This window comes from Streptomyces solicavernae (genome assembly GCF_029968095.1).
In the GTDB taxonomy this organism is placed as follows: Bacteria; Actinomycetota; Actinomycetes; order Streptomycetales; family Streptomycetaceae; genus Streptomyces; species Streptomyces solicavernae.
This window is the reverse complement of record NZ_JASCIR010000034.1, coordinates 1-56,517: the sequence shown is the minus strand read 5'-3', so window position 1 is coordinate 56,517 and position 56,517 is coordinate 1. Positions and strand designations below refer to the sequence as shown.

Here is a 56,517-nt window from a genome sequence, read left to right as displayed (position 1 = left end):
TTGCGCATCGGGGCGACGTGCTGTCCCTGCAGGGAGTCCATGTTCCGTACGTCGGTGGCGCCGCGGGTGGTGGCGTCGTAGAGGCGGATCTTGTAGCCGGCGCCGGCCACCCAGGTGCGTTCGAGTACGAGGTAGCGGTCGGGGTCGTTCGGGAAGGCGAGGATGGCGGGGACTCCGGTGTCGGGGCCCCATGGGCTGGCCGGGTCGGACGGGGCGAAGATCTTCTCCAGGGGGTAGGCGAACTGTCCCCGCACCTGGCCGTGCCGGTTCTGCTGGGTGACGCGGATCAGGGCGCCGTGTTCCAGGTCCGGTACGGGGCCGTCCTGGATCAGGGGGCCTTCGACGGCGCTGGTGAGCAGCCCGCCCCAGGCGCCGAAGGTGATCGCTTCCACGCCTTGGTTGCGCCGCATGCCCCAGTCTCCGGTGGTGATGCGGTAGTTGGGCGGCATGAGATGGCGGCCGCGGTACTCGCCGGTGCGGCCGGCGAACTGGATCGTCGGCTGGATCACCGGGTCGCTCGACGCCTTCGGGCGGTCGCCCTCCTGCGCCCACACGTACTGGCAGCCGCGCGGGTCCACCCGCAGCTCTTCGGGGTCCACGACCTTGCCGTCTCCGGCGCTCGCGGGCGGGTAGACGCTGCCGTCGGGCTGGCGGAAGGGGTGCGTGCCGGTGAACTCGACGGAGTGCACCCCGTCGCCGTCCACGCCGATCCTGGCGGTGTAGAAGCGGGCCGGCTGCAGCTGTGAGCGGTCGTCGCTGATCATGACGTACTCGCCTGTGCAGGGGTCCCGGTCGATGCCGGACAGTCCGCCGACTGTGGTGTTCCGGAAGCGGAGTTTGTGGGGGACGGTCTTCTCCCCGAGCAGGCGTGCCTGCGCGCCGATACGGTCGGACGGTGCGCCGTTGCGGTCGGACGGTGCGCCGATACGGTCGGACGGTGCGGCGTTGCCGTCCTGCGGGGCGGCTACCGCAGGGGTCATCGTCGCCGCCAGGGCCAGGGCCGCCACGCAGGCGCGGCGGAGCACAGAAGTCTTCATGGCGTTGATCTTGACGGGGTATCCGGCTGTTGTGCAGTCACCCAGTGGGGTGATCACGCGCCGGACGGCGTTGGCTTCAACTTCGCGTCGAGCGCGTTCGGATGCCGCATTCAGCCCCGACGGCGACGGCGACGGCGACGGCGGGGCAGGTGCGCGAGATGCGGGTACTCCTCGTGCAGCAGCCGGCCGGCGACCGCCCCGCCGAAGACCACCACCGAGACACCCACCAGCCAGGACTGGACCACGAGCACGGTGCCGTACGGCCCGTACGTGACCGCGTTGGACGCGATCAGCGGCGAGAACACCAGCTGCGAGAAGACCCGCAGGCCGACGAGGCCGGCCGCCGTCACCACCGCGCCGGGCAGCAGGGCCCGCCAGCCGACCCGGCCGCCGAGGAGCAGCCGCTGCGACCACCAGAAGAACAGCACCGCACTCAGCACCGCGGTGGCGAAATGCCACAGCGACGTCACCACCGCCGCCCCCTCGACCACCCGGTCCTGCGTGATCTGCGCGGCGGCGAACAGATAGCCGATCAGAGCGGCGAGCCACACCGCGTGCCGCCACATGGTGTGCCAGCGGGCCGCGGGCAACTCCCACACCTTCTCGTAGCCGGTCTGCAGCGCAGCGCCGAAAGTCAGACCGAACACGGCGAGCGCCGCGAGCCCGTACGCCGTAGTCGTCTCCAGCGCCTCCCGCGGCTCGGCGAACAGCTCCTCCACCTCCTGCTGCGAACTCACCGACACACCCAGCCCCCGCCCCAGCCACTCGGCGAACCCCTGCCCCTGCACCGGATCGACCGCCGCCACCACCACCAGCAACGGCACCAACGTGAGGAACCCGAGCGCGGCAAGACCCATCGACCGGTGCATCAACTCCAGGTCCCCGGCCCGCCGCCACCCACGCCCCGCGGCCGACCGGACCGCCGCCCGCTCCAGCCGCCGCCACACCGACAGACCGGCCGCATCACCCTCGGAGCCTGAGCCGTCGCCACCGGAAGACCTCTCGCGCATGGGGGTCGACTACCCGCCCCCAACGGCCCCCCAGACACCCACCCGACGCGATCACCCGGATTGACCGCCCGGCCGACGCTTGGTGCGGCCCCGGCACGCGTCGAGGCCCGGCAGGGAGTTCCCGCCGGGCCCCGATGAACTGTCGGTCGGGCTACGCGTCGAAGACGACCGGGCTTCCCTCCTGGCGGGCCTGGCCCTCGGAGTAGGTCACGGTGTGGACCGTCGCTCCGGCGTCGTCGAGGAGGGTGATGGTGCCGCCGCGGTTGCCGAGCCGGAGGCCGTCGGCGGCGGCGACGGTGAAGGTGGCGCCGGGTTCGAGGCGCTGGGCGGGCAGCGGTACGCGGCGCTCGCCCCGGTCGGCGAGGTGCCAGCCGCCGAGGTCGACCGCGGACCGCGAGGTGTTGAGCAGCGTGACGGTCTCGCGCTCGGGCGCCGGGCCCTGAGGGTTGATCAGGGCCGAGTGGATGCGTACGGCGGGGGCGTTGCCGTCACCCGGGCCGCCGGGCAGGTCCGGGTCGGTGGGCTCGGACGGCTCGGTGGGCCGGTCGGGCTCGGTGGGCTGGTCGGGCTCGCCCGGCCGGTCGCCCGCGTCCTCGGCGTGGCCGGTGGAGTCGTCGGTGTTCCAGGACTGGGACTGGAAGGCGAGGAACAGGGCGATCCACTGGTCGTCCGCGGGCAGGTGGATCAGCAGGGCGCCGTCCTGCCAGACCCCGTCCTGGCCCTGGAAGCGCTCGCTGTTGCCCTGGTTCATGTGGACGTCGTGGACGCCGTTGCCGGGCTCGAAGCCGAAGATCTTGTCCGGCGTGCCGTCCTCGGGGCCCCAGCGCTCGCCGAAGACGTACACGGCGGCGTTGTCGTCCGCGACGGCCCGCTGGACGTGCTCTTCGAGGACGTCGGCCAGGTCGTTGTCGGGGCCGGGCGCGTCCGCCGGGAGCTTCTTCATGCCGGCGCGGTCGAGCATGTCACCGCGTACGTAGTCGAGTGCGGCGCCGCCCGCGTCCGTGGGCAGGTCCGTCCAGCCGCTGCCCGCGGCGGGCAGCTTGTCGAGCAGGGCGTGGCGGAAGTTCTCGTCGACGCGGTACAGCAGTTCCGACGGGGACTCCTGCGACTTGACGTTGACGGCCGCGCGGTAGTGCGTGCCCGCCTCGTCGACGAGGTGGATCTGGAAGTGGGGAGTGTCGTCGTCGGCGCCCTCGCGGCGTCGGTCGACGGCACGGGCGGCGAGCACGCCGTAGCTCTTCAGCGGCATGTGGTGTTCTTCCTCCAGCGTTTCTGGTCGAGAGTGCGCCATCCGGAGTACATCGGTGACGCACCGCGCACGCGAGTTGACACGCGGTCGATCCGGTGAATTGCGCGTGCAGCTCTTGCGAACGGACCGTTCAGCTGCCGCGGCCGCGGCGCGGCAGGCGCGCGAAGCGCGGGTACTCCTCGGACGACCGTTCCGCCGTACGCGGCCCGCCTCGCGGGACCATGGGGGGCATGGATACCGGGGTGTTCGACGTGGCGCCGACGGCGCGCAGTGCCGTCGCGTGGGTTCCGCCGTCCGGGATGTGGCCCGCGATCCAGGGGATCCGGCAGGAGCACGACCCGCAGATCCGGCGCTGGCCGCCGCACGTCAACGTGCTGTTCGGGTTCGTACCGGAGGCCGACTTCGCGCAGGCGCTCCCGCTGGTCGCCGAAGCGGCGGCGGGGACGCGGGAGTTCACGGCGCGGCTCTCCGGGGTGCGGACGTTCCGGCACCGGGCGTACGCGACGGTGTGGCTCGATCCGGCCGCCGCGGGGCGGGAGCCGTGGCAGGGGCTGTACGACGCGCTGGCCGAGCGCTTTCCCCGGTGCCGTGGCCGGCACCGGGGCTTCACACCGCACCTGTCCCTTGGCCGGGCCCGCGACCCGCGCCCGGTCGTCGCCGAGTGCACGGCCCGGCTCGACGCGATGACGACCGAGGTCGACGAACTGGTCCTGCTGTCCCGGCGGGGCGACGGGCCCATGCGCCCACGGGCCACGGTGGCGTTGGGCAGCGGTGCAGTGCGTGCGTACGAAGGTGAGGTGAGCGCGGAGGACGTCGCGCGGCGGTCGCAGGCGCGGCGCGACGCCCGGGACGGATGACCGCCGCCGCGGACACTGATTCATGACGCTGATTCACGCCGCTGATTTGCGCCACTGACTCACGCCGCTGATTTGCGCCACTGGCTCACGCCGCTGATTTACAAGGCGTACGACGCCTACGAGGCCATCTCCGTCCGTTCCCACCACTCGTACACGGGGAGCCGCCCCTGCGCGGTGTCCGCCTCGCGGCGGCTCGGGCGGAAGTGCTCGTAGCCGTTGCGGAACTCGATCTTCAGGTCCTCGCCGGGCGTGGTGATCTCGACGATGCGGTCGGGCAGGTCCTGCGGGCCGCCTTCGAGGAGTGCCTTGTCTGTCTCGCTCATGACCTCACCGTTCCCGTCGGCGGAACGCGGCGTCGCGGACCGGGCGGAAGATCAGTCGTGTGGGCCAGCGCACGCGCGGGTCCCTTCGCCCCGGTTTTGCCCTGGCCCGACCCGGCCCGGCATATGCAGATTTATCCGTACTGGAGTGCACCATGGTCACCGCGCCAGCGTCGGGTCCGACGGCAGCACCGCTCGGACGGGGAGAGGGAGAGTGGAGACTCGCATGGAACGCCGTTCGCTCGTCGTCGTGGGCCTCGGGTACGTCGGGTTGCCGCTTGCCGTGGCGGCCGCCGGGGCCGGGTGGCGGGTGCACGGCCTGGACAGCGACGCGGAGCGGGTGCGCGCACTGTCGCTGGGGCTCAGCCATGTCGACGACGTCGGCGACGAGGACGTACGGGAGGCGCTGGGCCGGGGTTTCACCGCGACCACCGACAGCGCCTGCATCGCGCGGGCCGACGTGGTCGTGATCTGCGTACCGACTCCGCTGCGGCAGTCCGTGCCCGATCTGACGGCGGTGTGCGCGGCGGGAGAGGCCGTGGCCCAGTGGTTGCGGCCCGGTGCTCTGGTTGTCCTGGAGTCGACGACGTACCCGGGCACCACCGTCGAGGTGCTGTTGCCGTTACTGGAGGACGGCGGGGCGCGGCGGGTCGGCATCGACTTCCATCTGGCGTTCTCGCCGGAGCGCATCGACCCGGGCAACGCGTCGTTCACCCTCGTCAACACACCGAAGGTCGTCGGCGGTGTCACCGAGGGCTGTACGCATGCGGCCTCGGCGTTCTACGCGGACCTGGTCGGCGAGGTGGTGCCGGTGAGTTCGCCGGAGGTGGCGGAGATGTCGAAGCTCCTGGAGAACACGTACCGGCAGGTGAACATCGCGCTGGTCAACGAGATGGCCGTGTTCTGCCACGAGTTGGGCGTGGACCTGTGGGAGGCGATCGACGCCGCGGCGACGAAGCCGTTCGGTTTCACGCCGTTCCACCCGGGCCCGGGCGTGGGCGGGCACTGCATCCCCGTCGACCCCGGCTACCTCTCCCACCGGGTGCGCGGCCTCGGATACCCGTTCCGTTTCGCGGAGTTGGCGCAGGAGATCAACAACGGCATGCCGCGCCATGTGGTCGGCCGGGTCGCGGAGCTGCTCAACGACGGGGGCCGCAGCCTGCGCGGCGCCCGAGTCCTCCTGCTGGGCGCCACGTACAAGGCCGACGTGTCCGACGAGCGGGAGTCGCCGTGCCGGGTGGTCGCGGAACGGCTCGCCGCCGCCGGGGCCGAGGTCGCGTACCACGACCCGTATGTGCCGTCCTGGCGGATCGGCGAGCGTGTCCTGTCCTGCGTGCCGGACGCCGAACGGGCCGCGGCCGAGGCCGACGTGACGGTGCTGCTTCAGGCGCACAGCGGGTACGCGCTCGACCGGCTCGTCACCGCCTCCCGGCTGTTCTTCGACACGCGTGGGCGGGTCTCGGGAAAGAAGGTCACCCGCCTCTGAGCGTCAGCCGGTGCGCCGTCTCACGGGGTGGTGCCCTGCTCGAAGCGGATCTCCGTCTCCGGTACGAGGGCCAGGTCGAGGCCGGTGACCGGGCGGGGTGCGGAGACGATGATGTTGTAGTGGTTGGGGAAGTGGCAGGCGTCGAAGCCGAGCACGGTCCCGACCGGCCGGCCCGCGGCGAACACCTGGTCGCCGCGGTCGAGGACGCCCGCGCAGGCCAGCTCCACGAACCCGAGGAAGCCGACCCGGTCCACGCGGGCCCCGGGCGCCGGGTCGGTGTGGTCGGTGGTGAGCAGTTCATGGACCTCCCCGCGCCGCACGCAACGGCTGGCGTGCGGCTCCAGGGTCATGCCGCGCGTGTCGAGGCGGTGGATGAGGACCTTGACGAGAGCACCGTGTACGGCCCGTTTGGCGCCGTCCTCCGCCGGGTTCACGCGGGGGCCTCCTGCGGGTGCGGGCTGTCGTGGTCGGCCCTGGCGTAGCACGCGGCGACGAGTTCCGCGACGGCCAGCCCGTCCGGGCCGGGTGCGGTAGCGGTAGCGGTAGCGGTAGCGGTACGCGTGCGGGTGGCGGTGGGCGAAACCGTACGGACGAAGTCGTCGAGGACACCCACGTACTCGTGCCACAAGGAACCCTTGAACTCGGTGTGGCCGGCCAACATGTCGGCGGTGTCCGTGCGCCCGTCGGCGAGTTGGACCTCCACGGTCTTGCGCTCGCCCGGGTAGGACCAGTCGAGCGCCACATGTGCGGGGGTGCCATGCGCGGTGAGGCGGAGGTCGGCGGTGCGGTCCACGCCGTGTGCGTCGCGCCGCAGGACGGCTTCGTCCACGCGCAGGTCGTCCCCGAGGAAGAGGCGTACGAGGTCGAGGGCGTTGGGGCCGTTGTCGGCGAGGCAGCCGCCGCCGCAGCGGGCCGGGTCCAGGTACCAGCGGTCGCGCCCGGCGTGCTCCTCGATCGTCTCCTGGTAACGCACGGTCAGCGAGGTGATCGGGGTGTCGTGCGGGAGGCGGCCGAGGAGAGCGCGTACGGGAGCGTTGTAGCGGCGGTGGAAGGACGTGAACAGCGGCACGCCCTGCCGCCGCGCGAACTCGGTCAGGCGCCGGGCGCCCTGCACGGTGGTGGCCAGGGGCTTCTCCACGCACACAGCGCGGCCTGCGGCGAGGGCGTCGTGGCAGACGGCGGTGTGGGCGTCGTTGGGGACGTTGACGACGACCGCGTCCAGTGCGGCGTCGCGCAGGAGCCGGCGGTGGTCGCCGTAGCGCGCGATGTGCGGGGGCAGGTGGGCGTACGTGTCGGGGTCGTGGTCGCAGACGGCGGTGAGGACGGCGTGCGGGGACTGTTCGAGGGCGGCGAGATGGAACCGGGAGATCACGCCGAGGCCGATCATGCCGATGCGCAGCGGCGCCCGGCGGGGGGTGTGGGTGCCGGTCACGTGGTGACTCCTTCGCGTACGGCCTTGTCGTCGCGTACGGCCGCGTCGTCGCGTACGGCCGCGTCGTCGCGTACGGCCTTGTCGTCGCGTACGGCCTTGTCGTCGCGTACGGCCTCCGGGAATGCCAGGCCCAACTCCCCGGCCACAGCCCGGAGTTCGCGGTGCAGCCCGGCGGCGAGCGGGACGCCGTGGGCGGTGCGGTCGCGGGTGCGGTGCTGCTCCCACCAGCCCGGGTAGGCCACGGGTTCGTCGGTGTCGTGGAGCGGCGGGCAGTCGAGGAGGGCGCCGAAGAGGCCGGTGGCCGCGCCGAGGAACCCGGTCTCGGGCCGCAGTCGGCCGGGGGCGATGGCGAGGAGGAGGTGGCCGACGTCGTCGTCGGGATGGTCCCGGGTGTCGTGGTGGGGGCCGATGCCCGCGCCGGGGAGCAGTGCGGAGAGGACTTCGACGAGGAGCCCGAGGCCGTACCCCTTGTACGCGCCGTTCTCGGGTGTGCCGCCGAGCCAGCGCAGGTGGGCCTCGCCGCGGTCGTAGGCGCTCGGGTCGGTGACGGGGTTACGGTCGGCGTCCTCCAGCCAGCCCTCGGGGACGGCCTCGCCGGAGCGTGCGGCGGCGCGGATGCGGCCGGTGGGGACGACGGTGGTGCTCATGTCGAGGGTGAACGGCGGGTGTTGGCCGGCGGGGGCCGCCAGGGCGAGAGGGTTGGTGCCCAGCATGCGGGCCGCGCTGCCGGGCGGTGGGGCAAGGCGCTGGCGTCCGCAGTTGGCGGTGGCGAGGCCGATCATGCCGTGGTCGACGGCGCGCAGGGCGTGGTGCCCGGCGCAGCCGAAGTGCGTCCCGCCGCGCACCGACACCATGCCGATGCCGTACGTACGGGCCCGCTCGACGGCCAGGTCCATCGCCTCGACCGCCGACCACAGGCCGAGGGCGCGCCGGGCGTCTACGAGGACGGCGGGGCCGGTGTCGGTGAGCCGGACGGGTTCGGCGGCCGGGTCGCAGCGGCCGCTGTCGAGGAGGGGGAGGTAGAGGCGGGTGAGGTTGGTGACGCCGTGGGTGGTGAACCCGGTGAGGTCGCCGTGGCAGAGGGCTTCGGCGGCCGTACGGGCCCGTCCTTCGGGCAGTCCGCGGGCGCGCAGGACGCCGGTGACGAAGTCGCGGAGGCCGTCGTGGGGGACGCGAACTTCGGTTTCGGGTGCGGGAGTTGGGGCCGTAGTGGTCGGAATGGTGGTCGTCGTCACGGGGGTGGGGCCTTTCACGGGTGGGCCTTCACGAGGTGGTCGGTTCCGGTGCTGCGTCCACGGGGTCGGCGCGGCGGGCGAACGCGACGAGGATGCGGGCCACTTCGGTGGCGTACCGGTCGAGTTCGGCCAGGTCCGCGTACTCGCCGTCGGCGTGGGCCCGGTTGGCGTCCAGGCTGCCGGGGCCGAATACGGCGGTGTAGGTGCCGGGTACGCCGCTCATCCAGAGGGCGTCGCAGGTGAACGCCGGTTCGTGCGCGGGCCAGCGGGTCAGGCCGCAGTCCGCTTCGAGCAGGGATTCGGCCCAACTGCCGTCCTCCATAGGGCCGTTGAGGGCGGGCAGGCCGCGCTTCAGCCACCGTACGGAGGTGATCGCGGCGGCGTCTTCGGCCGTCCTGGCGAGTGCGGGCCGGCGCCGGGCCCCGGCCCGGAAGGCGGCGATCCCTTCCGCCACGCTCTCGTGCAGTGCCGCCTCGGCCGCCCGGCCGCAACTCGGGTCCGGGTAGGCGATGTTGAGGAGGAGGCGGCCGCTTCCGTACACCTTGTTGTGCTGGTGACCGGTGTGCAGCCCGGCCACGCACACCTGCGCCCCGCGCGCCCGTGCGGGCAGGGCCGTGGCGAGGTGGTGGGCGAGGTGGCCGAGGAGGACGGTGGCGTTGTGCCCGGCCTCGGGGCGGTCGTCGATCGCGTCGTCGCCGTGGACCTGGACGCAGGCGGTCATCGCGGCCGTGGCGCGCGGCAGCCAGCGGTGGCCGGTGGGCTCGCAGAAGACGTTGAGGCGCCCCGTATGGCCCTGTTCCACCAGGGGCCGGGTGCCGAACGTGCCCATCGCGCCGCCCTCTTCGCCCGCCACGGCCTGGACGAGCACGCCGATACGGGACCCGAGCGCGGGCTCGGCGGCGCAGGCGGCGCGAATCCCGGCGAGCAGCGCGACCGCCGGGCCCTTGGCGTCGATGGCGCCGCGCCCGCTGAAGCGCGTGCCGTCGAAGGAGGGGGGCCACCAGCCGCCCACGGTGTCGAGGTGGACGTTGAACATGACGGTGTCGCGGCGGGGCAGCCCGCCCGGCCCGAGGCGCAGCAGGAGGCTGGGCTGGCAGTCGAGGAACCCGGGCGTCACGGCGGCGCACTCCCGCACGGACACGGGCACGCCCTCGCGCGCGAGCACGTCGTCCGGGGCTGCGGCATGGCGTACGACTGTCATGCCGAACTGCCGTGCCGCGGCGGCGAGTTGGCGTCCCGCATCCCACAGCCGTACGGGCTCGGTGTCGCCGCCGGCCTCCAGGGGGCCGACGGTGGGGGTGGCGAGGAGGCGGAGGAGCAGGTCCCGGTCGGCGGGGGTGAGGCGGGCCTGCGGGGGCGGGGGGTACGGGAGGGCCGTGGCCGCCAGGGTCCGCTCAGCCATGGACGCCACCGTGCGCGGGCACCGCGGCCGTCGCCGCCCCCGGGACCTGCTCGGCGACGAACCGCTCCAGCGCCCTCCCGTACGCGACGAACGCGGCGGGGCCGTCGTCGGCGCGGCTGTCGGTGCCGTCGTGCGGGCGCAGCCGGGTGTGCGGCTCGATGGACCAGGTGCCGCGCCATGTGTGCCGCAGCAACAGGCCGAGGCAGTCGCTGAGTTGGGCGGCGCCCTGTCCGGGCAGCGTGTAGGCGGCCTGGCCGGGGGCGGTGGGCAGGGCGTCCTTGATGTGGACGTGGTCGACGTGGTCGAGGATGTCGGCGAGGAGTTCCGCGGACCGGTAGCCGTACGGGACGCCGTTGCCGGTGTCGAAGAGGAGCCGCAGGGCGGGGCTGTCGACGTGGGCGAGGAGGTCGAGCATCCGGTCGGCGCGGGTGCCGGCCCAGCCGGCGCAGTTCTCGTGCAGGAGGACGAGCCCGGCGTCCTCGGCCTGCCGGGCCAGGGCCGTCATACGCTCCTTGACCCTGTGCCCCCACTCGGGCTCGGTGAGACCGCCGTCGGGGTAGGACATGACGCGCACGTACCGGGTGCCGAGGGCGGGGCAGCGGCGGGCGAGGGTGCGCAGCTCGTCGGTGTCGAGGGTGAAGGGGCCGGTGACGGGGCGGCTCCAGTCGGCGATGCGCGAGTCGACGCAGACGACGTCCGTGCCGGTCACGGCGAGCTGTTCGGTGAGGGCGCCGAAGGTGTGGTCGTCGAGGTCGGCGAGGGCGCGGCCGTCGACGGTGCGCAGCTCGACGGCGTTCCAGCCGAGTTGGTGTACGGCGGCGAGCTGGTCGGCGAGTGCGGGCGCGGCCTCGTCGCCGATCCCGGCGTAGCGGATGCCGGGGGGCGGGGCGAAGGCGGCGGCGGGGGCCGGGCGGGGGTCAGCCGGCATGGTGGGCGGCCTCCTGGTGGCGGGTGCGGGTGCGGGTCGGGGTGGCGAGGGCGAGGTGCCGGGCGTCGTCCAGGAGTTCGGCGGTGCGGGTGTGCAGGCGCAGCTCGTCGGCGTACGGGCGGTCCTCGGCGAAGGCGCGGTAGGCGTGGGTGAGGCAGCGCAGCAGCGCGTCGTCGGTGATCAACTCCCTTGTGGTGCGGCCGTGTTGGTCTACGTCTAGCTGCGCGATGTCGTCGTCCTGGGTGACGGGGTAGTGGCCGACGAGGCGGGTGCCGGCTGCCGTGGCCACGGTGATGCGGCGCCTGCGTACGGGCGAGGTGAGGTCGCAGTCGATGCGGCTGTGCAGTCCGGTGGCGTGGCTCAGGGTGAGGCGGGCGCCGCCCATGTACGGGACGACGTCCCCGCCGTACCGCAGGTCCGTGCAGGTCGCGGTGTGTACGTCGGCGTCGCCGAGGAGCCGTAGCAGGACGCCGAGGGCGTGCGGGATCTCCACCTGGAAGGCGTCGGTGTGGCCGGAGTTGGTGAGGGTGCGCCGGAAGCGGGACTTGTGCTGGGTGACGGTGACGGCGCGGATGCCCGCCGGGTCGCCCGCGAGTTCGGCGATGCGGCCGGTGAGGGCGCTGTGCAGCCACGGCGACACGACGCGGACGTGCAGGCCGTGCTCGTCCACCACGTCGAGGACCCGGCGCAGGGCGGCGCGGTCGGTGGCGAGGGGCTTCTCGACGACGAACCGCCAGAAGCCGAGCCGTGCGGCCTCCCCGAGGAGGGTTCCGCGTACGGCGGGCGGGGTGCACAGGTGGACGACGGTGCGGTCCGGGTCGAGGGTCCGGCGGGCGGCGCGCAGGGAGTCGACGACGTGCAGCCCGGAAGCGGTCGCCAGGTGTGCGGGGTCGACGCCCACGACGGGCCGGTCGGCGAAGAGTTCGGGACGGGTGGTGCGGGCGCGGTGCAGTACGGGCAGGTGGAGCCCTGTCCCGGCGCGCCCGAGCCCGATGAGCAGGGTACGGAGCACGGGGTGGTCCCTTGCGGTCAGGCAGTGAGGCAATCGGGGCGGTCAGGCGGTCGGCCGCAGCGCGGCGAACGCGCACACCGTGTCGGCGATGTGCTCGGCCTCCGCGTCGGTGAGGCGCGGGTGCACCGGGATGGCGAGTTGGCGGCGGCTCGCGGCGAGGGCGTGGGGCCAGGTGTGCCCCTCGGGCGCGAAGCGGGCGAAGGCCGGCTGGTGGGGCAGGGGCTGCGGGTAGTAGACGTGGCTGTCGACGCCGTGGGCCGCCAAGTGGGCCTGGAGGGCGTCGCGTTCGTCGGCGAGGAGCGCGTACACGTAGGGGCAGCGGCCGTTGCGTCCCGGGGGCGGCGGGGTGATGCCGCGGTCGGTGAGCGGGGTGAAGCGCTCGGTGTAGTGGTCGGCGATCCGCGCGCGGCGTTCGAGGCGGGCGGGCAGTCCGGCCAGCCGGTGGAGCTGGAAGGCGGCGAGGAGTTCGTCGAAGCGGCTGTTGTGGCCGATCCGCTGGTGCACGAACCGCTGCCCCTCCTGCCCGTGGTTGCGCAACGCCCGTACGACACGGGCGAGTTCGGGGTCGTCGGTGACGACGGCGCCGCCCTCCCCGGCGGTGCCGAACGTCTTGACCTGCACGAAGGAGAAGACGCCCGCCTCGCCCCAGGTCCCGGCCGGCCTGCCGTCGAGCACGCCGCCCTGCGCGACGGCCGAGTCCTCCACGAGCCGCAGCCCGTGCCGCCCGGCGATCCGCCGCATCGCCGGCATGTCGGCCATCACGGAGAACATGTGCGCCGGCATCAGCGCCTTCGTACGGGAGGTCACGGCCTCCTCGGCGCGCTCCGGGTCGGCGACCATGGTCAGCGGGTCGATGTCGGCGAAGACGGGGGTGGCGCCGAGGTTCGCGACGGTGTTGCCGAGCGGGGCGCAGCCGTAGGCGGGGACGATCACCTCGTCGCCGGGGCCCACGCCCATCGCGGTGAGGACGAGGGTGAGGGCGGAGGTGCCGCTGGAGCAGGCCACGGCGTGGGCGGCGCCGAGCATGTCCCGCAGGGCGTCCTCGAAGGCGGCGGTGCGCTCGCCGAGGATGAACTTCTGCCCGGGGGCGGTGCCGGTCCGCCGCACCAGGTCGAGCAGCACGTCGCGGTCGTCCTCGAACAGGTCGGGGGCGAAGAACGGAATGGTGCCCTGGGTCATGCCGCGGCCCTCCCGGTGCAGTAGCGGCGGATCGCGGCGCAGACGGCGTCGACGTCGGCGAGCGTCAGGTCGGAGTGCAGCGGCAGCGCGAGGGTGTGCTCGCAGGCGGCCTCGGCGTACGGGAACTGCCCCTGCTTGTAGCCGAGTTCGGCGAAGCAGGGCTGGAGGTGGAGCGGCGTCGGGTAGTACGTCTCGGTGCCGATGCCGTGGTCGGCGAGGTGGGCGGCGAGCCCGTCCCGCCGCTCGGCCTCGACGAGGTACACGTAGAACACCGGGTCGGTGTCGGCGTCGCGGCGGGCGAGGGCCGGCAGGCGGAGCAGACCGGGGAGGTCGCGGAGGCGTTCGGTGTAGGCGTCGGCGAGCTCCTGCCTGCGGCGGACGGCGGCGGCGAGCCGGGGCAGTTTCGCGAGCAGGACGGCGGCCTGGAGGTCGTCCATCTTGCTGTTGACGCCGGTCAGTTCGGTGGCGTTGCTGATGCCGGGGAAGTGGGCGAGGGTGCGGCCGGTGCGGCCGTGGTGGCGCAGGGCGGCGGCGGTCTCGGCGATGTGCGGGTCGTCGGTGAGGATCGCGCCGGCGTCGCCGATGGCGCCGAGGGTCTTGGTGGGGAAGAACGACAGGACTCCGCCCGCGCCGAGCAGGCCCGCGTGGACGCCGTTCCAGCGCATCCCGATCGCCTCGGCGCTGTCCTCGACGAGGGTGAGCCGGTACCGCTCCGCGACCCGCGCGAGCGCGTCCATGTCGGCCATCTGGCAGAACAGGTGCACCGGCATCAGCATCGTGGTGCGCGGGGTGACGGCGTCCGCGGCGGCCCTCGGGTCGAGTGCGTACGTCTCCGGGTCGATGTCGGCGAACACGGGCCGGCCGCCGGCGAGTACGACGGAGGAGGCGGTGGCGATGAAGCTGAACGCCGGGACGACGACCTCGTCGCCCGCCTTGAGTCCGGCCGCGCGCAGCAGCAGCACCAGGGCGTCGGTGCCGCTGTTGACGGCCACGCAGTGGCGGGCGCCGGTCCACTCGGCCAGGGCCGTCTCCAGGCGGCCGACCTGCCGCCCGTGGGAGAACTTGCCGTCGTCGAGGACCTCGCCGACCCGGGTGCGGATCTCCGGCCAGCTCTCCTCGAACGAGGCGGCCTGGCTGAAGAACGGCACCGGGTGCGCGGGGGGTGGGTCGGTGGGGGCGGTGGTCATTCTTGGGTTTCTTCCTTGACGGGAGGGTGTGCTTGCGGGTGCTCGGGCGGGGCGCCCGCGGCGGTCCGGGGCGTTCCGTGCGCGGCTAGGAGCGCGGCCGCCGCGCACACCACGGGCGCCACGAGGGACAGCACCTGAGCGCCTTCCTCCAGGCCGGCCGGATGCCCCAAGTGGGCGCTGTGGAAGACGAGATGGGCGACGCCGAAGGTGAGCGCGGGCACGGCGGCGGCCCGTACGAGCAGGGGGTGCGGGCGGCGCGCGGCCCAGGCGGCGAGCACGGCGAGGGCGACCCCGGCGGCGCCGGTGTCGTGGACGAGGTGCTCGTTGTAGGGCGGGAACCCGGCCACCCAGGGGTGGCCGGGAAGGGGGTAAGTGTCGTAGAAGCCGCGCGGCCACAGCAGTGCCCAGGCCCCCGGCAGGCCTTGGCCGAGGGCCAGCAGGATCAGGCAGGTGCGGGCCCAGGCCGGCCGGCGGCCCTGCAGGCGTGGCGCGGGGGCGGGGGCGGGCGCGGGCGTGGGCGCGGCGGCGGGGCGGGCCGCCGCTCGCGGTCGGTCGGGGCGGGCGCCGGTCGGGGACATCCCACTCCTTTTCGCGTACGCGGCAGCGGAAATCCGAGGTGCCGAAAAATGACGCCTCACCGATGAAAGTGGCGACGCCGGCGCATATTTGCTCGGACCTTGCACCCGAATCGTAGTCATGCGGAATTACTCGGGCGACATGCGACACGGGTACGGCCGTCCGAGACTGTGACGGGGCCCGGAGCTGCACATTCGGCCATCGAGGGGAACTCTGGGGGCGCACCTGCCCGGTGGCCGCTTCGAGTCGTAGAGTGCCCGGGGTCTGTCATATTCCAGTCGGAATTCGCCGGGGCCAGACCGGCGAACGGCGTTCCCGGCCGATCCGAATCATACGAATAAATGCGCCCCTCATTTTCCGGCGCCCCTTCTCGATGCCTCCGCACGGGAACCACTCAGCAGGAAAGGAACGGGCCGATGACGACCCGCGCCGAGGCCCCGCCCTCAGCACCCCGCGAGCTGGTGGAGAGCAAGCTCCGCAGCTACGCCCGGCTCGGCAAACTCGACGTCTACGACTACTACCCGTCGATCGCCGTGGCCCTCTCGGCGGCACTCGCGCAGGAGGGCCGGGCGGTGTCGGCGGCGCTGCCGGCGGCGGCCCTGTTCCTGCTCGGCTCGGTCTTCGTGATCATGTCGGGCACGGCCTTCGACGACCTGACCGGCTACCGCGACGGCAGCGACACCACCAACTACGGCCCGGACGACCCGCTGCGCGACAAACGCCGCAAGCCGCTGGTCGCCGGGGCCCTGACGGAACGCGAGGCGCTCGGCTTCGCCTGGCTCACCGCGGCCGCCGGCGCCGCCCTGTGGACCGCCGCCGTCGCGAGCGCCCCGCACCGGAGCGTGTGGGCGGTGCTGGTGACGGTCCTGCTGTTCGCGGCGTCGGTGCAGTACTCGTACGGCCTGAAGATCAGTTACCACGGCTTCCAGGAGGCGTTCCTCTGCGGGCTCGGCGTGGGTCTGGTCCTTGCGCCGTACGGGCTCGCCACCGGCAGCTTCTCCGGTTTTGTGCTGGTGCAGGCCGTGCTGTTCGGCTTCGGGCCGCTGATGTGCGGGGTCTGCTCCAACACCAACGACATCCCCGGCGACCGCTCCGTGCGCCGGCCCACCGCGGCCTGTCTGCTCTCCCCGAGGGGCAACGCCGTCTTCGTCGGGGCGCTGGCCGCCGCCGAGTTCCTGCTCGTCGCGGGCGCCTCGGCGACGGGGATCGCGCCCTGGTGGTTCGTCCTGCTGATGCTGCCGGTGACCGCGCTCCGCGTCCGCCAGTACGTGATCGGCTTCCGCGGCGGTGACATCCTGCGCGCCCGCAGACTCGGCTTCCGGGCGCACCGGGTGTGCTTCGCGCTGCTGATCGCCGCCAACCTGATCCTCGCCGTGGAGGTGGCCGGATGAGCCCGGAACTGGACGTGGCCGTGGTCGGCGCCGGCATCGCGGGCCTGACCACCGCGCACGAACTGCGGCGCGCCGGCCTCACGGTGCGCGTCTTCGAGGAACTGCCGTACGTCGGCGGCCGGATGCGCTCCTTCCGGCACGACGGATATGTCGTCGACGAGGGCGCCGAGCAGCTCCCCGAGCGCGGCTACCGCGCCACCTGGGAGCTGCTCGCCCGGCTCGGTGTGACGGACCGTGAGGTGCCGCGGATCGGGAAGGGACTCGGCGTGTGGCGCGACGGCCGCGCCCACCCCGGCCTCTGTGACGCGGCCGCGCTCGTCACCGGCGCCGGGCTGTCCCCGCGGGCCCGCCTCGACCTGGCCCGCTTCCTGGCCTGGACGGCCCGGTACCGCGGCCGGTTCGACATCGACCACCCCGAGCGCACCCCCGTCGGGGCCCGCACCGTCGCCTCCCTGGCGCGTGGCTACCACCGCGAGCTGCACGACTATCTGCTGCAGCCCGTCGTCGGCGGCTCCTTCGGCTGGGACACCGCCCGCTCCGCCGCGGCCCCCCTCATCGGACTGATGCAGACGGCGGGCCCGGTCTCCGGCTGGCGGACCTACCACGACGGCATGGACCTGCCCGCCCGCCGCCTCGCCGAGCACCTCGACGTCACCACCGGCACCCCGGTGCACGAAGTCGTCGACGACGGACGGGAAGTGCGGCTGCGCACACCCGCGGGCTCCGTCACCGCACGGGCCGCGGTCCTGGCCGTACCGGCGCCCGTGGCGGCCCGGCTGCACCCCGGGGCGCCGCAGGACGAGCGGGACTTCCTCACCGCCAGCACCTTCACCCCCAACCTCAAGGTCAGCTGCCTCCTCGACCGGCCGCTCGCCCCGCCGTCCCCGCGGCCGCTGTACGCGCTGTTCACCCCGGACCCCGAGGAGGACCTGCTCGCCGGCATCATGATCGACCACGCCAGACACCCCGGCCGGGCCCCCGCGGGGGCGGGCCTGCTGACCCTCGTGGCCGACCCGCGCCGCATCCCCGAACTGCGCGGCGCCGACCCGCAGGAGACCGCCCGCCGGCTCATCCGGGCCGCCGCCCGCTACGTGCCCGGCCTGCCCGGCGCGGTCCGCGACCACTTCGTGCACTCGTTCACCCATGCCTTGCCCGAGGCCACTCCCCCGGCGCTCGCCCACCGGCCGCGCTTCGCGGCCCGCCCCGCGCGCCGGGTGGAGTACGCGGGCGACTGGCTGACCCTGTGCCCCGCCAGTGAGGCCGCCGTACGCTCCGGCGCCCTGGCCGCCGCCCGTGTCCTCAGCCGGGTCCACCCCTCCCCCACGGCCGCCGCCACCCGCGCGGCAGCCCCCGCACCGAGGAGCGAGAAGCCGTGAAACCGCATGACATGGGCGTCCTGTTCGACGAGTGCGCCGACCGCGGCCACGCCACCGCCGTCCATCTCGACCGCCCCTTCGACATCGCCCCCGACGGCGGCACCCACTGGACCGTCCCCCAACTCGCCGCTCTCGTACGGGAGTCGGCGGGACACCTGGCCGCCGCCGGAGTGCGCGCCGGCGACCGGGTGGCCATCGTCAAGGAGAACCACTGGGACTACGACCTGCTCGCCTGCGCCGCCGTACGCCTCGGGGCCGTGCCCGCCCAGCTCTCCGCGCACCTGTCCGGCGACGCCCTCGCCACGCTCCTCGCCCGCGTCGCCCCGAAGCTCCTCGTCACCTCGGCGAACGTCCTCGAACGCGCCCGGCGCGCCGACGCCGACCTGACCGCCCCTTCGGCCGCCACCCTCGTCGTGGACGCGGACGGCGTCCCCGGCACCCTCGGCCCCGCCGACGTACGCGGCCACCGCCCGCCCGCCCCGGTGCGCCGCAGCGACGACGCGCCCCTCGTCATCAACCACACCTCCGGCACCACCGGCGTCCCCAAACTCGTCGCGCACTCCACCCGCACCATCATCGGCAAACTGGCCCGCTCCGAATGCGTCCGCTACCCGAAGATCGGGGTGCGCCGCACCGACACCCTGCTCAACGCCAACTCCTTCGCCCACGGCCGGACGTTCTGCTGGACCGCGAGCGTCCTGTGCCTGGCGCCCGCCCGCGTCGTCGTCCTCACCACCCAGGACCCGCTCCGCGCCGACCCCCTGCTGCGCGCCCACCCGCCGACCTTCGTGGAGGCCCTGCCCAGCGCGTACGTCCGCCTCCGGCCGCTGACCGAGCGGCTCGACAACGCCTTCCGCAACGTACGCGTCTTCGGCAGCACCTACGACGCCGTGCACCCGCCCGTCATCCGCGCCTACCTCGTGGCCAGCCGGCACCGCAGCCCGCTGTGGATGCAGGGCTGGGGCCAGACCGAGACCGGGCCGCTGACGTTCCGCTTCCACACCCGCACCTCCGACGGCGGCCTCGGCGGGCCCGGGGTGCGCAACCTGGGCCGTCCCGTGCCGGTCAGGACCCGGCTGCGGGTGGTCGATCCGCAGACCTTCCGGCCGGTGCCGCGCGGACGGCCGGGGCTCGTCCTGGCGAGGACCGGGGCCCGCGCCCTCACCTATCCTGGCGAGGAGGCCCGCTGGGCCGCCAAGCAGCTCGGCGACTGGTGGAACACCGGCGACATCGCCGTACACCGCCGCGACGGCAGCGTCGAACTGCTCGACCGGGAGGTCGACCACAGCTCCGAGCTGAGCTGCCTCAGCACCGAGGACCTCCTGGAGGAGCGGCTGCCGCAGGCGCTTGAGTGCATCGTCCTCACCGGCGCCGAAGGGCCGCCGCTGCCCGTCCTCGTCACCGCCGACGGCCGCCTCGACGCCGAGCAGTGGCGGGCGGCCGTGCGCGGACTGCCCCCGCTGGCCGACCCGGTGGCGCTGACGTGGGACGACGTGCCGCGCACCGGCACGGGCAAGGTGCGCCGCAGCGCGCTCCTGCAGCAGCTCACCGGCGTCGAAGGCACCGGCGGCACCGGCCGCTGGACCTGACCGCGCCGCCTCGTACCCCCGCGCCCGCCCCGCGCCCCCCTGCGCCCGCCCCGCGCCCGCCCGAGGAAGGAACCACCCCCGCATGCCTCCCCGCCTGGCCGAAGAACCCGGCTACGTCTTCGACAACGACAGCGTGCACAGCCGTGAACAGCACCGCTGCCTCTCCGACGCCTACGACACGGCCACCTGCGCCCGGCTCGCGGAGACCGGCGTCACCCGCGGCTGGCGCTGCCTGGAGGTCGGCGCCGGCAGCGGCAGCGTCGCCCGCTGGCTCGCCGACCGCGTCGCTCCCGACGGCGAGGTCGTCGCCACCGACGTCAAACCACACCACATCCCGAAGCGGCCCTGCCTCACCGTGCTGCGCCACGACATCGTCGAAGACCCGCTGCCCGAGGCCGAGTTCGACCTGATCAGCACCCGCCTCGTGCTCCAGCACCTGCCGGAGCGGCGCGCCGTCCTCGACAAGCTCGTCCGCGCCCTGAAGCCTGGCGGCCGGCTGCAGATCGAGGAGTTCGACACCTCGTACGAGTCGCCGCTGCTCACCCCGGACGCGGAGTCCGCCCGCCTCTACCGGGCCTTCCTCGACGCCAAGTGCGCGGTGCTGCGCACCGGCGGCGGCGATCCCGAGTGGGGGCGGCAGGTGCCGGCCGCGATGCGGGCCGCCGGTCTGGTCGACATCGACCCCAGGCCCCGGATCGACCTGCGCGCCGCAGGCTCCCCCGCCCTGCGCCTGCAGCTCCACCACACCCACCACCTTCAGGAGGGGCTGCTCGCCGCCGGCCTGACCCGGGAGCAGCTGCACCGGGTGCGCGCCCTGATGGAGGACCCGTCGTTCAGCGCCGTCTCCAGCGTCCTGTACTCGGTGCAGGGCAGGCGCCCGCTCACCGGGGAGGCCGGGGCCCGATGACGACGGCCGCTCCGCCCGCCTCGGTGACCGGTCCGCCGGTGGCCGCCGAGGTTGCCGCCCGCCTCGTCGGCCTGCTCGCCGACCCCGGCGCCGGCGAGGTCAGCTGCGCCGTCGACTGGGCGGGGCCGCTGCGGCTGCCGCTCGCCGAGGAGCGGGACGTGCAGGCGGCCTGCGGCCTCATGCACGTCCACGGCCTGGCCGCCGGCCGCCCCGCCCCCCTCGCCGTCGACTTCGCCTCCACCACCGCCGGGATCCTCGCCGCCCAGGGTGCGACCGCCGCCCTCGTCGCCCGGTCCCGGGGCGGCGCCACCCGGGCCGTACGCACCTCGGTGGGCCAGGCCGCGCTGTTCGCCCTCGGCCAGTACCTGGCCGCCGCGACCGCGGACACACCCGCGTACGAAGACCAACTCATCGCGGGCAGGCCGGAGTTCGTGTCCGCCGACGGGGTGCGCATCGAGATCGAGGCGCTCTACGCCGAGCAGTGGCTCCGTTTCTGGCAGTACCTGAACGCGCCCCGCGCGGCCGTCCGGCACGGCTGGCGGCCCTTCCAGACGCGCTTCGGGACCGCCGTGTGCGCCCTCGACCCCGCGCTCGCGGCGGCCGTGCGCGCCGTCCCGCTCAGCGTGCTCCGCGAGGCCGCCGACCACGCGGGCGCCGCCCTCCTCCCGGTACGCGAGGACCCCTCCGCGCCGGAGCAGGTGGGGCCCTGGACGCTCACCCCGCTGCCCGGCCCCGCCCGCACGGCCCCCGGCGGCGCCCCGCTCCCCCAACTCCCTCTCTCCGGACTGCGCGTGGTGGAGTCGACGCGGCGGGTGCAGGGTCCGCTCGCCGGGCGGGTGCTGCAGCTCCTCGGCGCGCGGGTGCTGCGGATCGAACCGCCCGACGGCGACCCGATGCGCGGCATCCCGCCCATGGCCGGGGGCTGTTCGGCCCGCTTCAGCGCCCTCAACGCCGGCAAGGACGTCACCGAGATCGACTTCACCACGGCGGCGGGCCGCGACGCGGTACGCGAACTCGCCCGCGACGCCGACGTGTTCCTGCACAACTGGGCGCCCGGCAAGGCCGCCCGGCTCGGCCTGGACGCCGAGGACCTGCACCGCGTACAGCCCGGTCTGGTGTACGTGTGGGCGTCCGGCTGGGGCGACGCGCTCGGGCCCCGGCCGCCGCTCGGCACCGACTACCTGGTCCAGGCCCACAGCGGTCTGGCCGCCGCGCTCCGGCCCGAGGACGAGCCGCCGCGCACGTCCCTGCTGACCGTCACCGACGTCCTCGGCGGCCTGCTCAGCGCCCAGGCCGTACTGGCCGCGCTGCTCACCCGGCTCCGCACCGGCCACGGCCAACGCGCCGTTTCCTCGCTCCACTCGGCCTCCGCACTCGTACCCCGCCCCTCGCGGCGTGCCCGATGGGGGCCGCTTGAACGGCCGTTGGCCACCCTCGACGGCTATCTGTGGCTCGCCCCCGAGGCCCGCGAGCGCCCTGAGATCGCCGCCCGCGCGCTCGGCACCGCCGCCGACCCGGCCGCGCTCGCCGCCGCGGCGGCCTGCCGCTCCAGCGCCGAGCTCCAGTCGCTGCTCGCGAGCGCCGGTACGACGGCGACCCCCGTGTGCACCGACCTCGCCGCCCTCTCCCGCGACCCGCGCTTCGCCCCCGCCCTCGGCCCCGGCGCCCACACCTTCGTCCACCCGCCCTGGGAGTTCGCGTGACCCACCCCTGGACCTCCGCCAACGGCATCGTCCTTAGCGACCTGGTGCCGGCCGCGCTCCGCCGCGCCTGGGTCGCCGAGGGGCTGTGCCCCGACCGCGACCTCTACCGCCTCTTCTCCGAGCACGTACGGGACCACCCCACCCGCACAGCCGTCGTCGACCCGGACGGCAGCCTCGACTACGCCCAACTCGACGCCCGGGTACGGCACATCGCCGCCCGGCTCGCCGAACACGGCTTCGGGCAACGGGACATCATCGCCGTACGCGTGCCCAACGGGCGCCGGGCGGTGGCCGCGGAGCTGGCGGTTGCCGCGATCGGCGCCGTCGCCCTGCCCTACCCGCCGGGGCACGGCAGCCGCGGCCCGGTCAGCCTCCTCACCCGCTCCCGGGCGAGCGCGATCATCGTGGAACGGGACTCCGACGCCACCTCCGCCCTGCCCGCGGACGCCCGACTCCCCTACCTACGGGCCGTGTTCAGCTGGGGCGAGCCGACCCACCCCGCGGGCGTCGACCTGCGGTCCCCGGCCCGGCGGCCGTTCACGCCGCGGCCCGTCGACGCCGAGGCACCCGCCCGCATCCTGGTGACCTCCGGCTCCGAGTCCGAGCCCAAGATGATCGCCTACTCGCACAACGCGATGGGCGGCGGCCGCGCCAACTACGTACGCGCCCTGTCCCGCGGCGCCCCCGGACCCGTACGCAACCTGCTCCTCGCGCCGCTCGCCTCCTCCTACGGCTCGCTCGGCACCTCCGTGACGGTGGCCGCGCTCGGCGGCACGCTGATCGTCCAGGACGGCTACGACCCGCAAGCGGCCCTGCGCACGCTCACCGTCCACCGGCCCACCCACGTCTTCGGCGTGCCGACGATGCTGCGGCGGCTCGCCGAACTGCCCCCGCCGCCGGACGAGGACCTGTCCGCGCTGCGGGCCGTGGTCTCCAGCTGCGACGCACTGCCGCCCACCACCGCCGACGTCTGCGCCCGCCGTTTCGGCTGCCCCGTGATCACCATTTACGGCTCCTCCGACGGCGTCAACTGCCACACCGCCGCCACCGGCACCACACCGGACGCCGGAACGGGCCTGCCCGACCCGGCCGTTGCCGACATCCGCATCACCGAGGCGACCGGCGAGATCTGCGCACGCGGCCCCATGACCCCGCTCTGCTACGTGGCGGCCCCCGAGCTCGACGCCCGCTACCGCACCCCGGACGGCTGGGTCCGCACCGGCGACCGCGGCCGGCTCGACGCCCGCGGCCGGCTGCACGTACTGGGACGGCTCAAGCAGATCGTGGTGCGCGGCGGCTACAACATCAGCCCCGCCGAAGTGGAGCAGGCGCTCGCCGGGCACCCCTCGGTCGCCGAGGTCGCCTGTGTCGGCGTACCCGACGAGGACCTGGGCGAGCGGCTGTGCGCCTGCGTCCGGGAGGTGCCGGGCACCGCGGCCCTCAGCCTGGCCGAGCTCACCGGATTCCTGGAGGGCGAGTGCCGTCTGGAGCGCCGGAAACTGCCGGAACTGCTGCTGCGCGTCGGGCAGATGCCGTTGGGTCCCACCGGAAAGATCTGCCGCCCCACATTGGCCCGCCGTGCTCTGCCGATCGGGTGGGGTTCCGTGGGCCACTCGGAGGGTCGGCGGTGAGGGGTGTGAGATCCCGCGGTCCGCCATGCACAGATAGAGGAGAACGACCGTTTGGAACTCGCTGAAGCGTGCGACTCGCCGGCTCCCGGCGAGAAGCGCGCCGCAGCGTGACACACAGTCACCCCCCACCCAGTTCAAGGAGACAGATCTACGTGAACATCCGGTTCGCCACTGCAGTCGCCGCCGCTGCCGGCGCGGTCCTCCTCACCGTCGCCCCCGCCGCCACGGCCGCAGCCCCCGCAGGTCCCGCGGCTGCTGCCTCGACGGCACAGGCGGCGGTCCCGCTGCAGGCCGAGTTCCCGGTGGCCGTCACCGGTGTGGAGATGAACCTCAACGGCCAGACCCACACCCTCAACCTCACCGGCAAGGCATCTCTCACCATCGAAGCGCCCACGTTCGGCGACCTGGAGACGAAGGTCGCCGGCACCCTCACCGTCACCGCCGAGGACCCCGACCTGGGCAAGATCGTGGTGGAGAGCAAGGGCGTCGGCACGGCGTCCTTCAACAGCCTCCTGCAGCCCTTCCCCGCCAAGCTGGAACTGTCGGCCACCGGCAACGTGACCATCCAGAAGGACGGCATGGACCCGGTGACGCTCAGCACCAAGGCCGCGGTCCAGCTCGGCGGCGAAATCAACCAGTTCCCGCCGCGCGGCGACCTGCTCGACCTGCAGAGCCCGGCCGAGCTGGTCGACGCGAACGGCGAGACTGTCGGCACCGTGACGGAGTTCCCGCTCACCGCTCTCCCGAGCTGATCCACACCGGCTGACGACCACGCCTGACAGCGGCCCCGGGGTGCACCCCGGGGCCGCTGCCGCAGTTCCCGAGGCCGCCGCCCCCTCGCACGCAGATCCGAGAACGCGGACGAACCGACATGAGCAAGTCCGCCAAGTGGTCCCTCGTGGCTGTATCGCTCATGGGAAGCCGGGCCCGAACCAGCCGTACCCTGTCCGCCAAGGGCGAGCGCATCCGTGCGTAATCCTCAGGTGGCCGCATCGGGCAGCAACGGTCCCGGGAGACGGCGGCGTCAAAGACCGTCGTGCGACTTGGGCAGGTACCTGCCGCTCGGCGGTTCGACGGCTGACGATTTACCGAAGCGGCCAAGGCGGTAACGGCCCGTCAGCACAGGCCGGCTGTCATCGGCTCTCGGGCGGCATCGTGGTGAAGGGCAGAGCGCTGCCCGCGTTCGCCTCCCCCTGCGTAGTCTCCGCTGACGTGCCGGCGAGGAGGCGGAGGGCTGCTTCGGACGCCGTGCCCGGTTCGGCGCTGTAGGCGAGCATGCGGTGGCCGGTCTCCGCCAACTGCATGGTTTCGAAGGCAAGCTCCAAGGGGCCCACCAGCGGGTGCAGCAGGTGCTTCGTTCCGGACACGCAGTTGCGCACCGGATGGCGCGACCACATGGTGGCGAACTCGGGGCTCTGCATGGCGAGTTGACCGATGAGTTCGGCAAGGGGCCGGTCGTCGGGGTGCCGTCCCGCGACCAGGCGCAGGGCCGCGAGGGCTGTCTGCGCTTCCTCCTTCCAGTCCGCGTAGAGCTCTCTGGTCCGCTCGTCCAGGAACAGCATGCGGGTGAGGTTGGGGCGCTTCGACGGGGACTCGGCAGCGGCCGCGTCCAGATGGCCGGCGAGCAGCGCGTGTCCCAACGGGTTCCATGCCAGGACATCGTTGCGCCGGTCGAGAACCACGGCGGGCACGTCGGTCATGGCCTCGATGAGCTGTCGCACACCAGGGCCGGCTTGCTCCGTGGGCAATGCGCGGCGGCCACGTCCTGGCCGGGCGGGGCGTGCCAGGTCCCGCAGGTGGGAGCACTCGTCCTCAGTGAGGCGCAAGGCCCTGGCGACCGCGTCGAGTACGGCGTCCGAGGCATTGGTGCTCTGTCCCTGCTCCAGGCGGGTGTAGTGGGTCACGCTGACTCCCGCGAGCAGCGCCAGTTCCTCACGCCGCAGACCGGGAACGCGTCTGCGTGACCCATAGGACTGCAGGCCGACGTCTTCCGGCCTGAGCGCGGCCCTGCGGTTCCGCAGGAAGTCCCCCAGTTCCGACTGTGCGTTCATGTCTTCGAGTGTCCATGATCCTCGGCTGAGGGGAAGGGCTGAGGGTACTCCTGTCATGACCAGTCTCGCCGGGAATGGTGACGGGTTGCGTAGTCAGATCTGAGGTCTGGGTAGACCTCTGGACCGACGGCAGGCTTCCACTCCGTAGTCGCTCTACGGGAAGAAGGGGAGTTTGTGATGTCGGTGGTTGATGAGGTGTCTGTCGGGAGTGGTGCTGGGGGTGGGGGTGTTGCTCCGTCGCGGATGACGGGGCGGATGCGTCTGGTTCTGGTGGTGTTGCTGGTTGCGCAGTTCATGCTTGCGGTGGATTTCTCCATCCTGAATGTGGCGTTGCCGGTGATGGGTGAGGGTCTGGGATTCTCGCTGGCGAATCTGCAGTGGATCGCGACGTCGTTTGCGTTGTGCGCGGCGGGGTTCACGTTGCTGTTCGGGCGGATCGCGGATCTGTTCGGGCGGCGGCGGCTGTTCCTGCTGGGGCTGGCGGTCCTGGGTGTTTCGTCTCTGGTGGGTGGTCTGGCCACTTCGCCGGAGATGCTGCTGATCGCCCGGGTCGCGCAGGGGCTGGCGACCGCGGCGGTCACTCCGGCCGGTCTGTCCCTGCTGACCACGTCGTTTCCCGAGGGCCCGCTGCGTGACAAGGCGCTGGGCCTGAACGGTGCGCTGATGTCGGCGGGTTTCACCACCGGCGCGATCCTCGGTGGTGTGCTGACCGATCTGCTGTCGTGGCGGTGGTCGTTCTTCATCAACGTGCCGGTCGCGCTGGCGGTCCTGCTCATCGCTCCCGCGGTGATCAAGGAGTCGCGTCCCGAGTCCCGTCCGAAGCTGGACATGCCCGGCGCGATCGCCGCGACGGTCGGCCTGCTCGCCCTGGTCTTCGGCCTGACCCAGGCCGGTGAACACGGCTGGGGCTCGCCCACCGCACTGCTGTCCCTGGCCGTCGGCGTCCTCCTTCTCATCGCCTTCTACGCGATCGAGAAGCGGGCCGCTTCCCCGCTGGTCCCGGTCACCATCCTCAAGCGCCGCACCGTGGCCTGGGGCAACATCGCCGGCGCCATCGCCTTCATCACCGAGACCTCCCTGGTCTTCCTGATGACGCTCTACCTCCAGCAGGTCCTGGGCTACTCCGCGCTCGCGGCCGGCCTGTCCTTCGCCGTCCTGGGCATCGGCACCGTCATCGGCGGCTCCCTCGCCGCCAAGGTCATCGGGAAACTCGGCACCAAGTCCACCCTCGTCCTCGGCGGCCTCCTCCAGGCCGTCGCCACCTTCGCCCTCTACTTCCTGGGCGACGAACGCTCCTTCATCTGGCTCCTGCTCGCCGCGACCTTCGCCGGCGGCATCGGCAACATGCTCGTCATCGTCGGCTTCATGGTCACCGCCACCTCCGGCCTGCCCGACCACGAACAAGGCATGGCCACCGGCCTGGCCACCATGACCCAGCAGATCGGCATCACCATGGGCACACCCATCATGAGCGCCATCGCCACCGGACACATGGCCGGACGCACCGGACCCACCGCCGTCCTCGACGGCGTCTCCCTCGCCGTCCTCATCAACACCGCCATCGTCCTCATCGGCGTCGCCACCACCGCCCTCTTCCTCCACAACAAACAACACACCAACAGACCGAGCCGATAGGGCGCCCGCTCGTTTGCCGCGGTGGGACCGACTGGCCGGGCTCAGGAGTTGGACCCGGCAGGAGACGTCCGTGACCGCGTCTGCGCCGCGACGGCCGGAATCGGCTGAGCAGAGACGAAAGGAGAGGAAAACGATCATGTCGAAGAGTGAGGCGCCTCGGGCCCGTGCCGTCGAGTGGCAGCCGGGGCACATTCGAGGAGCCACCCATGACGTCCCCGTCCGGGTCTTCCGTCCCTCCGCCGGCCACAGCGGCTGGCTGGTGTGGGCGCACGGCGGAAGCTGGCACGGTGGCTCCGTGGCCGGATGGCACCGGCCGTGCGCCGATCTGAGCCGGCTGTCCGGGTGCGCCGTCGTCAGCGTGGAGTACCGGCTGGCGCCGGACGATCCGCATCCCGCCGCCCTCAACGACGTCCTCACCGCTCTGGACTGGGCGCAGCGCAAGTCCGAACAGGAAGGTCTGCCCGCGGCAAGCGTGGGCGGAGACAGTGCGGGCGGCACGGTGGCGGCTTGCGCCGCGGTGGTCCGACGCGACCAAGGGCGCCCGCTCACCGCTCAGGTGCTGGCCTATCCGCCGTTCGACCCGTCGTGCCGCGCCCCGTCCTACACCCGGTACGAGGGCAACTTCCCGACCCGGGAGGGCCTTGCCGGGGCGTGGCGGTCCTACCGTTCGGGCGCCTCGAAGGGGAGCGCACTGCCCAGCACTCCGTTCGAGGTGGACGACCTCAGCGGGCTCGCACCCGCCATCCTCGGCGTCGGCGAGTTCGATGCCGTCGCGGACGACGTACGGCAGTACGCGGACAGGCTGCGGGAGGCCGGGAACGACCTTGAGTTCCAGGAGTTTCCGCAGATGGCGCACGGCGCATTTCTGCAGCCTTCCGCCCCGGGACGGAGCCGCGCCGGGGGACCGTCCGCCTTGCGGCCATGGCTGGGAGCTGCTCTGCGCCGCCGCTATCCCTCAGCGGCGGCAGCCCCCGGCCTTGCTGAATCAACCGGCTGAACATCCCGTACGAAGGAGAGAAGGACCATGAGCACCACCACTGCGACCGATCCTGCACCGCACGTGTCAGCCCTGCTACGGCACTTCGGTGATCTGCGCGACGGAACCCACGGTGACACCGCGGTCTCGCGACAGGAGAAGGAGCGGCTCTTCCACCAGGCCGTCACGCTCCTCGATCCGCCGGTCTCCCACGGGCGCCTCCGTGTGGCCCAGGGTCAGGAAGCGGACTTCAGGCGACGGGACAGGAACTGCTCCAGCGTCAGCAGGCCCGGGTGCTGTCGGCGCAGCGCCGGGATGTCCGCCTGATACCCCTCCTCGGCGAACCACTCGAACATGCGGTCCTCGATGGGCTGCGGCTCGAGGCGGGTCGGTGTATTGGTGAGACGCTCGTAGACGGCGGCGATCTCGACGAACGTAATCTCGTCGCCTGCGAGTTCGATCTGCTTGCCGATGAACTTCTCCGGGTCGTCGAAGGCGTCGGCGGCGAAGTGGCCGATGTCGTCGGAGGCGATCAGCTGGATCGGCTTGTCCGGCTTGACCGGCAGCTCCATCAGCCGCTCGCCCTGGGCGTCGGCGTAACCGAGCAGGTTGTTCATGAAGAACACCGGGCGCAGGATCGTGGCCGGGATGCCGAGCTCGAGGACGTGCTGTTCGATCTCGGCCTTGGTCTCGAAATGGTCGATGCCGGTGCTGCGCTCGGCTCCGCCCACGGAGCTGTACACCAGGTGCGTGACGCCGCTCTCCTTGGCCGCGTCGGCGACGGCCTTGCCCTGGCGCACCTCGCCCGCGAGCGTCTCCGGCTCGAACGCCAGCGCCTGCACGCTGAAGACGCCGTACACACCGGTCATGGCCCGGCGCAGCGACTCGGTGTCGTTCAAGTCGCCCTGTAAGAGCACGGCGCCCTGCTCCTTGAGTGCCTGTGCCTCGGGCTTGTCAGGGTTGCGCACCAGAGCGTGCACGTTCCATCCGCGCGAGAGCAGTTCCCTGGCAGTCGCGCCTCCCTGATTCCCAGTGGCACCGAGGACAAGGACGATCTTGTTTTCGCTCAACGTCGTACTCCTTGATTGCTTTTGACAAGAGTCTTGAACCTCATGTGGGGTTGAGGTCAAGGATTCAAACTCGACTGGGGCGGCCCAGGTCACTTTTCGGTCAGGCTCGCCAGGCGCGGCACGATCTGCTCGGGGCCCGGTTCCGCGGCCAGTGCGCGCGCACCGTCCCGGACGGATGCGCGCAGCCCCTCGTCGTGCAGCAGGGTCTTGAGCAGCGCCGCGTCCACGTCGCCCGGTTCGCGGTTCAGGCCAAGCCCGCACCGCTCGACCATGGCTGCGTTGATCCAATTGTCGTCCGCACTCCGGTGGGCCCGCAGCGCCTCTGCTCCCGTGGAAACGCTCTCCGCCCGGTGGCCATGACGACACAGGCCTTGCACCAGGGACTCGGCGGCCCGCGGCTCATCCTCGACGACGAGTACGCGCAGGGACGCCCGGCTTGGCTGCCACGTGACGAGGTCCGGCAAGGGCCTGCGGGGCAGCGTCGTCAGGGGAGTTCCCCGGTGGAGTCGGTCTCTCTGCACATCCAGTAGATCCGTGGGATTGCCGTTTCATCAGCTGCTCCCGCATGTCGCCGCGTCGGAGTGGGCACTGGCGGGCTCGATTTCAGAAACCGTCCTGCCGGTTTGTCAAAGGTTTGATTTGATAGGTCGACTGGCCACATCTCAGTACAGAAATGGACAACGGACGCTTGAGCCTCACACCTGGCGGCGCTGATTCGTCGGAGAAGTGAGAAGCGCGCTCCGCGACGGCATCCAAGTACCCCACGAGTTGGCTGCGGTTGAGTCGGAGCCGGCCGCAGGACCGCCCGTCCGAACTCTGGAGGAGCCAGCCATGACCGACACTCAGGCCTCGAAAGACTCACCGGCGGGGCACGGCACGGCCCTCGCCGGTGTCGCCGCCCCGTTCGCCGCACTGCTCATCGCCGTCCTCTCTTTCTCGTTGATGCAGACGATGCTCGTGCCTGCGCTCCCCGACCTGCAGCGAGCCTTCAAGACCAGCACGACCGGCGTGTCCTGGGTGCTCAGCTCATTCCTGATCACGGCCTCCGTGGCCACCGTCCTGCTCGGCCGGGTCGGTGACATGTTCGGCAAACGCCGCGTCCTGATCGCCTGCCTCAGCGTGTTCGCCGTCGGTACCGTGCTCTGTGCGGTCTCGGACTCCCTGGGCGTGCTGATCGCCGCCCGCTCCGTGCAGGGCGTCGGTGCCGCCGCCTTCCCGCTCGCCTTCGGGATCGCACGCGAGCAGTTCCCACGCGAGCGGGTGCCCGTAGCGATCGGCCTGATCAGCTCGACATTCGGCATCGGCTTCGGTATAGGACTCATCCTGCCCGGCCCGATCGTGGACGCGCTGGGCTGGCGCTGGGTCTTCTGGCTCGGCCTTGCCGTGATCGTGCTCGGCGTCCTTGCGGTCGCCGCGTTCGTCAAAGAGTCCGCTCACCGCTCGCCCGGCCGGGTCGACTGGGTCGGAGGGGTTCTTCTGAGCGCCGCCGTCGTCGCCCTGCTGCTCCCCATCAGCCAGGGAAAGTCCTGGGGCTGGAACTCTCCGGGCGTCATAGGACTGTTCGCCGCCGCCGTGGTGCTCGGCGCGGCGTTCGTGGCCGTCGAGCGGCGGGTGAGGGAGCCGCTGATCGACATGGAGCTGCTGCGCCGCCCCGCCGTCACGACCTCTCATCTGGCCGCGCTCATCATCGGTTTCGGCATGTACGGCGCGCTGACGCTGGTACCGCTGCTCGCCCAGACGCCGCCGGAGGCAGGCTTCGGGTTCGGCTCCTCGGTCACCGAGTCCGGGCTCTTCATGCTGCCCATGGCCGTGACCATGCTCATCGCCAGTCCGCTGACCGGCCGGATCGGCGCAGCCATCGGCTTCAAGCTGCCGCTGGTGTTCTCTTGCCTGATCGGAGCGCTGGGCTTCACGATCTACGCGGGCGGACACAACAGCGAGTGGGCGCTGTACGCCGGTTCCGGCGTGCTCGGCATCGGTGTGGGCGTCGCCTATGCCTCCCTGGCCAACCTCGTGGTGGCCGCCGTAGACCCGCGCCAGGTCGGCGAGGCCACCGGCATCAACACCATCATGCGGACCATCGGCAGTTCCCTCGGCGCGCAGGTCGCCGCTTCGGTCGTGGCCTCGGCGACCGTTCCGGGCACCGCGATCCCGGCCGAGTCCGGTTACACGACGACGTTCGTCATGTCGGCGGTCGCCCTCGGTGCCGCCACGCTCGCGGCGCTCGCAGGACCCCGGTCCCCGCGCCGGACCGCCGCAGCAGGCACCGGTGCCGCGGCGTCGCCGGAGCCGAGCGGTTCACCCGTCCGCTGACCACTCCCCCACACGCAGACAGCGGCCCCGAACAGCATGTCGCTTGCTGTTCGGGGCCGTCCGACCCGCTCGCCGGGTCCGCGTTCAGCGCCTGCCCTCGGCGTAGGCCTTGGCGTGCGCCAGGGTGACCCGGCTGTTGGTGCTCAGCGCGTCGTGCAGGTACTTCCTGGCATCGGCCACAGTCGTCTGCGGCCCCAGGGCTTCGGCGATGCCGTCGGCGTTGAGGACCACCATGTGCCGTGCCGAGGCCAACACCCCGTCACCGTCCTCCTCGAACTCCCACTGACCGGTGTGCAGGGTCAGGAGCTCGGGCAGCCTGACCGCCTTGTATGCGATCTTGTGGTTCGGGAAACACACGCGGTACGCCTTGGTGGTGTGCACGCGGCCGTCCGCGACGCTGATGTCCATCTCCAGCGTCTGCAGACCTGCCGAGTCCTCTACGAGGCGGACGGCGGCGACGTGCGGAAGCCGCTCGCCCCACAACTGAGCCTCGTTGATGAAGTCGTAGGCGTCCTTGGCGGAGCCGTTGACGCGCACGGTGTCCTCGACGACCAACGTCAGGTCACGGTCGGCGTGCGCCTGCTCCAGGTTGCTCTTGAGGGACGCGAGCTGCGAGCGGGCGTTCTCGTCGACCGCCTGGTCGATCCACGTCAGCGACTCGGGGTCGTCGTCGACAGCCCGGTAGTCGAACAGCAGCCGGACGCGGCAGCGGTCCTCCTCGACGGGCTCGATCACGTAGGTGCCGGTCATGGCCTCGATGGGCGCAGGGGACACGTCCTGCTCAAAGCTGATGCGCAGCGCCTGCTCGTCGAGCGTGCGGCGCGTGGACCAGGTCACGGCCTCACCGTTGGCGGTCGCCCAGACGCGGATGCGCTCTTCGTTGTCCGTGCGCTCCGTCTGCTCCACAAAGATGGTGGGCGGGAAGATCTGAGGCAGGCTCTCCACGTCGGCCAGGAGCCGGTAAGCGCGGGCGGCCGGGGCGGCGACAGTGATCTCGTGCTCAACCTCACGGGTCGTCATGTCTGGCTGTCTCCTTGAGGATCTGTGCTGCGATCAAGACGGCGGTCGTGAGGACGGCGGGCTGCCCCTCGTTGGACACTGCTCAGCTACGCGCCTCAGGACGAGATACAGGGAAGAAGTTACAAACCGACGCCGCCGTTTGTCAAAGGTCCACGCTCCCCGATGGTGGCGCCGCGGAACCATTCCGGCCGGCGAGGCGCGCGATCAGTTCCCGTCAAGCCTGGCAATGAAACCGACCTTGCGGTTTACTTTGGCCTCTTCGTTCCCGTCACCCATCAGGAAGTCACATGACCAAGCAGGAACGAGCCGTCCGCACCCGGTACCAGCTGATCGCCGCTGCAGCCGACGTCTTCAACCGGAACGGCTTCGTGCGCACCAACCTGGCGGCGGTCAGCCGACGGGCGAACGTCAGTACCGGCGCTCTCTACTTCCACTTCGAGCGCAAGGAGGAGCTCGCTGCGGCGGTGGTGAATCAGGCCGTGGGGTCCATCCGGTCAGCGGTCCAGCGCGTCCATCACAGCCCCGCGTGCGCTCTGCAGCGGCTGGTCGACGCCACACATGCGATCGCCGCGCTCCTGCGGACCGACAGCGTGGTCAAGGCGGGTGTGCTGCTCAACCAGGAGGGCTACGGGCCCCGCCCCGATCTGCGTCTGGAGTGGCACACCCACATCCAGCGGCTGCTCGCGGAGGCGGAACGGGAGGACATGCTCGCCCCGGACGTGTCACAGCAGAGCGCCGCCAGCGCGATCACGGCGTCCACCGTGGGATTCGAGGTGCTCGGGCGCGACGACCTCCAGTGGCTGTCCCGGCACGCCCTCACCTCTTTCTGGGGGTTCCATCTGCCTGCTCTCGCCGCCGGCCCGGCCCTGGGGCGGCTGGACGCGGCGGGCACAGACATAGGATCGGCACATCGGTAGCGCACTCGGGCCGGTGGGTTGAACCCTCCGGCCCCAGCTGCACTCCATCCAGCCCCGCGCGGCCGCGGCCGGACGCCAGGGGAGGTGGGAGCACGCCTGACGAGGCGACCGAACCGCCCAAGACCGCGTCGCAGGAAGCATCTCCCCCGGTGACGTCCTCAAGGGGCCCCGAACGTTGCAGGCTCGCGACTGTCCGAGCGTCCGGAAGGTACCCACACCGCCGCACACGCGAATCACCCAAGTACGTCCAGTACAAGGGCGATACGGTGGTACGCGGGCGATCCGGGCGTGTGCCGATGCAGCGCCCGCAAGCCTCCGGCTCCTCCCCCAGCTGCCGGATCGGGGAGACGCCCCTAGTCGATGCTGCGTACGATGTTCGGCTCCTCGGGCGCGACGTCGGTGTCGTCGTCGACGCCGGCCAGCAGAAGCGGCGGAACCCAGGGCGGAACATGGCTCAACGCCCTGGCGTCCTCTTGCGGAAGATCGTCCACCGGATTCTCCCTTCGCCGAGACCAGTCTCATGGTCCTCGGAAGCTTTCCCGTACGATGCGCGAGCCGGTTGGACCATTGCTCGAAGCTCCCTGGAATTGCGCCTGGGCGACGGCCGAAGCAGAAATGGCGGGCGATAACTCGGGGGCGACGTGCGCAGAATGCCTTCAGGGCGACCGGCCCTGCGGAATCAGGCCGCGTAAAGGTCGAAGGTGGAGGTGCGCCGGGGTCCTGCGACGATATCCAGTTTGGGGTCGACAGCCAGCATGGCCTGATGCAGGCGCCGCACCTGCGGCGAGGGCTCAACGCCCAGTTCCTCTATCAGGCGCGTCCGCAGCCTGCGGTAGACGTCCAGGGCCGCGGCCTGCCGGCCTGAGCGGTACAGGGCGACCATGGCCTGCGAGTGCAGTCCCTCGTGCTGCGGGTAACGAGCCGTCAACTCGACCAGCTCGGAGATGAGTTCGGAGTGCCGGCCGAGCCGCAGATCGGCGTCGATGCGCCGCTCGATGGTGCCCAGACGGCTCTCCTCCAGGCGCAGCACCTCGATCTCGAGGACCGGCCCGACCCGTACGTCGACGAGCGCGGGTCCGCGCCACAGGTCGAGGGCCCGCCGGAAGCAGACCGACGACACCTCGTCGTCGCAGTCCTCAAAGGCCCCGCGCCCCTCGGCGACCAGCCGTTCGTACTGGTAGACATCGACGGACTCGGGCGGGATCTGCAGCAGATATCCGCCGTGCCGGGTCACGAGCACGTCCTTGGCGGCGCCGGGAACATCCGGGCCCATGGCGGTGCCGAGTCGCCGGCGCAGCTGGAGGATATAGGTCTGCAGGGTGGTACGGGCACTCTGCGGGGGCTCGGTCCCCCACAGCTCTTCCATCAGCGTATGGACGGGCACGATCCGCCCCGGGCGGAGCGCGAGCAGGGAGAGGATCTGCCGCGGCTTGGCCGCGTTCGGTACGATCGCTCCCCCGTTGACTTCGGCGCTCAATGATCCCAGCACCTGAATCTCCACGGATACCCCCAAGCACAACGCGGATTCATCCTCGGCGGCTCTTCGCCGCAGCGAGCACAGTAGCGAAAATCGCGCACGCTCCCGGATTTCTCCAGTCGCGCTCAAGGGGTTTTCCATGCCGTCTGGGCCGAGAATACCGACGCGGCGGGGGCCGAACTCGCGGAAAAGAAGGGAATCCGATACTCCGACCTCTTTGCGCGGCGGGGATCAGCCCCAGATTCTGCCCGCGGCAGCCTCGGCGTCGACGGTCCGCAGCAAAGTCTCGTCGATCTCCCACAGCGTGCCGACGATGTGCCGGACCCCGGCCGTCTCCATCAGCTGCCGTTGGTAGCCGTGCCCGGACTCGCCGGGGTGCCCGATGAAGGCGGTTCCCCGTTCCCTCGCCGTGCCCGCCACGCGCGCCACGTCGTCGATGAAGAGAACCTGGTCGTGGCGGAGCCCGAACAGCTCGGTGATCTCCCGGATGCCGGGGCGGAAGTCGTTGGTGCAGACGTATCCGGGCGCATCGAAGCAGTGGGCGAACTCACCCAGATGACGGGCGAAGTGCGACCGGTCGAGCCCTCCATAGCAGACCGTTCGCACCTGCAGCGCACGCAGCGTCGCAAGGAGCTCGGCGGCGCCGTCGAGCATATGCACCGGATGCTCCTGTACGTACTCCTCGCGCAGGGCGAAGTATTCCTTCAGAAGCTGCTCGGCATCGCCGCCCAGTTCGTCTGCTGCCCACCGGGCGGCGACGTGCTGTGGCTGCGACAGCAGTTCACGCTCGAAGCGGGCGCTGTAGGCGCGCCCGCGTGACTCGACGAGGCGGCGCATGACCGGGCTGAAACTGTCGTTGAGCAGGACGCCGTCTATGTTCACCGCGACCAGGCTCAAGTGTGAGAGCTGACGAAGCAAGGTGTCTCCCAGGTGGGTCGGTGAGCAGGCCGTCGCCGACACTACTGCTGTCCGGTCCCCGGCTGCGGCTTCGGTGCAAAAGCCGGTCAGCGGTCCGTCCCGGCCGGCACGCCGTCGACATCGATCCGACGGTCTCTGACCAGGAGTTCGCGCTCGGACCCGCGCACCAGAGTGTCCGCGCAGACACAGACCTGGTGCACCCGCGACTCACCGCTCGCGCTGGTCGCGTACACGATCGTCTGCGCGTGCACGCGCAGGATCCCGCCGGGGCGCTCCTCGATCTCGAACATGCCGGTCATGTGGCGGCGTTGCTCCCCGGCCGCGGCGATCGCCGCAACCGCCGCGCGGGCACCCGCGGTCAGCTCGGCGCGTCCGCGCATCGGCGCCGGGCGGGTGGAGATCCGGCAGACCGCGTCCTCGGTGAAGGTGTCCGCCCACCCCTCGGCGTCCCCCTCGTCCAGGCGCCGCATCTGGCGAGCGTAGAACCCGGCCACCTCCGCGTACATGAGTCTCCATTCCGTGGCTGGACAAGCGCACTGCAGCTGCGGGCGGTTGGGCACGGCCCCGCCGGCGGTGCTCACAGGGTCCGCCGCTCCGACCGCGCCCGGCTCGAACGGCTGTCGAGCGCGCCCCGCGTGACCGGCGTCTGCGTCGCTGCGGGGACGCGGCGCGGGCCGGGCGCGAGCGAAGCCCGAGTTCCGCGTGCTCCTCTGCTCTCCCACAGATCACCCCCAACACCAGCCGGAGGATCGACCATGGCCACCCGTCGCCGAGTCCTGGGCGCAGGACTATCCGTCGCGGGCGTCGGGCTCACCGGTGTCTCGCTCCTGCCCGCCCTGAACGCGAGGGGGGCCAGCGCGGCGCCCGCGCCCGGCGGGGCCGCCGACGCGGCGGTGCCGCTGTTCGCCGTGGAGATGCCCCTCGTACCGGTCCTCGCACCAGTGTCCACCGCCGACGGCGTGGACACGTACGAGATGACGATGCGCACTCAGGCGAAGGAGATCCTGCCCGGCGTCCGGACCGAACTGCGCACCTTCAATGGCCAGTTCCCCGGCCCGACCATCAAGGCCCGCCGGAACCGGCCCGTCGTCATCCGGCAGCGCAACGAACTGGACGTGGACGTCTCCGTGCACCTGCACGGCGCCTCAGTGCCGCCGGCCGACGACGGCGGCCCGATGGATGTGATCGCTCCCGGTGCGGAGCGCCAGTACACGTACCCCAACAAGCAGCCGCACGCCCCGCTCTGGTATCACGACCACGCCCACCACCTGGAGGCCGAGAACGTCTACCGCGGCCTGCACGGCAGCTATCTGCTCACCGACGACGAGGAAGAGGCGCTGCCGCTGCCCACGGACGAGTACGACGTCCTGATCGCGATTCGCGACGCGCACTTCGACACCGCGACCGGCGCGCTCCAGTACCAGATGGGCGACCGGGCCCGCACCACCCTGCTCGTGAACGGGGCGCCGTACCCGTACTTCAAGGTCGCCGCCCGCTCCTACCGGCTGCGCCTGGCGAACCACTCCAACCAGCGCTTCCTCGAGCTGCGTCTGGAGGACGACAGCGACATGACCCAGATCGCCTCCGACGGCGGGCTGCTCCCACGGCCGCACACCACCAAGGCGGTCTATCTGACGTCCGGTGAACGGGCCGATGTGGTCGTCGACTTCTCCCGCTATCCCGTCGGCACCAGGCTTGTCCTGAAGAACACCGGCTTCGGGGCGGTGGAGGACGTCAGCCAGGTGATGCGCTTCGACGTGGCGCGTACCGCCCAGGACAACAGCTCGGTGCCGGATGTCCTGCGCAAGCTGCCGCCGCTGCCCCAGCCCACCGCCGAGCGCACCGTCGTCCTCAGCATGGACGAGGACGGCCGCCCGGACCCGAAGGCTTACATCGACGGGAAGCTGTACGACCACGCGCGCGTCGACGCGCACATACGCTCCGGCGCCAGCGAGATCTGGACCGTCACCAACGCCAACACGAAGGTGCCGCACAACTTCCATATGCACTTGGTGCAGTTCCGGGTCCTGGAGCGGCAGGGCGCCGCACCGAGGCCCGAGGAGGAGGGGCTGAAGGACACGGTGCGGCTGATGCCCGGCGAGACGGTCAAGCTGCAGGCCACCTTCGACGCCTACCGCGGCGAGTACGTCTACCACTGCCACATGCTCGACCACTCGGCGATGGGCATGATGGCGACGATGAAGATCGGCTGAGTACGGCGGCGATGGCGGCGGCCCCTCGGCATGCAGCCGGCGCGCCGCGGACCCCGGCGGGCCGCGTACGCCTGTTGCTGGCACCGCTGCTGCTCGTGATGCTCCTGTCCCAGCTCGACAACATGATCGTGGGGACCGCCATGCCCACGGTCGTCGGGGAGCTCGGCGGCCGGGAGCACATGGCGTGGGTGGTCACGGCCTACACCCTGGCCACGGCGGCAACCACGCCAGTCTGGGGCAAGCTCGGCGACATGTACGACCGCAAGGGCGTCTTCATGACCGCGGTCGCGATCTTCCTGGCCGGGTCGGCGCTGTGCGGGGCGGCCCAGGACATGGTCCAGCTGATCGCCTTCCGCAGTGTGCAGGGCCTGGGGGCAGGCGGCCTGATATCCGGCGTCGTCGCGATCATAGGTGAGCTGGTTCCGCCCCGCGGCCAGGGTCGCTACCAGGGTCTGGTGGCCGGGGTGATGGGCACCGCCATGATCGCCGGCCCGCTGGTCGGCGGTGCCGTCACCGAACACCTCGGCTGGCGCTGGGCGTTCTATGTCAACCTGCCGCTCGGCGCCCTCGCCCTTGCTCTGGTCGGCACCCTGCTGCACCTGCCCGCGCGGCGCTCCGCAGCGCGGGCCGACTACCTGGGCGCGGTACTGCTCACGGCCGGCGTCACCGCAGCCGTCCTGGTCACCTCCTGGGGCGGCACCGAGTACGCCTGGGGCTCCGCCACCGTCCTCGGCCTCGCCGCCGCCGGAGCGGTCTGCCTGGCCGCCTTCGCTCTGCGGCAGACCCGCGCCGCCGAGCCGCTCGTGCCGCCGCGCCTCTTCCGTGACCGCAACTACCCGCTAATGGCGCTGATCGGCTTCCTCACCGGATTCGTCCTGTTCGGCGCCGCTCTCTTCCTGCCCTTCTACCAGCAGGCTGTGCAGGGTGCGTCGGCCACGGCCTCCGGGTTGCTGCTGCTGCCGATGCCCCTCGCGATGACCGCCGTCGGTGTGGTCGCCGGGCGGGTGATCACCGCCACCGGGCACTACAAGGTCTTCCTCGTGACCGGCGGTGCGCTCCTCCTCGTCGGCATGTCGATGCTCTCCCGGATGGGCACCGGCACCTCCCGGCTCGAGGCGGCCCTGTGCGTCACCGTGCTCGGCGCGGGGCTCGGCTGTCTGCTCCAGACCGTGATGCTGGTTTCGCAGAACAGCGCCGAGCAGCGGGACATCGGCGTCGCCTCCGCCGGAGTCACCCTCTTTCGCATGCTGGGCAGTTCGGTCGGCGTCGCCGTCATGGGCGGTCTGTTCAACGACCGCGTCCGGGAGGTGACAGCCGCGCACCTGCCAAGCCGTGCGGCACACCGGCTGGCCACGGCCGAGGGACTGCAGGCAGCTTTCCCCGCCGGCGCGGCGGCAGGCGCGGTAATGCTCGTCGCGGGTCTGCTCGTCAAAGAGGTCGCGCTGCGCCGCTCGTAGCCCGAAGGTCCGGATCGTGAACGGATACATTCCACTGATCGCGTGTAAGATACCCTCAAGGCGGTTTGATATTTCCCGTTCGCCATTTACTGGACGGGCCCTGGAACACAGCACTGACGCAAGGATGGTCTCGTGGCGCGACAAGAACGTGCAATCCGGACCCGCCGCGCCGTGCTGGAGGCCGCAGCGAAGGTGTTCGGGGAGTACGGCTACTCAGCAGCAACCGTGTCGGACATCCTCAAGGTCGCCGGCATGACCAAGGGCGCCCTGTACTTCCACTTCGACTCCAAGGAAGCCCTGGCACGAGGGATCATCGAAGCGCAGGTCGAGCAGCTCCTCCCGCCCCAGGACCTCAAGGTCCAGGAGTGGGTGGACCAGGGCATGATGCTCGCGTACCAGCTGCCGCGGGACCCGGTGGTGCATGCCGGCGCCGTGCTCTCGTCCGACCCTCTCGGCAGGGAACACTACGGCAGCGCCTGGCCCAAACTGATTGAGCGCTCGGTGCAGACGCTCGCCGAGGCCAAGGAACGCGGCGAGATCCACGGCCACGTCGTGCCGCAGCAGACCGGCGAGCTGCTGGCCAGCGCGTTCCACGGCGTGCAGCTCTTCTCTCAGCTCGAGGTCGGCCTGCGGGACATCGAGGTCCGGGTCTCCGGGCTGTACGAGCACATCATGCCCGCGATCGCCACGCCCGCCGTGCTCACCCGCCTTGACCTCTCCCCCGACCGCGGCGCACGCCTGTACGCGCAGATCCAGCCGCAGGACACACAGCAGCCCGCACCCGTCGCCACGGCCGGCTGAGCCCGCGGCCGGTCCCGGGGCGGGCCGTGACCGGCCCTCACCAGGCGGTGCGCCCGCCGTCCACGGGCAGGGTGGCTCCGGTGACGAACGAGCTGCGGTCGCTGCACAACCATGCGGCCGCCTCGGCGACCTCCTCCGGTGCTGCCATGCGGTTCTGCGGCGCGGACGCCTTGCTCCGGGCCTCCTGCCCGGGAACCCGGGCCAACCAGTCCTCGACCATTTCCGACCGCGTCAGTCCCGGGGCTATCGCGTTCACGCGGATGCCGTCAGCCGCGCACTCGACCGCGGCCGCCTTGGTCAGGCCGATCACGGCGTGCTTGGCCGCGATGTAGGGCGCGGGCACGGAACTCGCCACCAGACCGGCCACGCTGCTCGTGTTCACGATCGAGCCGCCGTGGGTCATCGCTCGGATCTGGTGGCGCAGGCAGTTCCACACCCCGCGCACATTGGTGTCCATGACCAGGTCGTACGTCGCGTCCTCGAGGAGGTGCAGCGGACCCAACTCCCCCCCGGCGCCTGCGTTGTTGAAGGCAACGTCGAGGCGCCCGTACGTCTCCACCGCGTGGGCGACGGCCTGTTCCACGTCGCCGGAGTCCTGGACGTCGCCCGCGCTGTACGAGGCCTGCGCGCCGCCCGCACGCAGTTCGGCCGAGAGCTCCTTGAGGCGGGCCTCGCGCCGGGCGACCAAGACCACCCGCGCCCCTTCGCGTGCGAACACGCGGGCCGCGGCGGCACCGATGCCGCTGCTCGCGCCGGTGATCAGGGCGACCTTCCCCTCGAGCGAACCCTGTGGCTGCGTCATGCTGCGCAATCTCCTATTCCGGCGGCTCGGTCCGGCTTCAGATGCCGCCTACGGCACTGTCGCGTCGTGCAGCGTAGCCTTCATGTCCGGTAGCCGGAGGCCGAATTGCCCGACCCGTCAGCGGAGTCCATGGCCGTGGCGCGTGCGGAGTCCGGCGTGCTCCACGGGAGTTCGTACGGTGCCCCTGTGCCGCCCGGATTGAGCCCGGCTGCGATCCGGGGGTCGGCCACCGCGGGAAGCAGCACCCTCCAGAAGCTGGTGAGCGGCCGGTCGGTCAGCCACCGCATCTCGGACCGGCTCAGCACCACGAGGCCGACCGTCGTGGTCACCACGGCGTTCACGACTCCCTCCGGCGCCACCCCCGGCGCGAGGGATTTCTCGTCCACCGCCCGGGCCACGAGCCCGTGCACGTAGGTCTGCCAGTTCCGGCAGAGGTCGGCTCGGCCACGCTGCCCCGCATCACAGCTCAACAGGAATCCGGCACGCACCACCACGTCCCACAGCAGCAGCTTGACCAGGCTGTGCGAGAGGTCCGTCAGATTCTGTAAAGCGCACGTGTCCCCCGACGGCAGGCTGTCCACCACGTCGCGCAGGGCGCGGGCGGCGGCGTTCTCCACGGCATCGGCCACATCGGCTTTCGTGTCGAAGTGGAAGTGCAGGGCACCACGACTGACCCCGGCGCCTGAACTGATGTCGTTCAGGCTGGCCTTCTCGTAGCCGTGCCGCTCGAACTGCTCGGCTGCCGAGCGGATGAGTGCGCTCTGGGTCCGGGCGGCCCGTTCCTGTTGGCTCACTGTTGACTCTCCCGCTGAAGAGGGGCTCTCCTGGCATATGAAACCAACTCGACGGTTTCAAATCCAGAGTTGAGGTGGACCAGGCGGACCAGGAGTTGCAGTGCGGCTCAATCTGCTCGGCGAGCGCCCACCCCGGAGGGCGCTCTCCACCTGGCCGGGTGGCTCGCGCGAGGGGCTGTTGACCATCCCGGCGCAGGGGCCGGAAGTAAAGGCTCCGGGCCATGGAGTCGACACGGAAGGGACCGCCCGCGTTACGCCCGCACCAAAAACAGCATAGGCGGTTTCTTAAGCCCTGATAAGCCCTCTCTGCGACTCCAAGACCCGATCACGTCGAGAGGCATACCTGCCAGCTTTTCATGCCCTTGAGCTGCGAACGTCGACTGCTTGGGCCGCACTTGAGAGTTTCTGCACCCTGGCTCGAAAGGGCAGCGCGCCGCATCATGCCCGGCACTGCGGCGCGCGGATGGGGTTTACAAAAAAACCGTCTGAACGGTACTCTCTTGGCTCTACGGCAGGTCAGACTCCGGCAACGGAGCACAAGTTTCCAGCCACCACACAGCGAATTCCAGCCTCCGTCCTGCCGCGACGGGAGGGTCATGAGGGCTCGCGGTGGCCGACGCCACCCATGGACGTATCCGGAAGACCTTCCACGCGCGCGCCAATAGAGATTGCTGTCAGGAGGGGCGAGTTGTCTCTGGCCGAAGAGCTGACGTACCCACACATCGACATCGCAGAGATGGATCCGTCGACCATCCCCATCGAAGCGCAGCCACTGACCGACGTACGAATCGACTCGCTCGTCCTGTCGGACTCCCCACGCCTGGACGCCGAGGATCCGGACCACGTACGGATGCTCGCTGAGGCCGGGGACTGTCTGCCTCCCATCACCGTGCACCGGCCCACCTTGCGCGTCATCGACGGGGCGCACCGGGTTCGCGCAGCCCTGCTCAACGGACGGACGGAGATCGCCGCGCGACTCCTCGACTGCGATCCGGCCGACGCCTTCGTCTTATCGGTCAAGGCCAACGTCACCCACGGCCTGCCGCTTTCGCGCGCCGACCGGGCTGCCGCGGCGACGCGCATCATCCTGACCCACCCGCAGTGGTCGGACTGCGCGATCGCCGCCGCCACCGGGATCTCCGACAAGACCGTCTCCCGCATCCGCGCACAGACTCCGGCCGGGGGCTCCGCGCAGTCCAGCACGCGGATCGGCCGGGACGGCCGGGTACGCCCCGTCGACAGCGCGGAACGCCGCCGCCACGCGGCCGCGATCTTCCTCGAACATCCCGAGGCCGGTCTGCGCGAGGTGGCCCGTGCCACCGGCCTCTCCCCCGCCACCGTGCGGGACGTACGCCAGCGCATCAGCCGAGGTGCGGACCCCGTACCGGGCCGCTACCGCACCACCCAGGACGAGAAGCCGGCCGAGTCCGCCCCTGCCGCTGCCGCGCCGACCCGGCAGCGTCCGTCGGCTCCCCCCGGCGTGGGGCGCGGCGCGGTCGCGGTGGACCGCCAGGAGCTGCTCGCCAAGCTCAGCGAGGACCCCTCGCTGCGGCACTCCGAAGCCGGGCGGACCGCCCTGCGCTGGCTGCACCACTACTCCGTCGACGGGGACAGCATCGAGAACCTCGGGCGCGGGCTGCCGCGCCATTGGGCCCCCAAAGTCGCCGACCTCGCCCGCAGCTGCGCGGCGACCTGGAGCGAGCTGGCTGCACAGCTCCAGGAACAGTCCGAATAGCGCGCCTGGACCGTCATCCGCGGTCGCGGGACGGCAGCGGCCCCGAACCGGGCCACCGCCGTGTCTTCGCACCCCTCGCTTGTCCGACCGAAGAACTTCAGGAGGCCTTTTCGTGTCCGAGCACGCAGAGACGACCGGTACCCCTGCCGTCCCCGAGGGCGGCACGGGTGTGTGGTTCATCGGAGCGCGCGGCTCCGTCGCCACGACCGCGGTCGCCGGTTGCGCCGCGCTCGCCGCCGGGCTGTGCCCGCCGACAGGCATGGTGACCGAGACCGAACCGTTCGCGTCCGCCGCTCTGCCCGCCCTGTCCTCCCTCGTCTTCGGCGGCCACGACACCGTCGACTGGCCGCTGCCCAAACGCGCCGAGGCCCTCACCGAGCAGGGCGTGCTGCCACACGGCCTCGCCCGCGCCGTGCACCGGGAACTGGCCACCGCCGACCGCGAGATAGCCGTCGGCGGACCTTCGGCCGGGGACATGCGCACCGACGAGGAGCTGACGGCAGCCTTCGCCTCCGACATCGAGGACTTCACCCGCCGCACCGGGGTCGCCCGGACCGTCGTCGTCAACGTCGCCTCGACCGAGCCCGCGCCCGCCCCGGAGGACCCCCGGCTGCCCACCAGCTCGCTGTACGCCGCGGCCGCCCTGCGCGCGGGCTGCGCCTATGTCAACTTCACCCCGTCGACCGGGATACGCCACCCGTTCCTTGTCGAGGCGGCCCGGGCAGCCGGAGTGCCGTACGCGGGCCGGGACGGCAAGACCGGGCAGACCCTGCTGCGGGCGGTGCTCGCGCCCATGTTCCACCAGCGCGCCCTGGACGTCCGGGCCTGGTCCGGCACCAATCTGCTCGGCGGGGGCGACGGGGCGGCACTCGCCGACTCCGCGGCCGCCAGGGCGAAGAACGCGGGCAAGAAGCAGGTCCTTGAGGACAACCTCGGCACACTGCCCCAGGGCGAGGTGCACATCGACGACGTACCCGCGCTCGGCGAGTGGAAGACCGCCTGGGACCACGTCGCCTTCGAGGGCTTCCTCGGCTCCCGGATGGTCCTGCAGACCATCTGGCAGGGGTGCGACTCAGCCCTGGCGGCTCCGCTCGTGCTCGACCTGGCCCGGCTCACCGCCCGCGCCCAGGAGGCCAGGATCTCCGGGAGTTTGCCGGAGCTCGGCTTCTACTTCAAGGATCCGGACGGCGGGTCCGCGGCACTCGCCGAGCAGTACGACAGCCTGATCGGCTTCGCCGCGCGCCTGCGGGAGGCCCGGTGAGCAGCCTCCGCGACTGGGCCGAACTCCTGCGGGTAACGGCCCTGTTCAGCGTCCCCGGCGATTCGCTCGCCGGGGCCGCGTCCGTCGGCCGGCCGGGCGCCCGTACCGCCCTCGCCGCCGGTGCGTCCCTGTGCCTGTACGAGGCAGGCATGGCCCTCAACGACTGGGCTGACCGTGCGGAGGACGCCGCCGAGCGTCCGCACCGGCCCCTTCCCTCGGGCCGTATCGCCCCCGGGCAGGCGCTGACGGCGGCGGCCGCACTGACCGCGGCCGGGTTCGGCCTCGCTCTCGCCGCGGGTCGGCCCGCCGCCGTCGCCGCCACCGCTCTGGCCGGCACCGTGTGGGCGTACGACCTGCGGCTCAAGCACACCGCCGCGGGCCCGGCCGCGATGGCAGCAGCCCGCGGCCTCGACCTGCTCCTCGGCGCCGTGGCGACCGCCGACTCGCCTGCATACCCAAGTGGTTCGGGTACGGCGGTGCGCCGCGCTCTGCTACCTGCCGCCGTGCTCGGGGCGCACACCTACGCCGTCACCGCCGTCTCCCGCACCGAGACCCGGGGCGGTGCGCCGGGCAGGCCGCTCGCCGCACTCGGGGCGACAGCCGCGATCGGCGCTCTGGCCGGTGCCGGGCCGTTTCGGCACGGGATCCGCTCGCCCCGGGCGCTGGCCCGCACCGCACTGGCCGGCGCCTACGTGACGACGGCCGCGCGGCCGTTCCTGCACGCCGCACTCAACCCGTCTCCGCCGCTGACCCAGCGGGCAGTCGGCAGCGGCATCCGCGCCATGATCCCGCTCCAGGCGGCCCTCGCGGCGCGCTCGGGTCCCCTCGCCCCCGCGGTGCTGCTCACCGGCCTCGTGCCCGTAGCCCGACGGCTGGCCCGGAAGGTGAGCCCCACATGAGCCTTACCTTCGGCTACGGCACCAACGGCCTGACCGATCTACGCCTCGACGACGCCCTCGGCCTGCTGGCCGACCTCGGCTACGACGGAGTCGGCCTGACCCTCGACCACATGCACCTCGACCCGCTCGGCCCGGGCCTTCCCGCCCGGGTCGCCCGGGTCTCGGACCGTCTTGACTCGCTCGGCCTCGGCGTCACCGTCGAGACCGGCGGCCGCTACGTTCTCGACCCCCGCCAGAAGCACGGTCCGACCCTGCTCGATCCGGATCCCGAGGCACGGGCGGCGCGGGCCGGGCTCCTGGTCACCGCGGTGCGGGTGGCCGCGGAACTCGGCGCTCACGCGGTGCACTGCTTCAGCGGCGTCCGGCCCGTGGGTGTCGATGAGAGCGCCGCCTGGGAGCTGCTCGCCGACGCGCTCGGACCGGTCCTCGATGCGGCGGAGACGGCCGGCGTCCCCCTCGCCGTAGAGCCCGAGCCCGGTCATCTGCTCGCCTCGCTCGCCGACTTCCACCGGCTGCGCGACCGGCTCGGCGACCATCCGCTGCTCGGGCTGACTCTCGACATCGGGCACTGCCAGTGCCTGGAGCCGCTGCCGCCGGCCGGCTGCGTCACCGCCGCGGCACCCTGGTTGCGGCATGTGCAGATCGAGGACATGCGGCGCGGTGTGCACGAGCACCTTCCCTTCGGGGAGGGCGAGATCGACTTCCCGCCCGTGCTCGCCGCGCTCGACGCCACCGGGTACCAAGGGCTGACCGTGGTCGAGCTGCCGCGCCACGCACACGCGGGACCGGAACTGGCCCGGTCCTCGCTGGAGTTCCTGCGCACCCGGCACACCGCACTCGAAGCGGATCGGTCCCCGGCCACCCCTGCCTCTCCCACGGGCGGTGCCCCCGGTCCGCGTACCTCGGCACGGCGGCTCCGTCTGCCCGGCACCGTACCGGTGAGGCAGCCCTCATGCTGACGGCCCGTGAGGAACTGCGGGCCCGTCTCGGTGCCAAGGCCGTCGCCTGTCTGGACTCGGCACCTCCCGACGGGCAACACCCCCGGCACCAAACCCATGAGGAAACCCCATGCTGACCACCCACGAGGAACTGCGCACCTGCCTCAGCACCAAGGCCAACGCCTGGCTGGACTCGGCACTCGCCGACGCCGACGACGCCGCGCGCCAAGGCCCGAACGGCCCTTCGGGCCGGGACATACCGCGGTGGGAGCTGCGGTTCGCGGCGGCGGGCCGGGAGTGCGGCGATCCTCAGGCGGCGCAGGCGGTCCGGGTGCTCCTGCTGCACACGGCCCGCCCGAACCCGGCCGACGTGGCCCGGCTCTACGCGCGGGGCACCGGCGACGAACGCCGCGCCGTGGTGGCTGCCCTGCCGTACCTCCCGCTCACCCCTGCCGAGGGTGTGCCGCTGATCGAGGACGCGCTGCGCAGCAATGACGTGCGCCTGATCGCGGCGGCCGTCGGCCCGTACGCCGCGGTGCTGGATGCCCACGCCTGGCGCCACGCCGTCCTGAAGTGCCTGTTCACCGGGGTGCCCCCGGCGGCCGTCGCCGGCCTCGCGGACCGGGCCCTGGGGGACGCAGAACTCGGCCGCATGCTGCGGGACTTCGCCGCCGAGCGCACCGCCGCCGGGCGGCCCGTCCCCGACGGCCTGACCCACGTACTCGCCCTGACGGCCAAGGGAGCCTGATGCGCATCTTCGACCCCCACATCCACATGACCTCGCGCACCACCGACGACTACCAGGCGATGCATGCGGCCGGGGTGCGCGCGCTGGTCGAACCCGCCTTCTGGCTGGGGCAGCCGCGCACCGCTCCGGAGAGCTTCCTCGACTACTTCGACTCCCTGCTGGGCTGGGAGCCGTTCAGGGCCGCGCAGTACGGCATCGCACACCACTGCACCCTGGCCCTCAACCCCAAGGAGGCGAACGACCCCCGCTGCACCCCCGTGCTCGAGGAACTGCCGCGCTATCTGGTCAAGGACGGCGTGGTCGCGGTCGGCGAGATCGGCTACGACTCGATGACACCGGCCGAGGACACGGCCCTGGCCGCGCAGCTGGACCTCGCCGCCGGGCACAGCCTGCCCGCCCTGGTGCACACCCCGCACCGCGACAAGCTCGCGGGCCTGCGCCGCACTCTCGACGTGGTGGCGGAGTCGCGGTTGCCGGTCGACCGAGTCCTGGTCGACCATCTCAACGAGACCACCGTCAAGGAGGCCAGGGAGTCGGGGTGCTGGCTCGGCTTCTCCGTCTACCCCGATACCAAGATGGACGAGCACCGCATGGTGGCCGTCCTGCGCGAGTACGGGCCCGAGCGTGTCCTGGTCAACTCGGCGGCCGACTGGGGAAACAGCGACCCGCTCACGACCCGCAAGGTCGGCGAGGCGATGCTCGCCGCGGGCTTCAGCGAGGACGACGTGGACCGGGTGCTGTGGCGCAACCCCGTCGCGTTCTTCGGACTGAGCGGCCGGCTCGCCCTGGACCCCGCGATGCCCGAGGCGCTGCACGAGGGCAACTCCATCCTGCGCGGGGGCGAGTGAGCCGTGCGCTTCTCGCACCCCGACGGCTCGACCGTGCACCTCGCGTACTGCACCAACGTCCACCCGGCCGAGACCCTCGACGGCGTTCTCGCGCAGCTCGCCGGCTACTGCGAGCCGGTCCGTCGCCGTCTGGGCACCGAGCGCCTGGGCATCGGGCTCTGGCTGGCACGCGATGCGGTCCGCGACCTGGGCGCCGACCCAGCAGCGCTGCGTCGGCTCCGCACCGAACTGGACCGGCTCGGCCTCGAGGTCGTCACCCTCAACGGCTTCCCCTACCAGGGCTTCGGCGCCCAGCAGGTCAAGTACCGGGTCTACCGCCCCGACTGGACCGAGCCGCAGCGCCTGGAGTACACGAGTGATCTGGCACGGCTGCTCGCCCAGCTGCTGCCACCGGACGTCACCGAAGGCACCGTCTCCACCCTGCCGCTGGCCTGGCGCACCGGCTTCGACGAGGCCGCGGCCGCGGCGGCGCACACGGCCCTGACCGAGCTGACCCGCCGCCTGGACCTGCTGGAGTGGGAGACCGGCCGCTCGATCAGAGTCGCTGTGGAGCCGGAGCCGGGCTGCGTCATCGAGACCACCACGGACGCGCTCGCTCCGCTCGGCGCACTGCCCGGCCACCGCATCGGCTTGTGCCTGGACACCTGCCACCTCGCGACGAGTTTCGAGGAGCCCTCGGCGGCCCTGGCCGACCTGGAGCGGGCAGGCGTCGAGGTGGTCAAGGTGCAGCTCTCCGCGGCGCTGCACGCCGGCGATCCCCGGGACCCGGCGGTCCGTTCGGCGCTCGCCGCCTTCGACGAGCCGAGGTTCCTGCACCAGACCCGGACCAGGACGGACGGGATGCTGCACGGCACCGACGACCTCGGGCAGGCCCTGGCCCCGGGCGCGCTGCCGGACAACGCGCCCTGGCGCGCCCACTTCCACGTACCGCTGCACGCTCCGCCCGCGCCGCCACTGGCCTCCACCCTCGACGTGCTGGGCGAGACACTCGCTCAATTGGTCGGCGGCACCACAGCGCGCAGCCGGCACTTCGAGGTCGAGACGTACACCTGGCAGGCGCTGCCAGCCGCGGCGAGGCCGACCACCGACGCACAGCTCGCGGACGGGATCGCCGCCGAACTCTCCCTGGTACGCGATCTGTTGACCGGACTCGGACTCAAGGAGCAGCTGTGACGACGACCCGCCCCACACCCCTGCTCGTCCTGGATGTAGTGGGCCTGACCCCCGCACTCCTGGAGCACATGCCGCGCCTGAAGGCGCTCGGCGCCAGCGGTTCGCGCGCCGGACTCGGCACCGTCCTTCCCGCCGTCACCTGCGCCGCCCAGTCGACATTCCTGACCGGCACGCTCCCCGCCGAGCACGGCATCGTGGGCAACGGCTGGTACTTCCGCGAACTCGGCGAGGTCCTGCTGTGGCGCCAGCACAACCGGCTGGTAGCCGGGGACAAGCTCTGGGACGCTGCGCGACGCGCGTATCCCGGCTACACGGTCGCCAACGTCTGCTGGTGGTACGCGATGGGCGCGGACACCGACTTCACGGTCACCCCGCGCCCGGTCTACTACGCCGACGGGCGCAAGGAACCCGACTGCTACACCCGGCCTCCCGGCCTGCACGACGAACTCCAGGCCGAACTGGGCACGTTCCCTCTGTTCCGCTTCTGGGGGCCCACCGCCGACCTGGTGTCCAGCCAGTGGATCATCGACGCGACCCGGCATCTCAACCGGACCCGGCATCCTGACCTGACGCTGTGTTACGTGCCGCATCTCGACTACGACCTCCAGCGCTTCGGCCCCGGCGACCCGCGTTCGATACGGGCTGCCGCCGACCTGGACACGGCGCTCGCCCCGCTGCTCGACGAGGCCGAGGCGGAGGGCCGCACCGTGGTCGTCCTCTCCGAGTACGGCATCAGCGAGGTCAGCCGGCCCGTCGACATCAACCGGGCGCTGCGGCACGCCGGTTACCTGGAGGTGCACACTCAGGACGGCATGGAGTACCTGGACACCATGGCCTCGCGTGCGTTCGCGGTCGCCGACCACCAGCTGGCACACGTGTATGTGCGAAGGCCGGGGGACCTGGCCGGGGTGCGGGAGGTTCTCGACGACCTCGCCGGAGTGGGTGAACTGCTCGGCGACGAGGGCAAGAAGCAGCACGGGCTTGACCACCCGCGCTCCGGTGAGCTCGTCGCCGTCGCCGAACAGGACGCCTGGTTCACGTACTACTACTGGCTCGACGACGCCAGCGCCCCCGACTTCGCGCAGCTCGTCGAGATCCACCGCAAGCCCGGCTATGACCCGGCCGAACTGTTCATGGACCCGCTCGATCCGTACGTGAAGGCCAGGGCGGTCGGCGCGCTGGCCCGCAAGAAGCTCGGCATGCGCTACCGGATGGCCGTCGTCCCTCTCGACCCCGCGCCGGTGCGCGGCAGTCACGGCAGGCTGCCCGCGCGCCCGGAGGACGGGCCGGTGCTGCTCTGTTCGCGGCCCGGTGGGGTCGCGGGCACAGTGGCCGCCACCGAAGTGAAGTCGCTGCTGCTGCGGCTGGCGGGGCTCGGCTGACATGACACCTCACAGCGCAACGGCAGCGCCGTACTCAACTGGGCGAGATGCGAGAGGGTACCTCCCGGAATGGCGCCCAACTCCGGTTCCTGTCCCCGACTTTCGTTGAATGCATGGGGCACGGGTTTCGTCCGCAGACCCCCTCGGGCCGGAGTTTCCCGGATTCCCGAGGAACCGGTGAACAACCGCGGAATTTCCGATGTTGCACACTCCATTCCGGCCAATTCCTGTGTCTACGGTGATGCCGGTTTGATTCGCTCCTGACTGCGGGGGCGAGCCAAGTTGAGGAGAGACATGTCGAAAATAAGCAAGTCTTGGGCGGGGGCCTTTCTGGCAGCGGCAGTCGCGGGCGGCCTCACGGTGATACCGACCCTGAGCCAGGCTGCGCCCCAGGACGCGGTGAAGGTCGAAGCCGTCGCGTCCGGTCTGAAGAACCCGCGTGACGTCGCGATCCAGTCCGACGGCTCCATCCTGATCGCGGAGTCCGGCAGCGGTCCGGCCGACGCCTGCACGGAGCCTGGCTCCCAGTGCCTGGGCTTCACCGGCTCCGTCTACCGGATCAAGGGCTCGGACAAGGGCCGCGTCGTCACCGGCCTGCCCTCCAAGAGGATCGTCCGTGCCGACGGCAGCAGCGTGATCGCCGGGGCGAACGACGTCCAGTCCGCCGGCGGTGGCCGCTACCGGGTGACCTACAGCCTGAGCGGCACCGCCGCCAACCGCAAGGAACTCGGAGCGGGTGCCGAGCCGCTCGGCACGCTGGCCATCGCCAAGGGCAAGGTCCTCGGCGACCTGACCGTGCACGAGAGCAGCAACAACCCCGACGGCGGCGAAGTCCTGTCCAACCCGCAGCGGGCGGTCACGGTCGGCAGCGACCACCTGGTCGTCGACGCTGCCGCGAACACCCTGCTGCGGGTAGCCTCGAACGGCACCGTGAAGACAGAGTTCGTCTTCCCGAAGAACGGGAGCTCCGAGGCGGTCCCGACCAGCATCGTGAAGGGCTCGGGCGGCGCGTACTACATCTCCGACATGAGCGGCATCGGCAAGGGGCTCAGCCGCGTCTGGCGCTGGGAGCCGGGCAGCGATCCGACCGTCTTCACCACGGGCATGACGGGCGTCATCGACCTCGCCGTCCAGCCTGACGGCAACCTGGTCGCACTCTCGTACGCGACCGGCGACTCGGTGAGCCAGCCCAACACCGGTGCCCTGACCCGGATCGACAAGTCCACCGGCGCCCTCACGCCGATCGATGCCGGCACCACGCTGAACCTGCCCACAGGCCTGGACATCGCGTCGAGCGGTGAGCTGTACGTCACCAACAACACGCTGTCCGACAACGGAGAGCTCCTGAAGATCCCGGCTCCCTGACCCGGTCCGGCCCGGCAGGCCCGCACCACCGGATCCCCCCGCGTCCGTGGTGCGGGTCTGCGCGTCATCCGGCGTTCTCGGGGCGCGCGGCCAGCGGAACCTCGCAGGTCTCGGAGAAGCCCTGGGACTGGATCCCGAGCGCGTTGTTGTTCCGGGTGGCCAGGTTGGCGAAGGCGATGAATGCGGTGAGCTCGACCAGGCCGGCCTCGCCGAGCGCGTCGAGCAGCCGCGCGGACAGCTCGTCCGTGACGGTCGGAGGGGTGCTCGTCATCGCCTCGGCGTACTCGAGGACGTCCCGCTCCAGCGGCGTGAACACGTCCACCGCCCGCCAGTTGGGCACCTGGCTCGCCTTGGCCGGGTCGAGGCTCTGGTTCAGCGCCTGGAAGTAGTTGATGTCCAGGCACCAGTTGCAGCCGACCTGGGCCGCGACGGCCATGTGCGCGAACGTCTTGAGGCTCTCGTCGACCGCGTCCCACTCGTTCGCACTGCCGCCGAGCGCCAGGGTGGACTCGGCCACCTTGGGGTTGTGCCACGCCACCGCGACGGGCTCCGGCACGACGCCGTAAGCCTTGGTCAGGTCTTCCGTGAGCTCGTCGGAGAGCTCCGCCTTAGGAACGCGCAGTGCCATGGTGTTCTCCCTCTGCGTTGTACGTGCGACGGCTCGATTGTTCGTGGAGGCCTCTCGAGGAATGGTTGAGTCCGGCACGATCTCGTCACGTGACCCACCTCACTTCGCGGTGGACTTGGCGGGGCGACGCCCCTCATGTCACTCTTCCAGCACGCCAGCCCTGCCCAAAAACAGTTGAGGGCAGCTGAGTTGAGCGCCGCAGCCCCTGGCGGTCGGCCCTTTCGCCGGCCACGGTGAAGGCCGGCTTCGAAGCTGTCTCACTCCCTTCGCACAGCCCGCCCCTGCCTGCGCTGCGTCCCCGCGTCCTGCGTCATGCCTCATCCGGCCCCCTGCGCGCCGAAGCCTGCCGCAACCAGGAACCGTTAGGCACTTGGAGGAGAGAAATGTCTGGAGCCACCGCAGCCGAAGACGTGTACGCCACCATCGAGGAGTCGGCCCGGCTGCTGGGGGTGGACTGCGCACGCGAGAAGATCTGGCCGATCCTGACCGCGTACGGCCAGGGCCTCGCGGATGCCGGGATGGTGCTGAGCGTGGCGACGGGCGCGACCCCCCCGGCCGACCTCGACTACACCATCACGGTGCCGGCCGGCGGCCCCGACCCGTATGCCGTCGCGCTGTCCGAGGGCTTCGTCACGGAGCAGGACCACCCCGTTGCGCACCTGCTCGAGGACCTGGGGGCCCGCGTGCCCGTCAGTGAGTACTTCATCGACGGCGGCATCGTCAGCGGCTTCAGCAAGGTCTACGCGCACTTCCCGGGCACACCTCTCACCGTGTCGCAGCTCGCGGACATCCCCTCCATACCGCCCTCCATCACCGACAACGCGGACCTGTTCGCGCGGCACCACCTGGGCAACGTGGCGATGCTGGGGGTCAACTACCAGAGCAGAACGGTCAATCTGTACTTCGCCCACCTGCCCGAGGCCTTCCGCTCAGCGCACAACATCCGGTCGCTCAACCGCGAACTGGGCCTGCCGGAACCGCAGGGGCCCTCGCTCGCGTTCGCGCAGCGGTCGTTCCGCTCCTATGTCACGCTCGGCTGGGAGTCCCCGCGGATCGAGAAGATCTGCTACGCGCCCGCGCCGGTCCGCGACTGGGATCCGTCGGCGCTTCCCGTTCCTCTCGACCCGCGGATCGAGAAGTTCGTACGGAGCACACGGTGCACGTACTCCGACCGTCCGTTCGTGATCGCGGCCCTGAAGTGGTCTGCGTCGGGGCAGCACCTGAATCTCGGCCCGTACATCCGGCTCTCGCCGCTGCTGCGGAATCTGCTGCACGAAGTCACCGGGGAATTGCTGTGAGCCCGGCCGCCGCCCATAAGGGTATGTGACGCACATCACTTCCGGCGACCTCACACTTTCTGGGGCTACGTCGTCGGAAGGGTGTAGCGGTAACCAAGACACATTAGGGAGTTCATGATGACTGCGCGTGTGAATCTTTTCGGCAGCGAGATCGCCGGTAAGGCCATGAAGGGCATCAACACGGCGAGCTTGGCCGTTATCAACAGCGGCCTGCTGCCCAAGGCCACGATCGACCTGGTGCTGCTGCGCGCCAGCCAGGTCAACGGCTGTGGCTTCTGCACGGACATCCACAGCAAGGACCTGGCGCACGCCGGCGAGAGCGCGACGCGAGTCAACCTGGTCGCGGTGTGGCGCGAGGCCACTGTGTTCACCGAGGCCGAGCGTGCCGCCCTTGAACTGGCCGAGCAGGGCACCCGGATCGCCGACGGCGCCGGAGGTGTGCCGGACGAGGTGTGGACGAACGCGTCCAAGCACTACGACGAGGAGCAGCTGGCCGCGCTGACCTGCCTCATCGCGCTGATCAACGCCAGCAATCGGCTCGGCGTCATCGCCGGTATCCCGGGCGGCAACTACACGCCCGGCCAGCACGGCTGAGCACCCTGCGGCACCAGCAGCACGATGCCCCGGCCACCGACAGCGGTGCCCGGGGCATCGCGCTGCCCGCTCTCTTCACGCCCCACCGAGAACGTGACAGACATGAGGAAGGAACTGACATGGCCAAGAAACTGGATGCGGACGTCATCGTCGTCGGAGGCGGTCCTACCGGTCTGATGCTGGCCGGAGAACTGCGCCTGGGCGGGGCGAGCGTCATCGTGGCCGAGGCACTGGAGCGACCCAGTGGTGAGTCGCGCGCGCTCGGTTTCACCACGCGTGCTCTGGAGTCGTTCGACCAGCGCGGTCTCGTCGAACGCTTCCCCGGTCTGGAGACCAGCCCGATGGGGCACTTCGGTGGTATCCCGTTCGACTACACCGTGCTCGAGGACGCGAACTTCGGGGCACGGGGTACCCCGCAGTCCCAGACCGAGGCCGTCCTCGAACAGTGGGCGGTCTCGCTCGGCGCCGACCTGCGCCGCGGCCGTACTTTCCTGTCCCTGGAGCAGGACGAGGACGGCGTCTCGATCACCGTGGCCACGGCCGGGGGCGGGCAGGAGGAGCTGCGGGGCCGGTACCTGGTGGGCGCCGACGGCGCCCGCAGCGCGGTGCGCAAGGCTGCAGGGATCGACTTCCCCGGTACGTCAGGGAGTCAGGTCATGCACCTCGCCGACGTGGTCGGCTGCGGGGTGCGGCCCCGCCCGCACGGCGAGCGGCTGCCCGGCGGTCTGGTGCAGGTCTTCCAACTGCCCGGCGACGTGGAACGCATCATCCTGTCCGAGTACGACACCTCGCTCCTGGGCGCCGGCGAGAACGTCGAGTTCGCGGATGTCGCCGCGGCGTGGAAGCGGGTGACCGGCGAGGACATCTCGGGCGGCACCGCGCAGTGGGTCAGCTCCTTCACCGACGCCACCCGGCAGGCCGCCGATTACCGACGCGGCCGGGTCCTGCTAGCCGGGGACGCGGCGCACATCCATCTGCCCGTGGGCGGTCAAGGGATGAGCGCAGGTATCCAGGACGCAGTCAACCTGGGCTGGAAGCTCGCCGCCACCGTCGGGGGCTGGGCGCCCGGAGGGCTGCTCGACACATACCACTCGGAGCGCCACCCGGTAGGCGCGCGGCTCCTGTCGAACACCCGGGCCCAGGGGCAGGCCATCTTCGGCGGTGACGAGTCCCAGGCGCTGCGCGAGCTGTTCGCCGAACTCCTGACGCTCGACGACGTCAAGCGTCAACTGGCAGGTGCGGTCAGCCACATCGACATCCGTTACGACATCGACGCGGAGGGCCACCCACTCGCCGGCCGCCGGCTGCCGCCGCGCACGCTGGACACCGCGAGCGGCCCGGTCCGCACTCCCGAGCTGCTGCGCTCGGCGCAGGGTGTCCTGCTGGACCTGGCCGACAACTCGGCACTACGGGCAACCGCGGCCGGCTGGAAGGCCCGGGTCACCACCGTCACCGGCGCGCCGGCGTCGGCGGAGACCTTCGGCGGCGCCACTGCCCTGCTGGTGAGGCCTGACGGCTACATCGCCTGGGCGGGCAGCGACCCCGACGCCCTCTCCCGCGCGCTGCAGCGCTGGTTCGGAAGCGCCGGGCCGGCCTGACCGAACGCGCCCCACCTGCAAGCAGACGGTCCGGGCCGGCGGCCAAGATGCCACTCGGCCCGGACCGTCCGCGTCCGGCTGCCCTGGACCGCTCACGGC

52 protein-coding genes (1 of these 52 only partly in view) are annotated in these 56,517 nt (G+C 71.7%); 28 read left to right on the top strand and 24 right to left on the bottom strand.

The window, feature by feature from the left end:
• From QIS99_RS27485 to QIS99_RS27475, 3 genes are all read right to left on the bottom strand, one after another.
• Positions 1-1,037, bottom strand: the 5' portion of a protein-coding gene (locus QIS99_RS27485; RefSeq protein ID WP_282516379.1) for an esterase-like activity of phytase family protein. It extends 169 nt beyond the left edge of the window; 1,037 of the gene's 1,206 nt are visible here — the first part of the coding sequence; the start codon lies at positions 1,035-1,037; its stop codon lies beyond the left edge, outside the window.
• Positions 1,038-1,147: 110 nt separating this feature from the next.
• A complete protein-coding gene (locus tag QIS99_RS27480) occupies positions 1,148-2,047 on the bottom strand; it encodes a YhjD/YihY/BrkB family envelope integrity protein (RefSeq protein ID WP_408909649.1) in 900 nt (299 codons plus the stop codon).
• Positions 2,048-2,198: 151 nt separating this feature from the next.
• Positions 2,199-3,296 (bottom strand): DUF2278 family protein, encoded by a 1,098-nt coding sequence (locus QIS99_RS27475; protein ID WP_282516378.1) that lies wholly within the window; start codon positions 3,294-3,296, stop codon positions 2,199-2,201.
• 230 nt (positions 3,297-3,526) lie between these two features.
• On the opposite strand from QIS99_RS27475, the gene QIS99_RS27470 reads away from it, so the two are divergent.
• A complete protein-coding gene (locus QIS99_RS27470) occupies positions 3,527-4,153 on the top strand; it encodes a 2'-5' RNA ligase family protein (RefSeq protein ID WP_282516377.1) in 627 nt (208 codons plus the stop codon).
• Between the two features lie 116 nt (positions 4,154-4,269).
• On the opposite strand, the gene QIS99_RS27465 is transcribed toward QIS99_RS27470, so the two are convergent.
• Positions 4,270-4,476 carry a DUF5988 family protein gene (locus tag QIS99_RS27465; protein WP_282516376.1) on the bottom strand — a complete coding sequence of 69 codons (207 nt, stop codon included), beginning with the start codon at positions 4,474-4,476 and terminating at the stop codon, positions 4,270-4,272.
• Between the two features lie 223 nt (positions 4,477-4,699).
• Between QIS99_RS27465 and QIS99_RS27460 the strand changes: the two genes are divergently transcribed.
• Positions 4,700-5,959, top strand: coding sequence for a nucleotide sugar dehydrogenase (locus tag QIS99_RS27460; RefSeq protein ID WP_282516375.1), 1,260 nt, complete (start codon positions 4,700-4,702; stop codon positions 5,957-5,959).
• Positions 5,960-5,979: 20 nt separating this feature from the next.
• Here the strand turns inward: QIS99_RS27460 and QIS99_RS27455 are convergent, their stop codons facing one another.
• From QIS99_RS27455 to QIS99_RS27415, 9 genes are read right to left on the bottom strand one after another with little or no spacing between them, the layout of a single operon-like run.
• On the bottom strand, positions 5,980-6,393 hold the full coding sequence (locus QIS99_RS27455) for a DUF6917 domain-containing protein (protein ID WP_282516374.1): 414 nt from the start codon (positions 6,391-6,393) through the stop codon (positions 5,980-5,982).
• On the bottom strand, positions 6,390-7,391 hold the full coding sequence (locus QIS99_RS27450) for a Gfo/Idh/MocA family protein (RefSeq protein WP_282516373.1): 1,002 nt from the start codon (positions 7,389-7,391) through the stop codon (positions 6,390-6,392). The genes QIS99_RS27455 and QIS99_RS27450 overlap by 4 nt, the downstream gene beginning before the upstream one ends.
• On the bottom strand, positions 7,388-8,626 hold the full coding sequence (locus tag QIS99_RS27445) for an Ldh family oxidoreductase (RefSeq protein ID WP_282516372.1): 1,239 nt from the start codon (positions 8,624-8,626) through the stop codon (positions 7,388-7,390). The genes QIS99_RS27450 and QIS99_RS27445 overlap by 4 nt, the downstream gene beginning before the upstream one ends.
• Before the next feature lie 28 nt (positions 8,627-8,654).
• A complete protein-coding gene (locus QIS99_RS27440; protein WP_282516371.1) occupies positions 8,655-10,028 on the bottom strand; it encodes a M20/M25/M40 family metallo-hydrolase in 1,374 nt (457 codons plus the stop codon).
• A complete protein-coding gene (locus tag QIS99_RS27435) occupies positions 10,021-10,956 on the bottom strand; it encodes a sugar phosphate isomerase/epimerase family protein (protein WP_282516370.1) in 936 nt (311 codons plus the stop codon). Before QIS99_RS27435 ends, QIS99_RS27440 begins: the two co-directional genes overlap by 8 nt.
• Positions 10,946-11,968 (bottom strand): Gfo/Idh/MocA family oxidoreductase, encoded by a 1,023-nt coding sequence (locus QIS99_RS27430; RefSeq protein ID WP_282516369.1) that lies wholly within the window; start codon positions 11,966-11,968, stop codon positions 10,946-10,948. The genes QIS99_RS27435 and QIS99_RS27430 overlap by 11 nt, the downstream gene beginning before the upstream one ends.
• Positions 11,969-12,010: 42 nt before the next feature.
• Entirely contained in the window at positions 12,011-13,147 is a 1,137-nt protein-coding gene (locus QIS99_RS27425; RefSeq protein WP_282516368.1) for a DegT/DnrJ/EryC1/StrS family aminotransferase, read from the bottom strand.
• The gene (locus tag QIS99_RS27420) at positions 13,144-14,334 is read right to left on the bottom strand and encodes a DegT/DnrJ/EryC1/StrS family aminotransferase (RefSeq protein ID WP_282516367.1); all 1,191 of its coding nucleotides are present in this window, start codon (positions 14,332-14,334) and stop codon (positions 13,144-13,146) included. The genes QIS99_RS27425 and QIS99_RS27420 overlap by 4 nt, the downstream gene beginning before the upstream one ends.
• Positions 14,331-14,912: a hypothetical protein gene (locus QIS99_RS27415; RefSeq protein WP_282516366.1), complete on the bottom strand. Its 582-nt coding sequence runs from the start codon at positions 14,910-14,912 to the stop codon at positions 14,331-14,333. Before QIS99_RS27415 ends, QIS99_RS27420 begins: the two co-directional genes overlap by 4 nt.
• Positions 14,913-15,326: 414 nt before the next feature.
• Here QIS99_RS27415 and QIS99_RS27410 point away from each other — a divergent pair, with 414 nt between their 5' ends.
• The 7 genes from QIS99_RS27410 to QIS99_RS27380 all read left to right on the top strand — a co-directional run bounded on the left by QIS99_RS27410 (position 15,327) and on the right by QIS99_RS27380 (position 24,259).
• The gene (locus tag QIS99_RS27410; protein WP_282516365.1) at positions 15,327-16,301 is read left to right on the top strand and encodes a UbiA family prenyltransferase; all 975 of its coding nucleotides are present in this window, start codon (positions 15,327-15,329) and stop codon (positions 16,299-16,301) included.
• Complete coding sequence (locus QIS99_RS27405; RefSeq protein WP_282516364.1) at positions 16,298-17,677, top strand: protoporphyrinogen/coproporphyrinogen oxidase; 1,380 nt, start codon at positions 16,298-16,300, stop codon at positions 17,675-17,677. The genes QIS99_RS27410 and QIS99_RS27405 overlap by 4 nt, the downstream gene beginning before the upstream one ends.
• 11 nt (positions 17,678-17,688) lie before the next feature.
• Positions 17,689-19,266 carry an AMP-binding protein gene (locus tag QIS99_RS27400; RefSeq protein WP_408909650.1) on the top strand — a complete coding sequence of 526 codons (1,578 nt, stop codon included), beginning with the start codon at positions 17,689-17,691 and terminating at the stop codon, positions 19,264-19,266.
• 82 nt (positions 19,267-19,348) lie between these two features.
• Positions 19,349-20,173 (top strand): class I SAM-dependent methyltransferase, encoded by an 825-nt coding sequence (locus tag QIS99_RS27395; protein ID WP_282516362.1) that lies wholly within the window; start codon positions 19,349-19,351, stop codon positions 20,171-20,173.
• Positions 20,170-21,876: a CoA transferase gene (locus QIS99_RS27390; RefSeq protein WP_282516361.1), complete on the top strand. Its 1,707-nt coding sequence runs from the start codon at positions 20,170-20,172 to the stop codon at positions 21,874-21,876. The genes QIS99_RS27395 and QIS99_RS27390 overlap by 4 nt, the downstream gene beginning before the upstream one ends.
• The gene (locus QIS99_RS27385) at positions 21,873-23,507 is read left to right on the top strand and encodes a class I adenylate-forming enzyme family protein (RefSeq protein WP_282516360.1); all 1,635 of its coding nucleotides are present in this window, start codon (positions 21,873-21,875) and stop codon (positions 23,505-23,507) included. The genes QIS99_RS27390 and QIS99_RS27385 overlap by 4 nt, the downstream gene beginning before the upstream one ends.
• Positions 23,508-23,659: 152 nt before the next feature.
• A complete protein-coding gene (locus QIS99_RS27380) occupies positions 23,660-24,259 on the top strand; it encodes a hypothetical protein (protein ID WP_282516359.1) in 600 nt (199 codons plus the stop codon).
• A gap of 381 nt (positions 24,260-24,640) precedes the next feature.
• Here QIS99_RS27380 and QIS99_RS27375 read toward each other — a convergent pair whose 3' ends face one another.
• Entirely contained in the window at positions 24,641-25,558 is a 918-nt protein-coding gene (locus tag QIS99_RS27375) for a helix-turn-helix domain-containing protein (RefSeq protein ID WP_282516358.1), read from the bottom strand.
• Between the two features lie 177 nt (positions 25,559-25,735).
• Between QIS99_RS27375 and QIS99_RS27370 the strand changes: the two genes are divergently transcribed.
• Together QIS99_RS27370 and QIS99_RS27365 are read left to right on the top strand one after the other, a co-directional pair.
• Entirely contained in the window at positions 25,736-27,193 is a 1,458-nt protein-coding gene (locus QIS99_RS27370) for an MFS transporter (RefSeq protein WP_282516357.1), read from the top strand.
• Between the two features lie 136 nt (positions 27,194-27,329).
• A complete protein-coding gene (locus QIS99_RS27365; protein ID WP_282516356.1) occupies positions 27,330-28,190 on the top strand; it encodes an alpha/beta hydrolase in 861 nt (286 codons plus the stop codon).
• Positions 28,191-28,405: 215 nt separating this feature from the next.
• Here the strand turns inward: QIS99_RS27365 and QIS99_RS27360 are convergent, their stop codons facing one another.
• Positions 28,406-29,239: an NmrA/HSCARG family protein gene (locus tag QIS99_RS27360; protein WP_282516355.1), complete on the bottom strand. Its 834-nt coding sequence runs from the start codon at positions 29,237-29,239 to the stop codon at positions 28,406-28,408.
• 89 nt (positions 29,240-29,328) lie between these two features.
• Positions 29,329-29,703, bottom strand: a complete 375-nt coding sequence (locus QIS99_RS27355; protein ID WP_282516354.1) for a hypothetical protein — start codon at positions 29,701-29,703, stop codon at positions 29,329-29,331.
• 367 nt (positions 29,704-30,070) lie between these two features.
• Between QIS99_RS27355 and QIS99_RS27350 the strand changes: the two genes are divergently transcribed.
• Positions 30,071-31,552 carry an MFS transporter gene (locus QIS99_RS27350; RefSeq protein WP_282516353.1) on the top strand — a complete coding sequence of 494 codons (1,482 nt, stop codon included), beginning with the start codon at positions 30,071-30,073 and terminating at the stop codon, positions 31,550-31,552.
• 84 nt (positions 31,553-31,636) lie between these two features.
• On the opposite strand, the gene QIS99_RS27345 is transcribed toward QIS99_RS27350, so the two are convergent.
• Positions 31,637-32,572, bottom strand: a complete 936-nt coding sequence (locus QIS99_RS27345) for an aromatase/cyclase (protein ID WP_282516352.1) — start codon at positions 32,570-32,572, stop codon at positions 31,637-31,639.
• Between the two features lie 287 nt (positions 32,573-32,859).
• Here QIS99_RS27345 and QIS99_RS27340 point away from each other — a divergent pair, with 287 nt between their 5' ends.
• Positions 32,860-33,489 (top strand): ScbR family autoregulator-binding transcription factor, encoded by a 630-nt coding sequence (locus QIS99_RS27340; RefSeq protein WP_282516351.1) that lies wholly within the window; start codon positions 32,860-32,862, stop codon positions 33,487-33,489.
• 353 nt (positions 33,490-33,842) lie between these two features.
• On the opposite strand, the gene QIS99_RS27335 is transcribed toward QIS99_RS27340, so the two are convergent.
• The 4 genes from QIS99_RS27335 to QIS99_RS27320 form a co-directional block, all read right to left on the bottom strand.
• Entirely contained in the window at positions 33,843-33,980 is a 138-nt protein-coding gene (locus QIS99_RS27335) for a hypothetical protein (protein ID WP_282516350.1), read from the bottom strand.
• Positions 33,981-34,168: 188 nt separating this feature from the next.
• Positions 34,169-34,990, bottom strand: coding sequence for an AfsR/SARP family transcriptional regulator (locus QIS99_RS27330; RefSeq protein WP_282516349.1), 822 nt, complete (start codon positions 34,988-34,990; stop codon positions 34,169-34,171).
• A gap of 207 nt (positions 34,991-35,197) precedes the next feature.
• Positions 35,198-35,848: an HAD family hydrolase gene (locus tag QIS99_RS27325; protein ID WP_282516348.1), complete on the bottom strand. Its 651-nt coding sequence runs from the start codon at positions 35,846-35,848 to the stop codon at positions 35,198-35,200.
• Positions 35,849-35,970: 122 nt separating this feature from the next.
• Positions 35,971-36,390, bottom strand: coding sequence for a nuclear transport factor 2 family protein (locus QIS99_RS27320; protein WP_282516347.1), 420 nt, complete (start codon positions 36,388-36,390; stop codon positions 35,971-35,973).
• 249 nt (positions 36,391-36,639) lie between these two features.
• Between QIS99_RS27320 and QIS99_RS27315 the strand changes: the two genes are divergently transcribed.
• The 3 genes from QIS99_RS27315 (at position 36,640) to QIS99_RS27305 (ending at position 40,355) form a co-directional block, all read left to right on the top strand.
• Complete coding sequence (locus QIS99_RS27315) at positions 36,640-38,097, top strand: multicopper oxidase family protein (protein ID WP_282516346.1); 1,458 nt, start codon at positions 36,640-36,642, stop codon at positions 38,095-38,097.
• A gap of 11 nt (positions 38,098-38,108) precedes the next feature.
• Positions 38,109-39,554: an MDR family MFS transporter gene (locus QIS99_RS27310; RefSeq protein WP_282516345.1), complete on the top strand. Its 1,446-nt coding sequence runs from the start codon at positions 38,109-38,111 to the stop codon at positions 39,552-39,554.
• 132 nt (positions 39,555-39,686) lie between these two features.
• Positions 39,687-40,355: a ScbR family autoregulator-binding transcription factor gene (locus QIS99_RS27305; RefSeq protein WP_282516344.1), complete on the top strand. Its 669-nt coding sequence runs from the start codon at positions 39,687-39,689 to the stop codon at positions 40,353-40,355.
• A 37-nt stretch (positions 40,356-40,392) separates the two neighbouring features.
• Here QIS99_RS27305 and QIS99_RS27300 read toward each other — a convergent pair whose 3' ends face one another.
• Entirely contained in the window at positions 40,393-41,157 is a 765-nt protein-coding gene (locus tag QIS99_RS27300; protein ID WP_282516343.1) for an SDR family NAD(P)-dependent oxidoreductase, read from the bottom strand.
• A gap of 80 nt (positions 41,158-41,237) precedes the next feature.
• The gene (locus tag QIS99_RS27295; RefSeq protein WP_282516342.1) at positions 41,238-41,951 is read right to left on the bottom strand and encodes a ScbR family autoregulator-binding transcription factor; all 714 of its coding nucleotides are present in this window, start codon (positions 41,949-41,951) and stop codon (positions 41,238-41,240) included.
• Between the two features lie 688 nt (positions 41,952-42,639).
• Between QIS99_RS27295 and QIS99_RS27290 the strand changes: the two genes are divergently transcribed.
• From QIS99_RS27290 to QIS99_RS27250, 9 genes are all read left to right on the top strand, one after another.
• Positions 42,640-43,686: a ParB/RepB/Spo0J family partition protein gene (locus QIS99_RS27290; protein WP_282516341.1), complete on the top strand. Its 1,047-nt coding sequence runs from the start codon at positions 42,640-42,642 to the stop codon at positions 43,684-43,686.
• 112 nt (positions 43,687-43,798) lie between these two features.
• Positions 43,799-44,947, top strand: a complete 1,149-nt coding sequence (locus QIS99_RS27285; protein WP_282516340.1) for an inositol-3-phosphate synthase — start codon at positions 43,799-43,801, stop codon at positions 44,945-44,947.
• Positions 44,944-45,846: an SCO3242 family prenyltransferase gene (locus tag QIS99_RS27280; RefSeq protein ID WP_282516339.1), complete on the top strand. Its 903-nt coding sequence runs from the start codon at positions 44,944-44,946 to the stop codon at positions 45,844-45,846. Before QIS99_RS27285 ends, QIS99_RS27280 begins: the two co-directional genes overlap by 4 nt.
• Positions 45,843-46,805, top strand: coding sequence for a sugar phosphate isomerase/epimerase family protein (locus QIS99_RS27275; RefSeq protein ID WP_282516338.1), 963 nt, complete (start codon positions 45,843-45,845; stop codon positions 46,803-46,805). The genes QIS99_RS27280 and QIS99_RS27275 overlap by 4 nt, the downstream gene beginning before the upstream one ends.
• Positions 46,806-46,914: 109 nt before the next feature.
• Positions 46,915-47,532 carry an EboA domain-containing protein gene (locus QIS99_RS27270; protein ID WP_282516337.1) on the top strand — a complete coding sequence of 206 codons (618 nt, stop codon included), beginning with the start codon at positions 46,915-46,917 and terminating at the stop codon, positions 47,530-47,532.
• The gene (locus tag QIS99_RS27265; RefSeq protein WP_282516336.1) at positions 47,532-48,380 is read left to right on the top strand and encodes a TatD family hydrolase; all 849 of its coding nucleotides are present in this window, start codon (positions 47,532-47,534) and stop codon (positions 48,378-48,380) included. Before QIS99_RS27270 ends, QIS99_RS27265 begins: the two co-directional genes overlap by 1 nt.
• A 3-nt stretch (positions 48,381-48,383) precedes the next feature.
• Positions 48,384-49,553 carry a metabolite traffic protein EboE gene (eboE, locus tag QIS99_RS27260; RefSeq protein WP_282516335.1) on the top strand — a complete coding sequence of 390 codons (1,170 nt, stop codon included), beginning with the start codon at positions 48,384-48,386 and terminating at the stop codon, positions 49,551-49,553.
• Positions 49,550-50,935: a nucleotide pyrophosphatase/phosphodiesterase family protein gene (locus QIS99_RS27255; RefSeq protein ID WP_282516334.1), complete on the top strand. Its 1,386-nt coding sequence runs from the start codon at positions 49,550-49,552 to the stop codon at positions 50,933-50,935. The genes eboE and QIS99_RS27255 overlap by 4 nt, the downstream gene beginning before the upstream one ends.
• Before the next feature lie 294 nt (positions 50,936-51,229).
• Positions 51,230-52,300 carry a ScyD/ScyE family protein gene (locus QIS99_RS27250; protein WP_282516333.1) on the top strand — a complete coding sequence of 357 codons (1,071 nt, stop codon included), beginning with the start codon at positions 51,230-51,232 and terminating at the stop codon, positions 52,298-52,300.
• 64 nt (positions 52,301-52,364) lie between these two features.
• On the opposite strand, the gene QIS99_RS27245 is transcribed toward QIS99_RS27250, so the two are convergent.
• The gene (locus QIS99_RS27245) at positions 52,365-52,928 is read right to left on the bottom strand and encodes a carboxymuconolactone decarboxylase family protein (protein WP_282516332.1); all 564 of its coding nucleotides are present in this window, start codon (positions 52,926-52,928) and stop codon (positions 52,365-52,367) included.
• A 383-nt stretch (positions 52,929-53,311) separates the two neighbouring features.
• Here QIS99_RS27245 and QIS99_RS27240 point away from each other — a divergent pair, with 383 nt between their 5' ends.
• From QIS99_RS27240 to QIS99_RS27230, 3 genes are all read left to right on the top strand, one after another.
• A complete protein-coding gene (locus tag QIS99_RS27240; RefSeq protein ID WP_282516331.1) occupies positions 53,312-54,226 on the top strand; it encodes an aromatic prenyltransferase in 915 nt (304 codons plus the stop codon).
• A gap of 117 nt (positions 54,227-54,343) precedes the next feature.
• Positions 54,344-54,820, top strand: coding sequence for a carboxymuconolactone decarboxylase family protein (locus QIS99_RS27235; RefSeq protein WP_282516330.1), 477 nt, complete (start codon positions 54,344-54,346; stop codon positions 54,818-54,820).
• 119 nt (positions 54,821-54,939) lie between these two features.
• Positions 54,940-56,418 carry an FAD-dependent monooxygenase gene (locus QIS99_RS27230; protein ID WP_282516329.1) on the top strand — a complete coding sequence of 493 codons (1,479 nt, stop codon included), beginning with the start codon at positions 54,940-54,942 and terminating at the stop codon, positions 56,416-56,418.
• The last annotated feature ends 99 nt before the right edge of the window (positions 56,419-56,517 follow it).

Excerpts from the sequence above, each read along its gene's own strand:
- QIS99_RS27480 (WP_408909649.1), bottom strand. The coding sequence starts at position 2,047 with ATGCGCGAGAGGTCTTCCGGTGGCGACGGCTCAGGCTCCGAGGGTGAT.
- QIS99_RS27475 (WP_282516378.1), bottom strand. The coding sequence starts at position 3,296 with ATGCCGCTGAAGAGCTACGGCGTGCTCGCCGCCCGTGCCGTCGACCGA.
- QIS99_RS27470 (WP_282516377.1), top strand. The coding sequence starts at position 3,527 with ATGGATACCGGGGTGTTCGACGTGGCGCCGACGGCGCGCAGTGCCGTC.
- QIS99_RS27465 (WP_282516376.1), bottom strand. The coding sequence starts at position 4,476 with ATGAGCGAGACAGACAAGGCACTCCTCGAAGGCGGCCCGCAGGACCTG.
- QIS99_RS27460 (WP_282516375.1), top strand. The coding sequence starts at position 4,700 with ATGGAACGCCGTTCGCTCGTCGTCGTGGGCCTCGGGTACGTCGGGTTG.
- QIS99_RS27440 (WP_282516371.1), bottom strand. The coding sequence starts at position 10,028 with ATGGCTGAGCGGACCCTGGCGGCCACGGCCCTCCCGTACCCCCCGCCC.
- QIS99_RS27435 (WP_282516370.1), bottom strand. The coding sequence starts at position 10,956 with ATGCCGGCTGACCCCCGCCCGGCCCCCGCCGCCGCCTTCGCCCCGCCC.
- QIS99_RS27425 (WP_282516368.1), bottom strand. The coding sequence starts at position 13,147 with ATGACCCAGGGCACCATTCCGTTCTTCGCCCCCGACCTGTTCGAGGAC.
- QIS99_RS27420 (WP_282516367.1), bottom strand. The coding sequence starts at position 14,334 with ATGACCACCGCCCCCACCGACCCACCCCCCGCGCACCCGGTGCCGTTC.
- QIS99_RS27415 (WP_282516366.1), bottom strand. The coding sequence starts at position 14,912 with ATGTCCCCGACCGGCGCCCGCCCCGACCGACCGCGAGCGGCGGCCCGC.
- QIS99_RS27410 (WP_282516365.1), top strand. The coding sequence starts at position 15,327 with ATGACGACCCGCGCCGAGGCCCCGCCCTCAGCACCCCGCGAGCTGGTG.
- QIS99_RS27405 (WP_282516364.1), top strand. The coding sequence starts at position 16,298 with ATGAGCCCGGAACTGGACGTGGCCGTGGTCGGCGCCGGCATCGCGGGC.
- QIS99_RS27400 (WP_408909650.1), top strand. The coding sequence starts at position 17,689 with ATGGGCGTCCTGTTCGACGAGTGCGCCGACCGCGGCCACGCCACCGCC.
- QIS99_RS27395 (WP_282516362.1), top strand. The coding sequence starts at position 19,349 with ATGCCTCCCCGCCTGGCCGAAGAACCCGGCTACGTCTTCGACAACGAC.
- QIS99_RS27390 (WP_282516361.1), top strand. The coding sequence starts at position 20,170 with ATGACGACGGCCGCTCCGCCCGCCTCGGTGACCGGTCCGCCGGTGGCC.
- QIS99_RS27375 (WP_282516358.1), bottom strand. The coding sequence starts at position 25,558 with ATGAACGCACAGTCGGAACTGGGGGACTTCCTGCGGAACCGCAGGGCC.
- QIS99_RS27370 (WP_282516357.1), top strand. The coding sequence starts at position 25,736 with ATGTCGGTGGTTGATGAGGTGTCTGTCGGGAGTGGTGCTGGGGGTGGG.
- QIS99_RS27365 (WP_282516356.1), top strand. The coding sequence starts at position 27,330 with ATGTCGAAGAGTGAGGCGCCTCGGGCCCGTGCCGTCGAGTGGCAGCCG.
- QIS99_RS27350 (WP_282516353.1), top strand. The coding sequence starts at position 30,071 with ATGACCGACACTCAGGCCTCGAAAGACTCACCGGCGGGGCACGGCACG.
- QIS99_RS27345 (WP_282516352.1), bottom strand. The coding sequence starts at position 32,572 with ATGACGACCCGTGAGGTTGAGCACGAGATCACTGTCGCCGCCCCGGCC.
- QIS99_RS27340 (WP_282516351.1), top strand. The coding sequence starts at position 32,860 with ATGACCAAGCAGGAACGAGCCGTCCGCACCCGGTACCAGCTGATCGCC.
- QIS99_RS27320 (WP_282516347.1), bottom strand. The coding sequence starts at position 36,390 with ATGTACGCGGAGGTGGCCGGGTTCTACGCTCGCCAGATGCGGCGCCTG.
- QIS99_RS27315 (WP_282516346.1), top strand. The coding sequence starts at position 36,640 with ATGGCCACCCGTCGCCGAGTCCTGGGCGCAGGACTATCCGTCGCGGGC.
- QIS99_RS27310 (WP_282516345.1), top strand. The coding sequence starts at position 38,109 with ATGGCGGCGGCCCCTCGGCATGCAGCCGGCGCGCCGCGGACCCCGGCG.
- QIS99_RS27300 (WP_282516343.1), bottom strand. The coding sequence starts at position 41,157 with ATGACGCAGCCACAGGGTTCGCTCGAGGGGAAGGTCGCCCTGATCACC.
- QIS99_RS27275 (WP_282516338.1), top strand. The coding sequence starts at position 45,843 with ATGAGCCTTACCTTCGGCTACGGCACCAACGGCCTGACCGATCTACGC.
- QIS99_RS27270 (WP_282516337.1), top strand. The coding sequence starts at position 46,915 with ATGCTGACCACCCACGAGGAACTGCGCACCTGCCTCAGCACCAAGGCC.
- QIS99_RS27265 (WP_282516336.1), top strand. The coding sequence starts at position 47,532 with ATGCGCATCTTCGACCCCCACATCCACATGACCTCGCGCACCACCGAC.
- QIS99_RS27250 (WP_282516333.1), top strand. The coding sequence starts at position 51,230 with ATGTCGAAAATAAGCAAGTCTTGGGCGGGGGCCTTTCTGGCAGCGGCA.
- QIS99_RS27245 (WP_282516332.1), bottom strand. The coding sequence starts at position 52,928 with ATGGCACTGCGCGTTCCTAAGGCGGAGCTCTCCGACGAGCTCACGGAA.
- QIS99_RS27240 (WP_282516331.1), top strand. The coding sequence starts at position 53,312 with ATGTCTGGAGCCACCGCAGCCGAAGACGTGTACGCCACCATCGAGGAG.
- QIS99_RS27235 (WP_282516330.1), top strand. The coding sequence starts at position 54,344 with ATGACTGCGCGTGTGAATCTTTTCGGCAGCGAGATCGCCGGTAAGGCC.
- QIS99_RS27230 (WP_282516329.1), top strand. The coding sequence starts at position 54,940 with ATGGCCAAGAAACTGGATGCGGACGTCATCGTCGTCGGAGGCGGTCCT.